Origin of the sequence: Streptomyces sp. NPDC051041, assembly GCF_044456065.1 — a bacterium.
In the GTDB taxonomy this organism is placed as follows: domain Bacteria; phylum Actinomycetota; class Actinomycetes; order Streptomycetales; family Streptomycetaceae; genus Streptomyces; species Streptomyces glaucus.
In genome coordinates, this window is sequence record NZ_JBITFM010000006.1 from 341,134 (window position 1) to 385,899 (window position 44,766).

Annotated in this window: 39 protein-coding genes and 2 pseudogenes; 17 read left to right on the forward strand and 24 right to left on the reverse strand. The window is 68.1% G+C overall.

All coding sequences use genetic code 11. From position 1 onward, the window contains the following. Window positions 1-135: 135 nt before the first annotated feature. Together ACIBAI_RS13950 and ACIBAI_RS13955 are read left to right on the forward strand one after the other, a co-directional pair. Complete coding sequence (locus ACIBAI_RS13950; RefSeq protein WP_399033922.1) at window positions 136-609, forward strand: hypothetical protein; 474 nt, start codon at window positions 136-138, stop codon at window positions 607-609. Between the two features lie 503 nt (window positions 610-1,112). Beyond that, complete coding sequence (locus ACIBAI_RS13955) at window positions 1,113-1,523, forward strand: VOC family protein (protein ID WP_399033923.1); 411 nt, start codon at window positions 1,113-1,115, stop codon at window positions 1,521-1,523. A gap of 30 nt (window positions 1,524-1,553) precedes the next feature. Here ACIBAI_RS13955 and ACIBAI_RS13960 read toward each other — a convergent pair whose 3' ends face one another. Further along, on the reverse strand, window positions 1,554-2,138 hold the full coding sequence (locus ACIBAI_RS13960; protein ID WP_399033983.1) for a TetR/AcrR family transcriptional regulator: 585 nt from the start codon (window positions 2,136-2,138) through the stop codon (window positions 1,554-1,556). Window positions 2,139-2,245: 107 nt separating this feature from the next. On the opposite strand from ACIBAI_RS13960, the gene ACIBAI_RS13965 reads away from it, so the two are divergent. Beyond that, window positions 2,246-3,127, forward strand: coding sequence for an NAD(P)-dependent oxidoreductase (locus tag ACIBAI_RS13965; RefSeq protein WP_399033925.1), 882 nt, complete (start codon window positions 2,246-2,248; stop codon window positions 3,125-3,127). A gap of 37 nt (window positions 3,128-3,164) precedes the next feature. Next, complete coding sequence (locus ACIBAI_RS13970; RefSeq protein WP_399033927.1) at window positions 3,165-3,716, forward strand: transposase; 552 nt, start codon at window positions 3,165-3,167, stop codon at window positions 3,714-3,716. 34 nt (window positions 3,717-3,750) lie between these two features. Here the strand turns inward: ACIBAI_RS13970 and ACIBAI_RS13975 are convergent, their stop codons facing one another. Then, on the reverse strand, window positions 3,751-3,927 hold the full coding sequence (locus ACIBAI_RS13975; RefSeq protein ID WP_399033928.1) for a UTRA domain-containing protein: 177 nt from the start codon (window positions 3,925-3,927) through the stop codon (window positions 3,751-3,753). Between the two features lie 12 nt (window positions 3,928-3,939). Here ACIBAI_RS13975 and ACIBAI_RS13980 point away from each other — a divergent pair. The 3 genes and pseudogenes from ACIBAI_RS13980 to ACIBAI_RS13990 form a co-directional block, all read left to right on the forward strand. Beyond that, window positions 3,940-4,289, forward strand: a pseudogene (locus tag ACIBAI_RS13980) (site-specific integrase); the annotation flags it as partial. Window positions 4,290-4,723: 434 nt separating this feature from the next. Continuing rightward, window positions 4,724-4,912 (forward strand): hypothetical protein, encoded by a 189-nt coding sequence (locus ACIBAI_RS13985; RefSeq protein WP_125505105.1) that lies wholly within the window; start codon window positions 4,724-4,726, stop codon window positions 4,910-4,912. Window positions 4,913-5,115: 203 nt separating this feature from the next. After that, entirely contained in the window at window positions 5,116-5,619 is a 504-nt protein-coding gene (locus ACIBAI_RS13990) for a very short patch repair endonuclease (protein WP_399033930.1), read from the forward strand. 123 nt (window positions 5,620-5,742) lie between these two features. On the opposite strand, the gene ACIBAI_RS13995 is transcribed toward ACIBAI_RS13990, so the two are convergent. The 3 genes from ACIBAI_RS13995 to ACIBAI_RS14005 are packed head-to-tail and all read right to left on the reverse strand — an operon-like array spanning window position 5,743 to window position 13,990. Then, on the reverse strand, window positions 5,743-10,782 hold the full coding sequence (locus tag ACIBAI_RS13995) for an FtsK/SpoIIIE domain-containing protein (protein WP_399033932.1): 5,040 nt from the start codon (window positions 10,780-10,782) through the stop codon (window positions 5,743-5,745). Then, the gene (locus ACIBAI_RS14000) at window positions 10,779-12,230 is read right to left on the reverse strand and encodes a hypothetical protein (protein WP_399033933.1); all 1,452 of its coding nucleotides are present in this window, start codon (window positions 12,228-12,230) and stop codon (window positions 10,779-10,781) included. Before ACIBAI_RS14000 ends, ACIBAI_RS13995 begins: the two co-directional genes overlap by 4 nt. After that, complete coding sequence (locus tag ACIBAI_RS14005) at window positions 12,230-13,990, reverse strand: hypothetical protein (RefSeq protein WP_399033934.1); 1,761 nt, start codon at window positions 13,988-13,990, stop codon at window positions 12,230-12,232. The genes ACIBAI_RS14000 and ACIBAI_RS14005 overlap by 1 nt, the downstream gene beginning before the upstream one ends. Before the next feature lie 540 nt (window positions 13,991-14,530). Here ACIBAI_RS14005 and ACIBAI_RS14010 point away from each other — a divergent pair. Further along, entirely contained in the window at window positions 14,531-15,526 is a 996-nt protein-coding gene (locus ACIBAI_RS14010; protein WP_399033936.1) for an IS630 family transposase, read from the forward strand. Window positions 15,527-15,704: 178 nt separating this feature from the next. Continuing rightward, entirely contained in the window at window positions 15,705-16,850 is a 1,146-nt protein-coding gene (locus ACIBAI_RS14015) for a DNA cytosine methyltransferase (RefSeq protein WP_399033938.1), read from the forward strand. A gap of 96 nt (window positions 16,851-16,946) precedes the next feature. Here the strand turns inward: ACIBAI_RS14015 and ACIBAI_RS14020 are convergent, their stop codons facing one another. Then, window positions 16,947-17,495: a nucleotidyltransferase domain-containing protein gene (locus tag ACIBAI_RS14020; RefSeq protein ID WP_399033985.1), complete on the reverse strand. Its 549-nt coding sequence runs from the start codon at window positions 17,493-17,495 to the stop codon at window positions 16,947-16,949. Window positions 17,496-17,619: 124 nt separating this feature from the next. Further along, window positions 17,620-18,930 carry an aspartate--tRNA(Asn) ligase gene (aspS, locus tag ACIBAI_RS14025; protein WP_125505099.1) on the reverse strand — a complete coding sequence of 437 codons (1,311 nt, stop codon included), beginning with the start codon at window positions 18,928-18,930 and terminating at the stop codon, window positions 17,620-17,622. Window positions 18,931-19,540: 610 nt separating this feature from the next. On the opposite strand from aspS, the gene gltX reads away from it, so the two are divergent. Continuing rightward, entirely contained in the window at window positions 19,541-20,914 is a 1,374-nt protein-coding gene (gltX, locus tag ACIBAI_RS14030) for a glutamate--tRNA ligase (protein WP_399033987.1), read from the forward strand. A 7-nt stretch (window positions 20,915-20,921) separates the two neighbouring features. Here gltX and ACIBAI_RS14035 read toward each other — a convergent pair whose 3' ends face one another. The 9 genes from ACIBAI_RS14035 to ACIBAI_RS14075 are packed head-to-tail and all read right to left on the reverse strand — an operon-like array spanning window position 20,922 to window position 30,001. Further along, window positions 20,922-21,908 carry a glycosyltransferase gene (locus tag ACIBAI_RS14035; protein ID WP_125505097.1) on the reverse strand — a complete coding sequence of 329 codons (987 nt, stop codon included), beginning with the start codon at window positions 21,906-21,908 and terminating at the stop codon, window positions 20,922-20,924. Further along, entirely contained in the window at window positions 21,905-22,519 is a 615-nt protein-coding gene (locus ACIBAI_RS14040) for an HD domain-containing protein (RefSeq protein WP_125505096.1), read from the reverse strand. The genes ACIBAI_RS14035 and ACIBAI_RS14040 overlap by 4 nt, the downstream gene beginning before the upstream one ends. 5 nt (window positions 22,520-22,524) lie before the next feature. Next, window positions 22,525-24,240, reverse strand: a complete 1,716-nt coding sequence (locus tag ACIBAI_RS14045) for a carbamoyltransferase C-terminal domain-containing protein (RefSeq protein WP_399033941.1) — start codon at window positions 24,238-24,240, stop codon at window positions 22,525-22,527. 17 nt (window positions 24,241-24,257) lie between these two features. Beyond that, window positions 24,258-25,049 carry a radical SAM protein gene (locus tag ACIBAI_RS14050; protein ID WP_164439748.1) on the reverse strand — a complete coding sequence of 264 codons (792 nt, stop codon included), beginning with the start codon at window positions 25,047-25,049 and terminating at the stop codon, window positions 24,258-24,260. A 17-nt stretch (window positions 25,050-25,066) separates the two neighbouring features. After that, window positions 25,067-26,185, reverse strand: a complete 1,119-nt coding sequence (locus ACIBAI_RS14055) for a hypothetical protein (RefSeq protein WP_386785213.1) — start codon at window positions 26,183-26,185, stop codon at window positions 25,067-25,069. Beyond that, the gene (locus ACIBAI_RS14060; RefSeq protein WP_386785215.1) at window positions 26,185-27,294 is read right to left on the reverse strand and encodes a radical SAM protein; all 1,110 of its coding nucleotides are present in this window, start codon (window positions 27,292-27,294) and stop codon (window positions 26,185-26,187) included. Before ACIBAI_RS14060 ends, ACIBAI_RS14055 begins: the two co-directional genes overlap by 1 nt. A 3-nt stretch (window positions 27,295-27,297) precedes the next feature. Further along, on the reverse strand, window positions 27,298-28,296 hold the full coding sequence (locus ACIBAI_RS14065; protein ID WP_125505091.1) for a D-2-hydroxyacid dehydrogenase: 999 nt from the start codon (window positions 28,294-28,296) through the stop codon (window positions 27,298-27,300). Further along, window positions 28,293-29,603 carry a glycosyltransferase family 4 protein gene (locus ACIBAI_RS14070; protein WP_399033944.1) on the reverse strand — a complete coding sequence of 437 codons (1,311 nt, stop codon included), beginning with the start codon at window positions 29,601-29,603 and terminating at the stop codon, window positions 28,293-28,295. Before ACIBAI_RS14070 ends, ACIBAI_RS14065 begins: the two co-directional genes overlap by 4 nt. Before the next feature lie 44 nt (window positions 29,604-29,647). After that, on the reverse strand, window positions 29,648-30,001 hold the full coding sequence (locus ACIBAI_RS14075; protein ID WP_399033945.1) for an ATP-binding protein: 354 nt from the start codon (window positions 29,999-30,001) through the stop codon (window positions 29,648-29,650). Window positions 30,002-30,376: 375 nt separating this feature from the next. Between ACIBAI_RS14075 and ACIBAI_RS14080 the strand changes: the two genes are divergently transcribed. Further along, on the forward strand, window positions 30,377-31,822 hold the full coding sequence (locus ACIBAI_RS14080; RefSeq protein ID WP_399033946.1) for a carph-isopro domain-containing protein: 1,446 nt from the start codon (window positions 30,377-30,379) through the stop codon (window positions 31,820-31,822). A 10-nt stretch (window positions 31,823-31,832) separates the two neighbouring features. Continuing rightward, window positions 31,833-32,786: an FAD-dependent oxidoreductase gene (locus ACIBAI_RS14085; RefSeq protein ID WP_399033948.1), complete on the forward strand. Its 954-nt coding sequence runs from the start codon at window positions 31,833-31,835 to the stop codon at window positions 32,784-32,786. Between the two features lie 48 nt (window positions 32,787-32,834). Here ACIBAI_RS14085 and ACIBAI_RS14090 read toward each other — a convergent pair whose 3' ends face one another. Continuing rightward, window positions 32,835-33,539 carry a nucleotidyltransferase domain-containing protein gene (locus ACIBAI_RS14090; RefSeq protein ID WP_125505086.1) on the reverse strand — a complete coding sequence of 235 codons (705 nt, stop codon included), beginning with the start codon at window positions 33,537-33,539 and terminating at the stop codon, window positions 32,835-32,837. Between the two features lie 183 nt (window positions 33,540-33,722). Between ACIBAI_RS14090 and ACIBAI_RS14095 the strand changes: the two genes are divergently transcribed. Together ACIBAI_RS14095 and ACIBAI_RS14100 are read left to right on the forward strand one after the other, a co-directional pair. After that, window positions 33,723-34,082, forward strand: a complete 360-nt coding sequence (locus ACIBAI_RS14095) for a DUF317 domain-containing protein (protein ID WP_386785302.1) — start codon at window positions 33,723-33,725, stop codon at window positions 34,080-34,082. Between the two features lie 167 nt (window positions 34,083-34,249). Further along, complete coding sequence (locus ACIBAI_RS14100; RefSeq protein ID WP_386785224.1) at window positions 34,250-35,071, forward strand: DUF317 domain-containing protein; 822 nt, start codon at window positions 34,250-34,252, stop codon at window positions 35,069-35,071. A 254-nt stretch (window positions 35,072-35,325) separates the two neighbouring features. On the opposite strand, the gene ACIBAI_RS14105 is transcribed toward ACIBAI_RS14100, so the two are convergent. From ACIBAI_RS14105 to ACIBAI_RS14130, 6 genes are all read right to left on the reverse strand, one after another. Further along, window positions 35,326-35,652: a hypothetical protein gene (locus tag ACIBAI_RS14105; protein WP_399033950.1), complete on the reverse strand. Its 327-nt coding sequence runs from the start codon at window positions 35,650-35,652 to the stop codon at window positions 35,326-35,328. A gap of 175 nt (window positions 35,653-35,827) precedes the next feature. Further along, window positions 35,828-37,567, reverse strand: coding sequence for a relaxase/mobilization nuclease domain-containing protein (locus tag ACIBAI_RS14110; protein WP_399033951.1), 1,740 nt, complete (start codon window positions 37,565-37,567; stop codon window positions 35,828-35,830). Next, entirely contained in the window at window positions 37,564-37,917 is a 354-nt protein-coding gene (locus ACIBAI_RS14115) for a plasmid mobilization protein (protein WP_399033953.1), read from the reverse strand. The genes ACIBAI_RS14110 and ACIBAI_RS14115 overlap by 4 nt, the downstream gene beginning before the upstream one ends. Window positions 37,918-38,274: 357 nt before the next feature. Next, entirely contained in the window at window positions 38,275-39,561 is a 1,287-nt protein-coding gene (locus ACIBAI_RS14120; RefSeq protein ID WP_399033956.1) for a hypothetical protein, read from the reverse strand. Window positions 39,562-39,790: 229 nt separating this feature from the next. Beyond that, window positions 39,791-40,492, reverse strand: a complete 702-nt coding sequence (locus ACIBAI_RS14125; RefSeq protein WP_386785304.1) for an ATP-binding protein — start codon at window positions 40,490-40,492, stop codon at window positions 39,791-39,793. Beyond that, window positions 40,489-41,421, reverse strand: coding sequence for a hypothetical protein (locus ACIBAI_RS14130; protein ID WP_399033958.1), 933 nt, complete (start codon window positions 41,419-41,421; stop codon window positions 40,489-40,491). Before ACIBAI_RS14130 ends, ACIBAI_RS14125 begins: the two co-directional genes overlap by 4 nt. A 511-nt stretch (window positions 41,422-41,932) precedes the next feature. Here ACIBAI_RS14130 and ACIBAI_RS14135 point away from each other — a divergent pair. From ACIBAI_RS14135 to ACIBAI_RS14145, 3 genes are all read left to right on the forward strand, one after another. Beyond that, window positions 41,933-42,190 carry a helix-turn-helix domain-containing protein gene (locus ACIBAI_RS14135; protein ID WP_041824705.1) on the forward strand — a complete coding sequence of 86 codons (258 nt, stop codon included), beginning with the start codon at window positions 41,933-41,935 and terminating at the stop codon, window positions 42,188-42,190. A 70-nt stretch (window positions 42,191-42,260) separates the two neighbouring features. Continuing rightward, window positions 42,261-42,617, forward strand: a complete 357-nt coding sequence (locus tag ACIBAI_RS14140; protein WP_014143633.1) for a helix-turn-helix domain-containing protein — start codon at window positions 42,261-42,263, stop codon at window positions 42,615-42,617. A gap of 51 nt (window positions 42,618-42,668) precedes the next feature. Beyond that, window positions 42,669-44,189: a LacI family DNA-binding transcriptional regulator gene (locus ACIBAI_RS14145; RefSeq protein WP_386785236.1), complete on the forward strand. Its 1,521-nt coding sequence runs from the start codon at window positions 42,669-42,671 to the stop codon at window positions 44,187-44,189. Between the two features lie 86 nt (window positions 44,190-44,275). On the opposite strand, the pseudogene ACIBAI_RS14150 reads toward ACIBAI_RS14145, so the two are convergent. Beyond that, window positions 44,276-44,662: pseudogene (locus ACIBAI_RS14150) on the reverse strand (ATP-binding protein); the annotation flags it as partial. Window positions 44,663-44,766: the final 104 nt, after the last annotated feature.

Genomic DNA, 44,766 nt, shown 5'->3' on the forward strand with positions numbered 1-44,766 from the left:
GATGTGTCGCCCCTGGGCGTGCGGTCACCAGGGGCGGCCGGCGACCGGGAGTGCCGGCACGAGGTCGACCCCGATCGCCGAGGAGTACCACCAGGCGCACTGCTCGGCGGACGTGTCCACCCGAGCACAGGCCGAATGAGGGCGTACACCGCGTGCGAGGTGCCGGCGGGTGCTGTCACCGTCCCGTCTCCTGATGAAGTCGAGGGCGGTCCCGGCCGGCTCGACGACGCGGCGTACGAGGGACGCAAGATCCTTCCCGGTGGTGAGGATCCCGACCGGACATCGATGGGTCCCCTGTCCATCCGGGTCCGCCGCGCGGCGGAGGTCCTCGGGTACGGCCCCCAGCACCTCACCGGCATGCAGCGGGACCAGGCCGTGACCGCGATCAAGGACCCGGCCGAGAACATCTTCATCGCCTCGGAGCACCTCGCGCGGCGGAAAGCCGAGAGCGGCTTCGCCGACGTACCGCCGGAGCAGATGACCCGTGCGCGGATGCAGCAGCTCGCCGCCCGCTGCAACGGCGGCCCTTACCACGAGGACCCGAACGCGCAGACGTATGGTCGGGGCTTCGGCCAGGAGCTGGACGACGCGAAGGAGGCACTGAGGTGAGTCCGCGGGCCGGGTCGGCGACCGAAGCACGGGAGAGCCGGCAGCCGAGTCGCTCCGGCTGGGTCGGCACCGGCGTAGGCGCCGTGACCCACGGCCTCTTCGTCCCGAGGCAGCTTCGGCAGGGCTGCCGACGTGGTAGGGCGTGCCCGTCACCTGCGCCGATGGTCCGCAGACGTCCGCGCTCGTCCGCGGTTGCTCGTCGGCGTCGTCACGCAGTCGAACACTCACCCGGTGCAGCGAGGCGCCGGATCAGCGCACGTCGGCTCAGCTCTCCGGGCTTGGGCGTGGCCTGTCCAGTGTCACAGATCCAATCGGGTGACCTGGGGCGGTCGCTCGCTACGACTGTCGTTGGTGGTCGTCGGTCGGCACTGAGCAGCCTCGGATGGCCCGGAGACGGCCCAGCCGAGGGGGGCGAAGCCCCAGGGCCTTCCGTTCCCACACTTCAGCGGAGCGGCTCAGGGCCTGTCCCGAAGCCGGGTGTGATCTTGTGGCAAGATCCCGGGATGCTGCGACTCACCGATTTCATCATCGACTGCCCGGAGACGATGAAGCTGGCGGCCTTCTACTCCGAGGTGACGGGCCGTCCGATCAAGGAAGGCAGCTCCGAGGACTGGGCCGGCATCCAGTTCGGCGAGATCGAGCTGGCATTCATCCGGGTGGACGACTACCGCGCTCCGCAGTGGCCCGACCGCGAGCACCCCAAGCAGTTCCACCTCGACTTCGAAGTGGACGAGATCGAGTCCGAGCAGCGCCGTGTCCTCGACCTCGGCGCGACGCTGAGGCAGGACTTCATCGGCCCCGACGGCTACGGCTGGCAGGTCTACACCGACCCGATCGGCCACCCCTTCTGCCTGTGCCGCAACAAGGGCGTCATCTGGACCGACCAGGGCCCGATCTGGCCCAAGCGCGACTAGACCCTGTCTCTCCGATCGACGTCGGCCGCTTCAGCGGGGTGGGTAGGCCTCGTACGAGCGCACAAGGCGGGCGAGTTGCCGGCCCGCCGCCTCCAGTGGTTCCTCACTGCGGTAGACCTGAGCGGTGACTTCGGCACCTTCCAGGGCGCCGATGATGGTGGGCGCCAGCTCCCGGGCGCTCTGGGAGGGAAAGCCGCAGTGCAGCAGCTTGTCGAAGACCAACTGCTCCCAGCTGCGCAGTGCGTCGGCGCAGGCCTGCTGGATCCCTGAGTCGGTTCCGAGCGTCTCCAGGGCCGCTGCCGTGACGGGGCAGCCGTCGATCCAGCCCGACTCGCGCAGTTCCCTGGCGAGTTGCCGGGCGCAGCCCATCACTGCCTCCGCCGGGTCTTCCTCGCTGTCCAGTGCCTTCCGCAGAAGCGTCGCGAATTCCTCGCCGCTGTGCTTGATCGCAGCCACGGCGACGGCCTCCTTGCCGCCCGGAAAGAAGTGGTAGACGGAGCCGAGGGTGGCTTGCGCCTCCTGGGCGATCTGCTTGATGCCCGTGCCGACATAGCCCTGCCGCTGCAGGAGGCGTGACGCGGCGACGACGATCCGGTCCCGGGTGCTGGTCTGCATGCGGCCACTGTATCGATCCATTGGGTAGAGCGTTCGTTCTAGAGCCGTGATATGTTGCCGTCGCGCACTGGGTAGAGCGATCGTTTTAGCGAGGGTGGGATCGCGTCATGAGCAGCGCCAAGCAGTCGCTCACCGTCATCGGACTCGGCCCCATGGGCCAGGCCATGGCCGCGGCCTTCCTGGACCGCGGGTACGCGGTCACCCTGTGGAATCGCACGGCGTCTCGCGCGGATGCCCTGGTGGCCCGCGGCGCGGTCCTCGCGCCGAGCGTCGAGGAGGCCCTTGCCGCGAACGAGGTCGCACTCCTCAGCCTCACGGACTGTGCCGCGATGTACGAGGTGCTGGAACCCGCGGTGACGGCGCTGGCCGGCCGAGTCCTGGTCAATCTCAGCTCTGCCACCCCCGAGCAAGCCCGCTCCGCCGCCCGCTGGATGGCGGAGCGGGGTGCCGTGCAGCTCACGGGAGGTATTACTGTGCCGCCCTCCGGGATCGGCCAGTCCGCCTCGGCCACCTTCTACAGCGGTCCGCGTGAAGCGTTCGACAAGCACCGTCCGGTGCTCGAAGTCGTGACCGGCCGGACCGACTACCAGGGTGAGGACCCCGGGCTCGCCGCGCTCTTCTACCAGATCGGCATGGTCATGTTCTGGACCTCCATGCTGAGCTACTGGCAAGCGATCGCTCTCGCCCACGCCAACGGCCTGGCAGCGGCCGACATCCTGCAGCACGCCACCGACACCGCGAACTCGCTTCCCGGGTTCTTCGCCTTCTACGCCGAGCGCATCGACGCCGGCAAGCACCTCGGCGACGTGGACCGCCTGGCCATGGGGATGGCCAGCGTCGAGCACGTCCTGCACACCAACGCCGACTCGGGTGTCGACACCGTCCTCCCGGCCGCGGTCGCCGAACTCTTCCGGCGCGGCATGGACGCCGGCCACGCCACGGACAGTTTCTCCAGCCTGGTGGAGTTGATGAAGAAGGCCGAGGCATAACCGCAACCTGCCCGACAAGTACTTCACCGTCCCGGACATGCTCAGCAGAGGTGATCCGACCGACGAGGAGTGGGCCGTCACGGAGCCGCTGCTGCCGGTGAGCTGTTACCGATGCGGCCGATGGCGAGACCACCGCCAAGTGATCAACGGAATCATCCACCGGCCGAGCACCGGAGTGCAGTGGCGTGAACTGCCTCAGCGGTTCCGCCCGTGGCAGGCCGTCCACAAGCGGCACCTGCTGTGGTCGGCCGACGGCACCTGGAACAGGCTCCTGCAGCATGTCCAGGCCCTCGCCGATACCGCAGGCGATATCGACTGGAACGTCAACGTCGATTCCACCTCGGTACGCGCCCACCAGCATGCCGCCGGGGCGCCCAAGCGCGCCTCATCCACGTCGCCGAACTCTTCAAAGGACGGCGCGGTGAAGGTGAGGCCCGGTGCTGCCGACAGCGGTGAGCCTGCGCGATCCGCTGGTGGAAATCAGGCAGCAGTCGAAGGGACGTCCCCCCGGCTTCGACAAGGAGCGGTACAAACACCGCAACACAGTGGAGCGGGCCGAAGGCGGGAGCGCAGCACAGCCGGGGCTTGATGAGGTAGATGAGGTAGAGGAACCTTGTAACAGCTCAGCTGCTCAGGCGGTACTCCAGGACGTACGAACCGGCGTCCAGGGGCATCTGGTCGACCTCGACGGGGCGTTCGTCCTCGGTGAAGGCGGTGCGGCAGATCTCCAGGACGGGTGTGCCCGTGGCGAGGTCAAGGGCGGCGCGCTCTTCCTCCGACGCCGACGGGCGGGAACTCACCGAGCAGACCGTGTCGTCGAGCTGTGCTCCGTGCCCCAGGGGCAGCCGGGGCGTCCGTCAAGGCCTCCACCCTCGCCCAGGCCGAGGCGGTGCTGAAAGCAGCCGAGGGCACCTCGATGCACGCCTACATCGTCGTAGCCCTGCTGACCGGTGCGCGTACCGAGGAGCTGCGGGCGCTCACCTGGGACCACGTCTTCCTGCTCTCCGACCGCGGCGTCCCGCTGGAGGAGATCTCCCGGCTCGTCGGCCACTCCGGCACGGCTGTGACCGAGGAGGCCTACCGGAAGCAGATCCGGCCCGTGATCCAGACCGGTGCCGTGGTCATGGACGGAATCTTCGGCGCTGATCGGCAGCGGCCGTAGACACGCGGGAGCCGGTAGTCACGCAGATAGACACGCAGACGAGACAGGTCCCCTACCTACTCACGTGAGTAGGTAGGGGACCTGGTGTTTCTCTGTCGGGGTGGCGGGATTTGAACCCACGACCTCTTCGTCCCGAATTAGGTTCGGGCATGATCATCACCGGTCTCTTTGCTGTTTTGCCTGGTCAAGGCGTTGGAGTGCGGTGGTGTCGGGTGGTCTGGAAAGGGCTTGGGGAGCGGGTTGGCTCCCAGATGGCTCCCAGCGAGACCTCAGCCAACGGCCGCTGAGTCCGCGATTCGCGCCGTATCCGCGAAGGCCGACGAGGCGAGCAGGCTTACGGATCTACGTGTCACAGAGGGTGATGCACCTGGGCGGTTGATTGCCGGACTGGTCAGGGCAGCCCAGTCCTGCCTGGAGACTGGCAGACTGCGATTGTGATACGCGAACCAGCAGAACTGCAGATCGATGACGACGGCCGTGTGTCCCTGCCGCTGGGGCTCCTCGCGGAGGCCGGCCTGGATGCAGGCGGCCGGATCCTGGCGTTCAGCGACGGCGACGGGCGCATTGTGCTGCAGCGAGAGGCAGACGCCTTCAAGGCGCTGCTGCAGGACGGGACTCTGTGAGTGGAGATCCCGCCGCCGCTAGGCCACTCCCGTCGCAGCGGTCGGCGATCGTCGGCCTGCGACCGGGTGGCGTCGGTGAGTGCGCGGCTTGCGGTTGCCCGCCTCCACCACGGGGAAGCGCCGAGAATAGAGCTGGACGGATAGGAATGGGTCCTCGCCAGGCGGGACGACCCGGAGGAAGCTGTCCCTAAGCTGCTGGAGATATGAGCGAGCAAGGACTACCGGAAGCGCCGGCCGAGCAGTGGACACCACCGGAGGGGTCGTGGGCGTCGTCGGCCGCGAGCCGGCGGAGCATGCTTGGCAACCGGAATCGCGATACCGCGCCCGAGCTGCTCCTCCGCTCGCTTGTCCACGCCGCTGGACTGCGCTACCGGGTGGCTGCAAAGCCGCTCCCGAAGATGCGCCGCACGGCCGACATGGTCTTCCGCCCGGTGAAAGTCGCAGTCTTCATCGACGGCTGCTTCTGGCACGGCTGCCCGGAGCACTTCGTGATGCCGAAGACGAACCGGTCGTACTGGGAAGAAAAGATCGGCCGGAACATCCAGCGCGACCGGGACACAGACGACCGCCTCGCGGAGGCAGGCTGGCTGGTGCTCCGCTTCTGGGAACACCTCGAACCAGAGGCGTGTGCCGCGACTGTCATCGAGGCAGTGGCCGCCCGGCGGCAGGAGGTCCAAGCCTCGAAGCATCCGAGGAATGCCTCCTGACCGTCGCGTCGCTGGCGGTAGCGGCCATCTGATCTTCGCCCGGTTCAGCGAGAAGAGCTCGTGCCGCTGGTGGCCTTCTTGCCCCCTCTATGAAATGGAGTTGATCAAACTGGCGGGGTCTGGTCAGCTCCCGTCGTAGGCCACCTGCAGTCGTATGGTGCCCTTGGCCGTGTGCAGAAAGGCGTCGCCCTGTCCGGCCAGAGCTTCGGCTCCAGTCTCGTCCAGAATGATGCGGCTGTCGGTCGCCGTCTTGACCCGCAGGGCGAGTTGGGCAGGGAAGTTTGAGCGGATAGTCGTCGAGATAACGTCCGCACTCGGTCGCTGCGTGGCTGCGATGACGTGGATGCCCGCAGCGCGGGCCTTCTGCGTCAGGCGCTTGAGCAACGCTTCGATTTGCTTCTTCTCTTCGGGATCGCTGGTGAGATCGGCGTACTCGTCCAGGACGATGACGATCCAGGGCTTTCGGTCTGCTTTGTCGACCTTGGCGTTGTACTCGACGAGCTTGCGTGTGCGGATCGCCTTCATGTCCTTGTAGCGCACGGCCATCTCGTCGACGGTTTCCTCAAGGATCTCGATGGCGTCAGCGGCGTCCATACCGATCATGCCGTCAAGGTGAGGGTCGTCCTCGAAGTCGACAAGCTCGGTGCCCTTGGGATCGACGAGGCGGAGTCGCAGAGTGCTCTTGTCGTACCGGACCAGGCCCTTGAGAATCGTGTCCAGGGCGACGGACTTTCCTGATCCAGTAGTGCCGGCTACCAGCAAGTGCGGGGAGTCTGCGGAGGACAGATCAATGGTGACGGGGTTGCCCTCGATGTCGGTGCCCAGCGGGGCGATGAGGCTCTCGGGATCGGCCGGGCACCGCTGCCAAAGCGCCTTGGCGTCGACTCCGTACTTCTCGTCGTCGATCTTGGGGATCTCGAAGAGCACGGAGCCGCGGTCGCTACGGGTGCGAATGCTGAACCCGGAGGGCAATGCCAGGGCCAGGAAAATCTCGTCGCGCCGGTTGGTCAGCTTATCCACGGTGACCCCAGGACTGGGGATGAACCGGAAGATGTAGAAGCCGGGTCCTTCCTGCCACTTGCCGACTTCCGGAGCGGTGACCGCGACCTTGTGGCGGGCGAAGACGTCAACGACCTTGTTGTATCGAAGCCTCAGCTCCTCGTCGGAGAGCCCACCGCGGTGAACCTTCAGAGGGACAGGATCTACCTCTGCGGCAGGGTGAAGCGCAACTCCATGTTCCGGCAGGGACGTTGGCGCGGCCGCCCGGGCAACCTCAACAGGTGCCGTCGGTTCTTCCGGGGTGGGCAGTTCGACGGGAATACCCATTGAGGAGGTCTTGACGACATCGTCGGGGACCTGAACCGCCCCACTGAGGTTCCCAGAGACAACAAGGCGGTCGGCATTGGTGGGGTCCTGATTGGCGCGCAGAGCGCCGATGAGGCTCAGCAATTCCTGCTTGTTCAGCCTCACCAGGGTGTGCTTGCCGAGGCTTCCGACCGCGGGTGCCGGCTGGTCATCCTCGGCTGAGATGGCCACGGCAACGCCGGTAACCTGACCGAGCTGGACATCTTCGGAGCGTAGGGCGTCAAGGACCGTCGCCTCGACCTGACGGTGGTCGTCATTACCGATCAAGGTGCGAGCTGGAAGGTCTGCGGCCTGCAGGGCGCTTCCACTGGTCTGGGCGATTGCGGCGGCAAGCTCGTCCAGCCAGAAGGGACGGTCGTGGCGAGCCTCGCCGTCCGAACGGAAGGCATCCTCACACAGGTCGGTGGTGCGGTTGAGCTGTTCTTCAGCCGAACCGACGTCGAAGGTCTGGCGAAACTTGGACTCAGCGACCAGGACATCCAGGCGAACTGTGCCGTCGTCCTGGATGGTCAGCACGAACCGACCCAGATCGGCACGGGTTTTCTGTCCGCGACCGAACCAGCGATGGTGCTCGTCGAAGCTGATCCAGGTGACCAGGCTCGTACCCTGCCGAGAGACGGGAAACTGCTGATCGATGACAAATCGCGTCGCGACCAGGCCCACGACTTCGTTGACCGTGGTGCCGATGCCGAGGGAGCGCAGCACGGCGCCAGGGGCCACGTTGCGGCCGACCTCGTAGATTCGCTTAGCGGTGCCTTCGGAGTCCTGCGGGGTGACGACGCCGATCTGCTCCAGGCGGCGCCGCAGGCGCTGGACGACGAACTGCCGACCGGTCTGCGAGCTGACGATGAGAGTGTAGGACTCGTTCTTGCCAACACTGGGCTTGACGAGGATGACGTCAGGGCGGTTGCGCAGGGCATCGATCTGCTCACGGCCGATGAAACTGTCGAGGGTGACGACCCAGTGGGCCACGCGATGCAAAGTGGCGAACAAGTTTTGGTGCTGGTCGAACTGCACCTGCATCTCGAAGTAGTCGATGCCGTCGACACTCTCCCGGGAGACCGGGGAACGGCGGTCGTAGCGCACGCACAAGGTTGACCAGGACTCAAGAGTCTCGTCGGCGGTCTCGGGCAACAGCGCTCTCACGACGTTCTCGCTGGTCTGAGCCAGGTTGTGTGAAGCTGGGTGCTTCCAAGGGTTGAAGGAGCCCGACAAGGACTCCTTCTTGGTGCTCTCCTTGATGCTGGTCTGGGTACCGAACAGTGCCGGAGCCAGCGCGAGGTCGATGGAGTCTTCTAGCCCTGACAGGTCTGCTTCCTGGTCGGGCTCCCATGCCTGCAGGATGAGTTGGACGTCGGGCAGGAAGCTGTCCTCGGACATCTCCGCACCGGAGAAGTGCAGGTCGAAACCCTGGATGATCTCGTGATGGGTGGCCTGGGGAGCCAGCACAACCAGATCAACTTTCAGGCGAGGGTTCTTGGCTCGCATCTGCTTGGCCACGCGCATCGGCAGGACAGGGTCGCCGTTGCGGTCCAGGAGCAGCACGCGTAGGCCGTCAAGCTTGTGGGGGTAGGTCGTCAGGTAGTCGGTGATGACGCGGACCATCTCGTCGATCGCCGTCTCGTCGACGCTGGAGAGCCATTCCTTGGACTCGTTGCCGCTGAGGCGGACCGGGGCGTACTCCTCGTGCCCGGCTGATTCGCGCATCGGGATGGCGATCGTGCCGCCGGGCCCGACGAGGACCGCCGGTGTCCCATGTGGGGAGATACGGTCGATGGCGTCGAAGAAGAGATCCTCGTTCTCCTGGTTGAGACTCAGACCTCCCTCCCTGTTCAGGGCGGTCTCGATGCTGCTGGCTGCCTCCGCGTAGTTCTTTGCCAGCCAGCGCAGCTTCAGCGGGTGGGTGGCCAGCATCATCATGCGGTGATCGGCCAGCCCAACGACATCGGTCAGGACGACGGCCTCAAGGTCTGCGTTCGGAGCGTTGTCGGGAACCAGGGTGGTGCGAGCTTCGCGGAGTATGCCTTCCCACTCGCGTACGTAATCGTTGATCTTCCCGGCGTCAAGCCCGTCGGAGAACCGCTCGAAGTGCTCCAGCTTGAGGCGCTCGAGCTGACCCGCGAAATGTGATGCAGGGACAGGCACAGGCTCGTCGACCTGCCACTGCCGGGGGTCATTGAACTTCTCGAGGAAGGTGTCGAAGGTCAGATTGCTGGCATGGCCAGGGGGGTTTCGCCAGCCGTGGATGAGGGCCGCCAGTGCGATCTGCCCGGGGATGCCCAGGGGGTCCCAGCGAAAGCGTCGCTGGGCGGCGCCGTCCATCTCGACCAGGATGCGCAGCGGGGCCCACTCGGTGTTCGGGTCAAAGGGCTCGTCCTCCTCCGGCAGGGGCGGCTTGGTCAGGTCCAGCAGGCAGTCCTTGACCTCCAGAGTCAGGCGAAGGCCGGTGGAGTCCTGGATATCACGCAGGGTGCGTGCGTACAGGAAAGCGAACAGCCAGCGGCTCCATCGCCCTGCTTCCTGGTTGCCTTCAAGCCCGACGACGACGGAGCCTTCCTCTTCGTCAGAGAAGTAGGTCAGCTCGCGCAACAGGGCACGCAGTGGGTCCTGGACGAACTGAGAGTCCGGGAAGGCAAGCTTCTCGACTTTGCGGCGCGACCGCTTGGACAGCAGGTCGGCCAACGGATCGGCTCCACCAACGGGAGACTCGTCAAGGAATCGCTGTGCGGCTTCCTGGTCTCCGCGATCAAGCGCATCTTCGATCATCATGGCGTCGAACTCGTCGACCCGATCTGCGTCGGCCCTCTCGATCTCCTGCCGGACCTGCTGGCCTAGACCGATTTTCTTGGACTTCTGCTCGAAGACCTCAAGCCAGAGGGTCAGATCCTGCTCGCGGCGCAGCTGACGAGAATCCTGCGGGGTAGAGCCACTGCGATTGAGGTTCAGTACGAGGCTGCGCATACGCGTCCTGGCAGACTCGGAGTCCGTGCCAATGTGGTCCAGGGACTCCTCGCTGAATTCGGTCGCGGTGATGCGGTCTATCAGGTCGTCCTCGGTGATCTCCTTGCCGGTGGGCTGCTTGAAGGCACTGACCGAGACGTTCTTCTTGATCCGGGCCGGCAGCGCGGCGGGCTTGAGGAAGAGTCCTCGGTCCGGGAAGAGGTCAAGAGCGGGCAAGGCTGCAGAGATCTCGGGGTAGACCACGTCAGGGGTGTGGACCTGAGTTGCTGCGACCTTCTGCGCGGTCTCCACCAGGAAGGCCGCCCAGCGGTGCAAGGACCGGGGCTCCTCATCGGTGACGGCACGCCAGATCTCCGGCAGAAATTCGACCATCAGGGCCGGAACGGTGCCGCTGCCACCCGCCTCCCGCCAGGCTTCTGCCATGAACCTGTCGAACCCGCGCTCGCCAGAGGCGTCGTGGTAATCGCCCAGGATCGCGGCATCGTCCAGGGCATTCATGGCCGCCAGCCCCTGTGCGTCCGGAGACTGCCCCCACTCGAAGAGCAACACCGCCTTACCCTGTCCCGAATTTCGCCACTTGGTCAGCTGGTCCTGCGGATCCAGGAGGTAGTCAGCAGGGACGCCTTCAATGGGCTCTGAGGTTCCGACCTTGACGACAACCTGACGGTCCGGCGACTCCAACAGCCTCTGGGCCGTGCGACGGAGGGCCTCGGCCACGGTCGGCCGGTCGAACCCGCTGACTCGCAGGACGGCACGGGCTCCGCTGATCTCAGTGACCTTGCGGAGTGCTTCGTCGGCGACGAACCGACCGAGCGCTCGGATGCTGCTGTCGGTCACCGGGGCTCCCCTCGAACCATGCTGGTTGCATCTGAATATTGAGTGAGCAGACCGATAGCGGCCAGCTTCTCCCGGAACGCCTTGCCGTTGTGGTCAAGGACCGATGAGTCGACCTCATAGGCCAACGGGCTCGCAGCTGCGACCTTGTTCTCCACCACGAGCCCGTACTTCTCGTACAGCAGCGCGCAGAACTGGTCGAACTCCATCTCCGTGCCCTGCGGGACGGTGGCAGATACCAAGCCCTCAAGCATCGGCGGCTTCATGGTGAAGTGCCGGCGCCCAACCGTCGCGTTCAGGGCTCCCACAGCAGCGAGGGTCTCGCTGAAGAACGCTCGAGGCGAGCCGACCGCGTTGCCGGCCTCCTTCGTGAATCTTTCGTAGCGGCGCTTCCTGGCCTCGTCGCCTTCGGTTTCGAGTTCGTCGATCATTTCCCGAGCCTGGACGTTGATCGCGTTGACGATGTCATTGCGGAAGCCGGTGAGGTTCTTCTGCGACTCTCTGCGCAGCGGGGTTGCCTCGTTGCCGAAGTCCAACAGGATCGACTCGCGATTGGTAGCACCGAGCTTCGTGCGTGCGAGGTGCAGCTGGTGGCGTGCCAAGCAGTAGGGGACCCAGTGCATGAGGCTCTCGGTGCGCTTGGCCCTGGGGACCGTCGCGATCCGAGTGACGATGTTGCGGGTCCCTTCCCTCAGCAGATCAGGCCACGGGCTGAGATCCTCATGCAGCTTGATTTCTGCGTCTGAGCCCTCCACGGGCGCTTCGTCGTAGTCGAAGTCGTGCGCGCTGAGCGCCTTGGCAAGGTTGCCCAGCGGGGTGCCGCTGTCCTGCACGAGGTCGCGCAGGCCCTGTCGGGTCGCTTCCTTGCGGTCCGGATCAGGGTCTGTGCGTAGGACTTTGTAGGCCCAGCTCCCACCATCGCGGAAGAGGTAGCGCTCGATACTCGGAGCGTTGGTGCCGGCAGTGACCTTGCTGGCCTGCTTGCGCTTCTTGGCGCTCCTCTTGGGGGATGCGTCGATCTGCTTGATTCGTCGTTCGACTGCGTCGTAGTGGATGAGCTCACCGACGAACGGATAGATGTGCGCGCCGAACCAACTGGGCTGGCTACGACGTCCAGGGATCTCAACCAACAGGGACGAGAACAGGGCGTGGAGCGTTTCCATCGTCTCGGGAGAGTCCAGCTCGACGGCCTTGCTAAGTTCCTCGTCGCCCTCGACGATGCGGGCCTTGGTCGCGATCCGCCGGGCCAGGTCGTGCGAGGTCCTCTTGTAAGCCGTGGCGGCTCCGTTGTCCAGGAGCCCCGGGAACTTCTCGGGGTCCTCCTGATGCGCCAGGTAGACGCCGCGGGCGATCGCGAGCATCTCAAGCGGGACGTAGAAACCGCGGCCCTGCTGTTCGAGATTCACCCCGAAGAGGCGAAGGACGACCTCGGCCTTGGAACGATCAGCCATCACGCACGCACCGACCTGATCTTGTCGCCGACGTCGATCATGAGCTTCCTCATGATGTTGCCCACCAGCACCTGGATCTCGTCCTCTTTGTTCGACGAGTCAGCCAGCTCTGCCAGGGATCCACTCAGGCCGCGGATCTCTGCCTCGTGCTGGACCTCGCTACGCAGGCCCGCGGCCCACCGCGTCAGCAACTCGAAGCGCAGGAGGTCCGCCTCCACCGAGACTGCGTCCTGGTTAGGTGCGACGGCCGGGATACGAATGTAGATGGCTCGGTTGAGCCACTCGACGGCGTTCTGCATCTCGGGGGTTGCGCCGGTGCCGGCTTCCCTTTGCCACTGGGTGACCTGGTCGACGACCTCGACGCCCTTGCTGGGCACTCGCCGGGAGATTACGGCGGCGCGGGCACGGTGGGTGAAGAAGGCGGGGTCAAGTATGAAGAAGTCAGGATTGCTCCCCGCCCGGTGGATGCCCTGGACGGCCTCCAGGCCCTTGAGGAAGCGGTCTCGCACCCTGGTGTCTGCCGGGTCCCGGTTCTTGTCCTGGACACGGACGAAGTCGTCGCCGGCCTGCAGGCCCATGCGGGCGAACCGGTCCGTGTCGTCGTCGCTGTTGAAGAAGTCAGCTCGTCGCAGGAACGTGTACAAGCCCCGCAACTGCTCGGCCTGCTTCTGGACGTCCCGATTCGTACGGACCTTCTGCAGATAGCTGCTGGCGTCCGCGGGAGGGAAGTCGCCAGCCGTGTCCGGGTCCAGTCGGTCGTCGACCTGGCGCCGAGAGACCTTGCCCGGGTCCAGCTTTCGTAGCGCGAAGAAGGCAGGAACCAGATGACGTTGTTGCTGGGTCAGCCGGTCACCGAAGAGAGCCTGGTGGTACAAGTGGGGAGCCTGCCACAACCTATTCGAGTGCGACCGCTGGTACTTGGCATGGACGTTCTCGCAGGACAGGCCGCCGGTGAGCATGTAGCTGGTCACCGACAGCGCCTGGCGTGTCGTGATTACCGCCCCAGTGCGCTCGGCCGCGGCGAACACGTCCCGGATCGCGGCCCGACGCTGAGGCCCGCGGGTAAGATCGTTTAGTTCGTTGCGGTTGGCCAGGATCGGGCAGACGTTCCGTGCATCACAGGTCTCGCAGGGCTTCCACCGCGACCATTGGTTCGTCGTCCACTGCTTCAGGACCCAAGGAATGAGTCCGCCGTTGTCACTGTCAGCCGCTACGGACTGGTAGTTGAGGTTGATAACAGTGACTGTGCCATCGGGGTCGGTGACCTGCCCCCGGACTATGCCTTCCGTGAGGGTCTTCACCAGAATCTTGGCGCGCCCGGTGCCGCCTTTGCCCAGGTTGTTATCTTCAGCGACGCACTTGCGTAGTTGGCCCTCGTTTGCGCAGATGATCGCGATGCCCTCGTCCGGAGGGTCAAGAAGTTCCACGAGTTTGCGAGCGCCCGCCTGCGGGCTGAGCTCGCTGAGATCGCTGAGGATGTACAGCGGGCGTCCGCTACGGGTCTGGCCTATAGAGCGGCTGGCGTCTCCGGCCCCGGACAGCTCGAGGAAAACAGCCTTCCGGACCTCTGGTGTGATCGGCTCGGCATCGACCCGTAGCTCGGCCAGAAGGCTGGCACACAGGCTCGTCTTGCCATGCCCGGCGTCCCCGGTGAGGACGATGGTCTTCGTGGTTGGCCGTTCAATGGCGTCCAGCAGGTATTTCAGCGTCACGACAGGGAACAGCGACTGCGTCCAGTCTGCCTGCAGCTCGTAGATCATCTCAGAGGTGTCGGCGTCGAACGGCTGGTAGCGACGTATCCGTTGGACGTGTTTGTTGACCTCTAGCGGCATCTGCTGTCCTTCGTCGACCGGGCCGTAAGCGCTGCAAGATTTTAGCGGCCAGCGCGTCTGACGGTAGATCAAATGAGGTGTCACAGTGCCTAGGTACGTCGGGCTCGCCAGCGCGTGACACTGTCGGGGACCTTGGGGGATCCGTGATGGCCGCGCTTGATGTTGCGGTGCTCGATGGTGACTGTGAGTCGCGTTGAGGAAGCGCGGGCCCTCAACGCCGTGGTAGCAGCAGCGCCGCAGTTGATGGCGGTTGATGGGCTGGCCTAGGTGCTCGTGATGCTGGTAGGTGAGGCGTAGAACCGTCGTGATCGGCAGTTCAGGCGGCACTTACTGACTTCAGCTCGTCAGGGTGAACCTCGACGAAGTCCCTGATGGGCTGGGGGTGGTGGCTGTATCTCGTGGTGTGTGAGATATGCGGATGGGGGCGGGCTGACCGCTGCGGGCCGCCGGCGTCGGGAGTCGGTGCGGATGCGGGCGGCCGAGCTGTTCGAGCAGGAGATCAAGCCGCTGGAGGTGGCACAGCGCTTGCGGGTGAGCCGGAAGTCGGCTTACCAGTGGCACCAGTTGTGGCGGGAGGGTGGCCGTGAGGCTCTGGCCTCGCGTGGCCCGAGCGGTTCGCGGTGCCGGCTGTCCCCGCGCTGTCTGGAGAAACTGGCCGTATATCTGGAGCAGGGCCCGGCCGCGCACGGCTGGGTGGAGGACCAGGTGTGGACTGCCGCTCGGGTGGCCACGCTGATCGGCCGGAAGTTCCACGTCTCCTACAGCGTCTCGGGCGCGACGAGGCTGATGCACCGGCTCGGCTTCAGTCCGCAGGTCCCCGCACGCAGGGTTGCCGAGCGCGACGAGAGGGCCGTCACCGTGTGGAGGGAGGCGACCTGGGCGGCCTGCGGGGGTTACATCTGCTTCGAGGACGAAGCCGGGTTCACCCGTCGGCCGCCCCGAGGACGCACCTGGGGCCGGCGCGGAGTGACTCCGCAGGTGACGGTGAGCGGACGGCGCTCGGGACGCCTGTCCGTGGCCGGGCTGATCGCCATGCGGCCTGGCTCCCGGACCCGGCTGTGCCACCGCCTGAGCATCCACCGAGCGGGCAAGAGCACGCGCCGCAGCATGGGCGAGCGGGACTTCATCGCGCTGATCGACGGCGTCCACCAGCTCGTCAAGGCGCCCATCGTGCTGGTCTGGGACCGGCTGAACACCCACGTCTCCCACGCCATGGGCAAGCTGATCGCCGAACGTGCATGGCTGACGGTGTTCCTCCTGCCCGCCTACTCACCCGACCTCAACCCCGTCGAATGGGTATGGGCGCACGTCAAACGCAGCCTGGCCAATCTCGCCGTCGTCGCCCTCGACCGGCTCGAAGCCCTCGTACGCAACCGACTCAAGCGCCTTCAGTACCGGTCCGGCACCCTCGACGGCTTCATAGCCGGTACCGGCCTGACCCTCGACGAACCAGCGTCACCCTGACAAGCCGAAGTCAGTAGGTGTCGGTCTGCCGCGCGCGCTCACCCTTGATCGAGTACGATGACCGCTCGTTCCGCCGGTTCTACAAGCAAGCGCAGAGGGGGCACACGTGGGTGAGCGGCACCCCTTGCGGGCCAAGCGGCGGCCGAAGTTTGAGGAGGGTGTCGGCTCTCTGCGAGTCGTGGATCTCTTCGCCGGCTGCGGTGGCCTCACCCTCGGTATTGCCCAGGCAGCCCGCAAGCATGACGTCTCGCTCGATGTTCGTCTCGCCGTTGACTTTGAGGCAGCTCCCACGAAGGTATTCAAAGCAAACTTCCCCAAGGCCAACGTCCGACAGGGAGCCGTCGAATCCTACTTTGACGGTGACCTTGGCGCACCGTTGACCGCTCAGGAAACCGAAACTCTCTCGATGGTGGGTGAGGTGGAGCTTCTGATCGGCGGGCCGCCGTGTCAGGGGCACAGTAACCTCAACAACCACACCCGCCGCGATGATCCCAAGAATCGGCTGTACCTGCGGATGGCTCGTGCGGCAGAGGTTCTGCGCCCCAGTGTAGTCGTCATCGAGAATGTGCTGGCCGTTGTTAATGACAAGCAGCAGGTCGTCTCCCGGGCCATCGTTCACCTCAAGAAGCTTGGCTACGAGGTTGCGACCAGTCGTATCGACCTACTCAAGCTCGGGGTCGCTCAGACGCGCAAGCGCCACATACTGCTGGCCGTCCGCGAAGACGCGCTGCCTTTTGGCTTTTCTGCTGCTGACCTGCTAAAGATCGAAGACCACAATGCCGCGCCCCATGACCTGCGTTGGGCGATCGGCGACCTGCTCGACGTTCGACCTAAGTCATTTTTCGATGAAGCTGCCGTGCCCAACGCAGACAATCAGCGGCGTATGAAGTATCTCTTCGATAATGACGTGCACAATCTGCCGAACGAAGAGCGCCCCAAGTGTCACCAGGGCAAACATAATTACACCGCAATGTACGGCCGTTTGTGGTGGGACCGTCCGTCTCAGACCATTACCAGTGGCTTCGCGACGATGGGACGCGGGCGTTTTGTCCACCCTGGTGTTCCCCGATGTCTGACCGCCCACGAGGCTGCGCGTATCCAGGGCTTCCCGGATTATTTCAAGTTCGTCGACGAGAGGGTCAAGCCGCGCTATGAGCTGACCCACACCGAGGTTCAGATCATCATCGGCAACGCCGTACCCCCACCCCTGACCGAGGCGCTGACTTCCAGGCTCTTCGACGCTGACGTTCTGCATGTGAAGGACGACGCTGCCCAGCAGCTTGAGGACGACTTCGCTGCCTCTGCTGTAGACCTCGCCTGCTGAGCCTGCAGTGGGCTGAGTCCCTCCGAGGGCCGAGCCCGGCTCAGGTAGTCGGGGCATCGGCGCAGTACGGCTGGCCTCTCGGTTTCGGTCTGCGGACTAGAGACGTTTCCTCCAGGGATGGGCTGGGACGGTCATCGCGATCGAATCCGCTAGCCAGGCGCGTTGCGACTCGTCCAGCAGTGGCAATACCGCTTCGAAGTCAGTCTCGTCCTTGGCCCGTGTGGCCTTCGTCTTGTAGAAGAGCTGCACCTCGGGCGTAAGGTAAGGGATTCCGGTCGGACTCCTTCGTCCCACTCGCCCGAGTGGAAGTCGGACCCCTGGATTGCGCCGCGAGACCCAATGGGCGCCCTCGGCCTCGTCCAGCATGAGTTGCACTGACCAGGGCGCCTCACGTGTGCGTCTGCACCAGATGTCGTGGAGGGGCACCTCAAGCGTCTCTCCCGGACGCCAGGGACGCAGGTGCCCCGTGCCAGGCGGGTCTGCAACGTGCATATCCCAGTCGTTCAGCAGGTCCCGCACGAGCGCTTGGGCGCGGCGGAGGACCAGGACGTCGAGATCGCCGTGCGGGCGTAGCTCGCGACCGACGGCGAGTTCGATCGCGTACCCGCCGGCGATCCACCACGGGAAGTCGGCTTCGGCGAACATCGCGGCCAGGTCCTCCGGGCGAGCCGGCACCCAGCGCCCCAGTTCGTGAACACTCACCCGTCCATGCTTTCAGCAGACGAGGCACTGGGCGGAACATCGCAGGTGGTCAGAATGCAGCTGTCGGCTATGGGGTGAGCCGGTTCGGTCCGCGGAAGAGGAAGGTGGCCTCGCGGATCGACTCCAGGCCGAGCATCACCATCAGTACGCGTCCGAGGCCCATGCCCAGCCCGCCGTGCGGCGGGCACCCGTACCGGAACGCGTTCAGGTAGTCCTGCATCGGCTCGGGGCGCATGCGCTTCTCGGCGGCCTGCTTCAGCAACACGTCGTAGCGGTGCTCGCGCTGGGCGCCGGTGGTGATCTCCAGGCCCTTCCAGAGCAGGTCGAAGCTCAGGGTCACGCTCGGGTCGTAGGCCGGCCGCATGTGGTAGAAGGGTCGGCTGCCCACGGGATAGTGGGTGATGAACACGAACTCGTGGCCGGTGGCCTGCTGGATATGGGCGCTGATGCGTCGCTCGCCCTCCGGGTCCAGGTCCTCCTTGATCCCTTCCGGGTTCCAACCGCCCTTGCGCAGGATGTCGTGCGCCTCGGCCATGGTGACGCGGGGGAAGGGCGTCGTGGGGACCGTGATCTCCACGCCGTACTGCTCGCGGACGACCTGACCGTGGGCGTCGGCGACCTTGGCGATGGCGTGGGTGAGCATCTGCTCCTCGAACGTCATCACGTCCTCGACGCCGTCGATCCAGGCGAGCTCGACGTCGACGCCGGTGAACTCGGTGGCGTGCCGGGAGGTGAACGACGCCTCGGCACGGAAGACGGGGCCGATCTCGAAGACCTTCTCGATGCCGGCCGAGATCGCCATCTGCTTGTAGAACTGGGGCGACTGGGCCAGGTAGGCGCTGCGGTCGAAGTAGCCGAGCTCGAAGACCTCCGCTCCAGACTCCGAGGCTGTGCCCATGAGCTTGGGGGTGTGCATCTCCGTGGCGCCCCGCGCGTAGGCGTACTCGCGCATCCCCTGCTCCAGGGTGGTCTGCACGGCGAACATCAGCTGGGCGGCGGGACGGCGGCGCACGTCCAGGAAGCGCCAGTCCAGCCGGTGCTCGATCCCCGTCTGCTCGTCGATCGGCAGCGGGGTGGCGGCCGGGTTCAGGACCTTGACGCCCTCTGGCACGATCTCCAGGCCGCCGAGCTTGACCTGGGCGGCGTCCACGACCCGTCCGGTGATCTTGACGGCGGATTCGGGAGTGAGGGCTTGCAGCTGGGCCTCCAGCGGCCCATTGTCGCGCTTGTGGGTCACCTGCACCATGCCGGTTCCGTCGCGCACGACGACGAATTGCATCTTGCTCTGCAGGCGCAGGGTGTTCACCCACCCGCAGACGGTGACAGTACGGCCGACGTGTTCTCGCAGGTCGGAGACATGTACGCGGCTATGGATCATTGCGGTCCTCCGAAGGACATCGTCATGATCCCTTGGGAGTGCGGGCGAGAAGGGCAACTCGCGGTACCACCGCACTTTCACCGCCACCAGGTGGCGGCCTCGTTCTGACCCGGTGACGGGGGCCGGCCGGCGGGGCATTGGGCCACAAGAGGGGGCCGTTCCTCCCCGCGCTCGGGAGGGTCTTCGCCTCGGGGCGCGAGACCGCCTTCCCAGCTGCCGGCGGCTCTCTCTGCTCGCGTGGTCCCTGGCTACTCGTCTCCGTCAACGCGTTGCCCGGAAGGATACGAACGCCGCGATCGCGTCCGCAATCGAGAATGCGAGGGCAGCGTCGCGGGGCTTTGTATCCGGCGTGGCGTCGCATATCCGTGCGAGCGTGGAGCGTGTCCGGGTGGCTGCCGTCGAGGTCGGCTGGAGCTGTGGCGAGCGGTCAGCCGAGGTAGGGGCACGCACGTGCAGTGGAAGGGGACGGGCGAGGGGGAGTACCGGGTCGGCCGAAAAACGTCGGTGCGGAGGTAGGGCGAGTGGTCCGAGGCGTAGGTCCGGCGTCGGTACCCTGGAGCGCATGTCTACTGCCCCGGTTCGCGTTCGTTTCGCCCCGTCCCCGACCGGCATGTTCCATGTCGGTGGTGCACGGTCCGCTCTCTACAACTGGGCGGTGGCGCGACAGTCCGGCGGCAGGTTCGTGCTGCGGATCGAGGACACCGACGCGGCCCGGAACAAGCCGGCGTGGACCGAGGGCATCATCAGCGCGCTCGCGGCGATCGGCATCCATGGTGAGGACCCGGCCTTCGAGGGGCCGTACTTCCAGTCGCACAACGCCGACCGGCACCGGGAAGCGGCTCAGCAGCTCTTCGCGGCCGGCCGGGCGTACTACTGCGACTGCACCCGGGAGCAGCTGAAGGAGCGCACGGGGTCGGAGCACCTCGGGTACGACGGGTTCTGCCGGGACCGGGGGCTGGCATTCGAGGAGGGGCGGGCGCTGCGGTTCCGGACGCCGGACGAGGGGGAGACCGTCGTGGTCGACCTGGTCCGCGGGGAGCCGGCGTTCCCGAACAGCGCGATCGAGGACTTCGTGATCGCCCGTGGTGACGGGTCCCCGGTCTTTCTGATCGCCAACGTCGTGGACGACCTGGACGAGGAAATCACGCAGGTCATCCGAGGCGAGGAGCACCTGTCGAACACGCCGAAGCAGCAGCTGCTGTGGGAGGCGCTCGGTGCCAAGCCGCCTGTGTGGGCGCATCTGCCAGTGATCGTGAACGAGAAGCGGCAGAAGCTGTCAAAGCGCCGGGACAAGGTGGCGCTGGAGGACTACCTCGCCGAGGGGTTCCTGCCCGAGGCGATGGTGAACTATCTCATGCTGCTCGGCTGGGGCCCGGGTGACGACCGGGAGATCAGGCCGTACGAGGAGCTGGAGCAGCTCTTCCGGATCGAGGACGTCAACACCGCGCCGGCCTTCTTCGACGTGAAGAAGCTGACGGCGTTCAACGGCGAGTACATCCGCGCCCTGTCGCCGGAGCAGTTCGCCGCCGCCTGTGCGCCGTGGCTCGTCGCCCCGTACGCGCCGTGGCGGCCGGAGGCGTTCGACAAGGACGTCTTCGAGGCGGCGGCTTCCCTGGCCCAGACCCGGCTGGCGCTGCTTTCCGAGATCACCAGCTATGTGGACTTCCTGTTCCTCGACGAGCCGGTCGAGGACGAGGCGTCGTGGAACAAGGCGATGAAGGCAGGCGCCGGCGACATCCTGTCGGACGCCCGCGCCGAGCTGGCCCGCGTCGCGGACTGGAAGGCGGACGACCTGAAGACCGTCCTGCTCGCCGTCGGGGAGAAGCACGGGCTGAAGCTGGGCAAGGCCCAGGCGCCCATCCGGGTCGCGGTCACCGGCCGGACGATCGGACTCCCGCTGTTCGAGTCCATGGAGCTGCTCGGCCGGGACCGCGTGCTGCCCCGTTTGGAAGCTGCCAGCAAGAAGTTGGTCGCGCAGGCTTAGCCGCTGGTCAGGCGACCTGCGTCAGGAGGTTGCCCCAGGCGTCGCCGAAGTAGTTCAGATCGAACCGGGCCAGGGCCTCGTACCCCGCCTTGGCCTCGGTGTGGCGTGCCGCCGCACGCTCCCGGACCTGTGCCGGGAGACGGCGGAGGTCCGGGGTCGGCTGGCCAGCCAGTGCGGCGAGGTCGCCCAGGCCGGCCACCGGACGGATGAGGCAGGGCAGGCCGAGGAGTAAAGCCTCGGCGGCGCAACGGCTCCAGCCCTCCCGCATCCGTGGGAGGAAGACACCGACGTCACAGGCGCGCAGCAGACGCAGGTACCGCTCGCGTTCGACGTCGTAGTGCGCGCTGTCGAGGCCGATGGTGTTGCTGCCGCTGGTGATCACCCGCAGTCCGGGAACGCCGGCCAGTGCTGCGGAGACCTCCTCGGTCCCCTTCCAGTGCACGGCCTTGCCCGCGTAGACGCCGATCACGTCGGGTTGTAGGCCGAACTCGGCGCGGCACTCGGCCCGGTCGTAACCGCGTGCCTGCTCTACTTCGGCCATGTCGAATGCGTTGTAGATCACCCGTACGTTGCGGACGCCTCGGGCGCGGAGCTGGTCAGCCCAGTACGGGGCGACGCACACGACGGCGGCGCACTGCGGCAGAACGCGGAACAGCCGCTCCCAGAGCATGGCCTCGATGGGGGCGGAGTCATGTTGGAGCGGCTCGTAGTGGTGCAGGAGGAACACCGTGCGGGCGCGCATCTCGGGCGTGAACAGCAGCAGGCTGAGGTCGTCCCACACGAAGGTGCCGGTGGTGCCGTGCAGCGCCCGTATGGAAGGTGCCAGGCGGGCGAGGTGGCGGAGCTTGCGCCAGCGGCGGACCCGGTAGGTCCGCTTGTGGTCCGGGACGGTGCGCCACTCCACGTCGTCGGCCATCACTTCGTGGAGCATCCGCAGGTAGACCCGCCCGCCGGTCCGGCCGACCGGCTCCATCGAGTAGACGACCCGTTTCACGGACGTACCTCCTGTATGTGGTGGACGTACTCGGCGTGCAGGCGCGCGTGCATGGTCTCCAGATGGGGGCCTAGGCCGCGGGCGGCGTCGGCGAGGGGGAGGTGGAAATCGCCCAGGGTATGGAGGAACCGTCGGCGCCGGTCGAGGTTCGGGGACGCGGCGAGGTCGCGCAGGTTGTGCAGGCGGTCGGCAAGCCGGACGAGGAGGTCCTCGGGCGGGAGCGCGGCTTGCTTGGCGCGCCAGCGGATCTCGTCGCCGACGGACTTCGGGCGCTGTTCGAGGCGGTGGTCGGCCGTCATGGCACGCAGGCGGGTGGTGAACGGGCCACCGAGGTGGTGGACGAGCAGTGCTTCCGACTCGGGCGCTACCTCCAAGGCGTCGTGCAGGAGGGCGAGGAGGAGGGGCTCGGGGCGCCGGACGCCGATCTCCGTTCGCAAGAGCCTGACGACGGCCAGCGGGTGCTCCAGGTATGGGGTGCCCTGGTCTCGGGTGTAGCCGTCGTAGACCGTGAGAGCGAGGCCAGCGGCCACGCGGGCGCGAGACTGCTCGTCCGGGCTCCATGCGGCGGCACCGAGCACGGTCAGGACGTGGTCGAAATCGATGGGGTCCATCCGCCTCACCTCGTACCAGTGGACGCGGCACGGGGATCGGGGACGTGGTCGGCGAGCAGCAGGGTGTCCCCGACGGCGAGGGCGTCGAGGCGCAGGTCCACCGCCGCTGCCACGGCTTGCTCAGCGGTCCGCAGGATCGGGGCGCCTTTGCGGTTGAAGGATGTGTTCAGCAGCAGCGGCAGTCCGGTGAGGTCGCGGAACTGCTCAAGGAGGTGGCACAGGCCCTGGTGGTCGGCGGCGACGGATTGGACGCGGGCGGTGCCGTCGTGGTGGGTGACCGCCGCGACTCGGTCGGCTCGGCACCGTCGGACGGTGGCGACACGGTTCATGAAGGGGTCGCCCGCCGACATGAACCATTCCGTGGCGTTCTCGGCGAGGACGGCCGGCGCGAACGGGCGGTACGCGGCTCGCTTCTTGATCGCGTTGAGTCGGTCCCTCGTGGCGGCGTGACCGGGGTGGGCGAGGATCGAGCGATGGCCGAGGGCACGCGGCCCGAATTCGAGCTGTCCCTGCACCCAGCCGACGACGCGATGCTCGGCGAGCAGTGCCGCCACTGTGGCCGGCAGTCCGAGCCCGAGGTGGGGCAAGGCGTGATAGCCGGGCGGTACCGTTGTCGTTGGCAACGCGCCCGGGTTCGGGCCCCAGGCCGCGTCGGTCGGCACCGGCAGGCGCTCCTGCCCGAGCTGGTAGTGCCAGCCGTAGAGCGCGGCGCCAACGGCTGTGCCGGCGTCGTGCGGGGCCGGTGCGACGAAGAGGGTGTCGAAACCGCTGTCGGCGGCCAGCTGGCCGTTGAGATGGGAGTTCAGGGCGCATCCGCCGGAGAACACCAACGTTGAGGCCCGAGTGAGTCGTTGCAGGTGGCGGGCGACGTGGACGACCGATTCGGAGAAGATCTCCTGGACGGCAGCGGCCAGGTCGGCACGCTTGTGTTCCGGCTGTTCCGCGACGTTGTCGGCGGTCCAGGCCCGGCCATCGAGCAGCAGCGGTGTGCTGCTGTCCGCCGAACCCCACGGATGATCGATGCGGACCTCGCCCTCGTCTCCGAGCCGGACCAGTTCGCGGACGTGTGCGCCGTAGCGCTGGGGATCGCCGAAAGCGGCGAGCGCCATCATGCTGCCCTCGGGCTCGTCGCCGGGTGGGATCACCCTCCGGGCGAGGTTCCGGTAGAAGTGCCCGAGGGAGGAGTGGACGCGCCGAGGCCCGACCGGGCCCGGCACGACGGCCGGCATGCCCTGGTGGAGGCGATCGATGCGATCAGGCCACAGGTCATACCCCGTGATGCGCTCTCGGCCAGGGCCGAAGTCGGAGCCGAGTGAGGAGCCGCCGGCGTCGATGACGAGGCCCGCGGCGTGCTCATGCCCGGAGAGCAGGTAGCCGGAGAGCACGTGGGCCGTGTGGTGGGACAGGAGACGGAGGTGTTCGCCGAGCGGGGCGGGCAGGAGGGCGGCGAGTTCCTCCCGCTCCTCGGCCAGCCACCAGCCGGCCGCGGGGTTGGGGCGCATGGAGGCGGCCCAGACGGCGTCCACGTCCTCCGGTTCGATGCCGGCGGCCTCCAGGCACCACTGGAGCGCGCGGGTCGGGGCGGTGAGCGTGCCCTTGCGGGTGGGGTGGTTGTGCTTGACGCCGCTCCAGCGCTCCTCTTCAGCCGCGTAGAGGCGGCCGTCGACGACTAACGCGGCGGCCGTGTCGTGGTGGAAGTTCAGTCCGAGGACTGCGGGCATGGTGGTGTACCTCCCGATCAGACGGTGAGGGCGGGGACGAGTGCGGCGCCGGAGTCGGTGTACTCGTGGCAGCGCAGGCAGAACCGGAAGTGGTGCGCGCGCGGCGCGAACACCTTGGCCGCGAAGTCCTCGTCCCAGATGCTGAACTCGCTGTCGTCCTTCGCCATGGCGTTGAAGCAGCGGTAGCAGGACCCGTCCATCTCGATCATCAGGTGCTGGTCGAGGTAGCGGTCGCAGAGGCCGCGCAGCTCGTTCGCGGGCTGGCCGACGTCGACGTGGTGCACGTGGTTGGTGACGTGGATGGCGCCGTACTTCTCGCAGAGCGTCCCGAGCTGCGTGAGCCGGGTGGAACTGATGCCTTCCAGGACGCTGTTGACGACCACGGTCTTGCCGGCTTCGCGGAGGCGGGGGACGACGGCGTGCACCTCGTCGTAGTTCCCGTGTTCGTCGTCGCAGCCGATGAGTATCTGGTCGTAGGAGCGGAGGGTCGCGTCCATGATCGGCTGGTTGCGGGCCAGGGTGATGGCGTTCGTGCCCAGGACCATGACTTTGTCCGGCAGCCGCGTGCGGGCGGCGTCGCTGAGCGCCGGGAAGTCCCGGTGCACAGTGGGTTCGCCGCCGTTGATGTGCAGCTGTTGGAAGGGGATGGTCTCCAGTCGGGTCAGAATGGTGGAGAACAGGTCCAGGGGCATGTTCTCGCCCTGGGCGCCGTCGGCGAAGATACAGAAGTCGCAGTGCCGGTTGCACTTCGTGGTGATCTTGACCTTGGCCGTTTTGAGGGTGCGGGGCACCGGCGCACGCGCGGTCATTGGCGAGACTCCTTGGGTCAGAGGTGGACGTCGTCGGGCGTGAGGCTGAGGAAGTCCTGGAGGGTGGTCTTCTGCTGGTGCCAGCGCGCGAGCGTTGTGCGCAGGGTGTCGGCGGTGGTCGGTCCGGTGGGGATCAACGCCGCCATCCGGGCGGCCAGCCGCTGGGCGGCAGTCGCCTCGCCTGCCGCGAGCGCGGTCAGCGTTTGTGCGGCGGAGCGGAGTTCCTTCGCCTCCCGCCGGATCAGGTACTCGGTCGCCACGCCGGGCGGCGGATCGAGGTAGTACACCCAGCGAGCGACGCGTACGCGGAGCATCCCCGCGGTCATCACCCAGTCGGTACGAGCGTGCTCCTGCCCCTGGCCGTCGGGGCGGTCCCCATCAGGAACGCGGCGCATGGCCGCCTCCAGGGCTACATGGGCCGCGCGCAGCAGGTGGCGCGGACTCCGTGATCGGACATCGGAGCGGTTCTCCGAGTGCCGAAGGAACAGCTCGGCATATCCGTCCAGTCCCTCCGGCCGCCACTGGGTGAGGGCCGCCGTCTTTCCGGGGCAGCGGGTCCGGGTCGCGAGTGCGGCGGCAGCGAACCAGCACGGTGCAAGGTAGTGCCACGCCACGCAGTGGCGCCGGTATGCGGTGATGTTCCCGGCCACGTTGTCCGTGCTGTCTGCGGCCAGCTGGTATCGGCCGCCCATCCGGGCCTGGAGGATCCCCCGGTAGAACCGCTCATCGACCTCGCACCAAGGTGCCATCTGGGCCCGGGACTTCCAGCGGTGGAAGTCCCGGGCACTGCCGCTGATCAGTGACCAGGTCGCGAGTTCGGGCGCGGAGACGAGTCGCCCGTCCGCTTCGGTAACGGTGAACGCGAAGCCGGGCGGGTGCTCCAGGAGACGTCGATGGACGACTTCCCGGTCGACTGCGGTGGCGTGTGCGGCGGCCAGGCGGTGGTTCCACTCTTCCCAGTCGGCGGGGGCCTGGGGAAGGAGGACGCGTACGTCGATGTCGGAGTGCGGAGCCAGCAGGTCGGCCGGCTGCCACTTATGGGTGAGCATCACGGCCCCGACGCCGTGAGCGTCCAGCTCGCCTTCGTACAGAGCGCCGAGCTCCTGGTAGAGAGGCGGCGCGTCGACCACGATCATCACCGCTCCCCGGTGGAGGCGCGGGCACAGGAGGGGCCGGCCGCTCCCGTGGGGAGGACGGGGAGCAGGGGTAGGACCGGAGTTCCTTCGGGGCGCTCCATCCGGTCCCAGCGCAGGTCGTAGTCGACGTAGTGGAAGCCCTGCCAGGCGTCGTTGGTGTTGCGGTCGAGCATGGCCTGAAAGAGGTGAGCGAAGGCGTCGCTGAGGGTGCCGTCGGCGAGGTAGGGCTTCAGGGGGATGTCGCGGTTGTGCAGGATGCAGGGTCGCGCCACTCCGGTGGGCGTGATTTTGATCCGGTTGGCGTCGGAGCAGGTGGCGCAGCTGGAGTTGGAGATGAAGCCGATCGACCCCGCCCAACCGTCGGGACGGAGGTACTGCCCGGGGCTACGGACGCCCAGCTGGTCCCGGGGGACTTCGCCGGCGTTCGCGAACCACTCGTGGAGACGGTCGCGTACCTCTGCCTCGGTGATGAACTCGGTGTCGAAGAGCGCCTGGGCGGGGCCGATGTTCTGGAGTTCGATCAGGCGGACGGCGATGGGCAGGTCGCGGGCGAGTTCGGCCACGGCGAAGGCGTCACCCAGGTAGGTGCGCTGAAGAACGCAGTTGATCTTCACTCGCAGGCCGAGGGAGAGGGCGGCGTCGAGGGTGCTCCGAGTGATGCGCGGGTCGCCGCCGCCCATGATCGCGGCGGACCGCGCCGGGTCGAGGCTGTGGAGGCTGAGGTTGAGGTAGGTCAGGCCGGCGTCGTGGAGCTGTTCGACGCTCAGCCCCCGGCGCAGGTTGCCGTGGCTGGTCATGCCGATCGCGGCATCGGGCCCGAGGCCGTCGGCGAGGCCCGCGATGACGTCGAGGATGTCGGCTCGGAGGGTCGGTTCACCGCCGGAGCAGTGCGCCTTCCTGATCTTCCAGGCCCCGGCCTCGGTGGCGATGGCCGCGTAGTCGGAGGCGGTCAGGGGCCGGTCCTTGTGCCCGTAGTCCGGCATGCACCGGGGCTTGCAGAACACGCAGTCCAGGTTGCACAGCGAGTTCAGGGTGAAGGCCAGGTAGGGGTGGTTGCGGCCTGCGGCGGCGAAGGCGGCGGCCAGGTCGTCGTGGTCTGCGGTGGGCATTGGTCAGCCTCCTACGAGCGGAGAGCGGGTGGCGGGCGCCTCGGCCAGGCCGTTGAGAGGCTGGCCCGAGAGGTAGCGGTGCAGGTTGTCGGCGAAGAACGCCACCACCTCGTCCATGTACGCGCGGCAGAACACCGAGCTTTTCGGGGTGAGTACGACCCGGGGGTGGAGCCGCAGCGGATGGCGGGCGGGCAGCGGTTTCGGATCGAACACGTCCAGGGCCGCGCCGCGCAGGTGGCCGGTGTCGAGGGAGGCCAGGAGGGCCGGCTGGTCGACGGTTGCCGCGCGGCCGAGGTTGAGGAAGAGAGAGCGGGGCTTGCACGCCGAGAAGAGGTTGTGGTCGAAGTAGCGGTCCGTCGCCGGGGTCGCGGGCAGCAGATTGACCACTACGTCGCCGACGGACACCGCCTGGTGCACCGCCGTCGTGTGCACCCACGTGATCCCATCCTCGGAAGCCGCAGGTGGTGTCCGGCGCACTCCGATGACGTTCATGCCGAAGGCCCGAGCGGCCTGGGCGAGGTGGCGTCCGACGCTGCCGCAGCCGACGATGGTCATCGTCGCCCCCGCCAGGTCGAAGAACTCCTCGGCCAGGTCGTCCTTCCACCAGGCACGGTTCCGCTGGACGCGCTGGCTGGTGAACAGCCCGCGGGAGAAGCCCAGGACCAGGCCCATGGCGTGCTCGGCCATGGGCCTGCCGTGGAAGCCGTACGAGCGGGTCAGGGCCACCCCGACGGAGTGCGCCTCGGCGACGGGCAGATGGTCGGTGCCGGCGGCCGGGGAAGCGATCCACTTCAGATGTGGCGCGGCGAACAGCCACGAGGGCACGAATCGCCACCCGAAGTAGACGTGTGCGTCGGCCAGCTGGTGCGGCACGGCCTCCTCGGTCGCCCTGCGGAACGCGATGCCGGGGAAGGCGGCGGACAGCGCACGCTCGTGCTCGGAGGACAGCCGCCAGAAGGAGTGCGGGGACTCCAGGCTGATCAGCACCACCGGCCGGTTCATCGCGCGCGGCCCTCCGCGGTGGCTGGCTGCGCCAGCGCCCAAGGGGCGATGCGGCCTATGACGGAACCGACGCTGGCCTCGTAGTCGTGGCGGGAGCGCACCAGGGCCGCCCCGGCGCTCCGGAGTCGATCGCGTTCTCGGGGCAGGACGGTCAGGGTCCGGTGCAGGGCGGATGCCAGGGACCTGGGGTCCTGTGGTGCGGCTGTGAAGCCGGTCTCGCCGTCGATGACGGTCTGAGCCAGGCCGCCGGCCGTGGTCGCGACCACCGGGCCCGCACCGGCTGCGAACGCCTCCAGGGGTATCCGGCCGAAGGGCTCCTCGCGAGAGGGAACGATGACCGCGCGTAGGGCCGGGCTGTGCAGCCAGGCACGGATCGCGGGGGTGAAGCGAGTGATCAGAGTCGCGTCCAGATCGTGCGCGCGGATGTGTGCCGCCAGGTCCTGCTGGTACGAGGAGGGGTGCTTGTGTTCCTCCGAGGTCACGGCAGCCAGCAGCAGGTGAGGAACGGGGACACCGCGTTCCTTCAGCAGGCGCAACGCCTCCAGGAGATCTTCGAAGCCTTTCGTCGGGACTGCGCGGCCCATGGCGAGAAGGAATCCGGCGCGGGCCTTGAAAGGCAGCGGCAGAGCCGTGGTCGGCCTGACCATCTCCTCACGGATCAGTCCGTTCGGGATGCTCACGATGCTCGACCGAGGGACGGCGTAGTTGACTACGAGGTGGCCTCGCATGTGGGAGGAGATGGCCCCGACGCGCGCACCTCGGAGTGTCGCCGCCCGCAGGGCGTCCCGCTCCCAGCGGACGCGGGAGACGTCCTTGGGCCGCGTCAGCGCGGTCGTGGAGCGGGGCACGAGCAGCAGGTCCGTGGTCGGCGACGTGTAGGGCGCGAGCCCGAGGAACGGGATGTCGAGGCCGACGAGGAGGCACCGGCTCGCGCGCGCGGCGATGCGTATGGCCGCCTCGCCTGCCAGGTCGCACAGCTGAACCGAGCCGCGGACCGAGTCCGGCGGCGCGTTGACCTTCGGGATCGTGATGACCTCGGCTGCGGCCTGTCGCAGCATCTGCCGCACCTCGCCGGCCCACCGCTGATCGTGCGTTCCCGCGGCCTCGGGCACGTGCGGGGTGATCACTGAGAGGCGGCCTGCCGGCAGGAGCCGGGCCAGTGCCGTGAGGAAGGCGCGGTTGCTGAAGCCGGTGCCCGACTCCGCTCCGTGGAAGCCCTCGTGGAGAGCGACGACGACCCTGGGCTGGCGAGCGGCCTCCGGCACAGCCGTGAGTGAGGGTGGGGAAGTCGCATGGTCGATGCGCACTGTGTGGTGCCTCCTTGGAGGACGGGTTTGGGCAGGCGTGGACATCAGGTGCCGGCGGACGAAGAGCACGGCCTGTGGGCGAGTCGGCACCAGGCACGAGAGCCGTTGGTGCCAGTCGTCAGCGACCAGGCATCGGCCAAGGCATCGACGATGACCAGTCCCCGTCCTGATTCGGCCTGCTCGTCGGGAGCGGTAGGGGAAGCGGGTGCGGGTCGGGGACAGCCGCCGTCGGTGACGGTGACCTCGATCTCCAGGCCGCCGCTGGCCAGACTCCTGCGGTCGACGCAGGGAACCAACGGCGGACTGCCCGAGACGAAGGCGTTCGTCGCGAGCTCCGATCCGATCAAGCGAGCATCGGCAAGTACGTCCGTCTCCGCGCCGCGCAGTGCCAGCGTCACGGCGCCCCGGGCGACCTCGGCCGCTTCCGGCCCGTACGGCAGATCCGTGATCAGGGTGGTCGTGCCGTCTCCAGTGACAAGCCCCTGTCCAGGGTCGGAGGTTGGTCGTCCGGCGTCACGGTCCAGCACACCGCCCGGTCGGCGTGGGGAGGTGCTCGTGTGCTGTCTCAAGGCCCACCTCTTTCTCCGTCGGCTCGGAAGACGGGCGCCTCCGCCGGGATCCAAGAACACAGGAGGGGGACGGTCAGGCAGGACCCGATCAGTGGGTCAACTCGGTCAACTTCCGTGCGACGGCGGTGAATCGTCTGCCCAGGGGCATCACCATGGGGCTCGCGAAGTGATGGGACGAACCACTGGAGCGAAGGGTGGTCGCACGTGGCACCGCAGACAGGCGAGCCCAACGTCGTACTGGCGGGGTGCCTCGACGAACTCGGGTGGAGCCCGAAGGCGCTCGCTCGCAAGCTCAACCGAGTGTTCGGCGCGGGGACGGTGGCCGAGTCGGCGCCGTACCACTGGCGGGACGCCGGCGCCCTGCCGCGCTCGCCGTTGCCGATGATGGCCGCCTACGTGCTCTCCCAGGAGCTGGGTAGGAATGTCTCGGTGGCCGAACTGTGGCAGGGCCGTGTGGGCGACTCGCCAGCGCTGGTCCCTGCGGACACGGATCTCGCGCGGCCTTGGACCGCGCAGGGCATGGAGGCGATCGTGGAGGATTGGGTGATGGGAGGACTCGTCGACCGTCGCCGGTTCCTCGCGATCTCGGGCGCGGGACTCCTCGCGATCGTCGCCCAGTACCTCGACGGCACCGCGGGACGCGGCCAGTACACGCCTCGAATGACGTCGTCGCTCGGCACCGATCCGCTCGTGGACCAGGTCGAGCAGCACCTTCCCATGCTCCAGTTGCTCGACGACGAGCACGGAGGGGCACGTCATCTGCCCTACGTCGGAGCACAGTTCCGGGCTGTCGGGCTGCTGATTCGCGAAGGCGGCCACTCTCCGACTGTCGCGAGCCGTCTGATCCGCGCGCTCGCGGAGATCGGTCAGCTGGCCGGCTGGATGGCCTTCGACGCAGCCGATCACGGACTGGCGCAGCGCTACTTCGTCACGGCGCTCCGGGCCGCGCATCAGGTCAACGATCTTCCCCTGTGCGCCCACATCCTGGGCGACCTCTCCTTCCAGGCGGCGAGTCGTGGACACCCCGCGGACGCCATCGCGCTCGGTGAGGCCGCCCGCCGTGCGAGCGACGCCGCCCCGCTGGCCGTCCGGGCGTCGGTCCTGTCCCGGCTCGCCTACGCGTACGCCGCCGCCGGCCGTGACAACGACTTCGCCCACACTCGTGGCGCTGCACGCGAACTGATCGCAAGCCGGGACGGCCGCCAAGAAGAGCCCCGCTGGATGTACTTCCTCACCGACAACCACCTGGACTGCCAGGCTGGTTACGGCCTTATCCAGATGGGTCGTGCACAACAGAAGGCGGAGAACGGAAAGAAGAGCCGTCGCTTCCTCGCCCAGGGGACCGAGATGCTCAGGTCCGGGGCGTACGACGTGCCGCGCGGCGACCCAAGCCAGCGCCGAGCCCTGTTCGAGGGAGCCTGGCTGGCCCTGGGACACAGCGCGCACGGAGACCTGGAGGCAGCCTGCGAGATTGGCCAGATCGCCACCGACCGCCTCGATGTCGTCCGCTCGCCTCGCAGCGCGGCGCTGCTCCACCAACTTGCCGCCGACCTCCGTCGCCGACAGCGCAACCCTCACGTGCGCGGCTTCCTGCCAGCCCTGGAGACCGCCCTCGCCCAACACGCCCCATCGACGCAACCCGGTCGTTAGGGTCAGGTTCATGACCGCAGGGGAGCGCGTTGTCGTTGTCGGGGCTGGGGTGGCTGGACTCACCACGGCCGTCGTTCTCGCCGAGGCCGGGGCTTCGGTGCACGTGATCGCCGAGCAGGTGCCTGGTGTCACGTCGCTGGCGGCCGGGGCGATGTGGGGGCCTTACCTGGTCGAGCCGAAGGACAAGGTCGACCAGTGGGGACAACGGTCCCTGGGGATCTTCCGGGAGCTGGCCCAGGACCCAGCGACGGGCGTCCGGCTCACCAGTGGCATCGAGGCATCCCGCACGGCCGAAGCCGCGCCAGACTGGGCCACCACTTTGCCTGGTTTCCGACCGTGTGAGCGGGCCGAACTCCCGGCCGGGTTCACGGCGGGCTACCGGTTCACCGTGCCACTGATCGACATGCCCACCTACCTCGACTACCTCCTGCGCCGACTCCGCGATGCCGGCGGTGTGGTCGAGCAGCGACGGCTGACTTCGCTCTCGGACGCCGGTCCGGCTTCGGCGATCGTCAACTGCGCGGGCCTCGGGGCACGCGACCTGGTTCCGGACCCTGACCTCCGGCCCATCCGCGGTCAGCACGTCGTCGTCACCAACCCCGGGCTGACCGAGTTCTTCTCCGAGGACACCGGCCTCTCCCCGGACCTCCTGTGCTTCTACCCCCACGGCGAAACCGTCGTCCTGGGCGGCACAGCGATCGACGGCGAGGGCGATCTGGCCCCCGACGACAAGGCGGCTGCCGGCATCCTCGCCCGCTGCGCCGAGGTCGAGCCCCGCCTCGCTCACGCCCGCGTGCTGCAACACCGGGTCGGCGCTCGACCGACCCGCGCCACGGTCCGTGTGGAGGAAGAGGTGGGGGAGGACGGCACCGTGGTCGTACACAACTACGGGCACGGAGGTGCCGGCGTCACGCTGTCGTGGGGGTGCGCCGAGGAGGCTCGGGCGTTGCTCTCCGTCAAGTGATCTGCACGTGAAAGAACAGACGTTGAGACGTCCGCAGCGCGGGATCGCTCAGGGCGCCCCGACACGCTTGTAGCCGACCCACAACCGGCCACCGGTCTGCCCGAGCACCTCGTCCACGACGGCCACGAGGGTCTCGACTCTCCCGGCCAGTGCCTCCTGTAGGCCGTGGTGGAGGCGTGTGCTGAGCCCTGGCGCGGTCGTCTCAAGACGGCGTGCCAGCCACTTCCCACCGCCACCCCACGAACCGCCAACGGCCAGTGCCAGCTCACCGGTGCGTCGGACCAGTTCGGTCGCGATGAACAGACGCTCGCTCTGGTCGTTGCTTCCCGCGAGGTCGTCGAGGAGGTCGGTGATCGCGTAGCGGCGGTCGTCGATCTCTTCCGACGACACCGGGGGTGGTCCGGCGGCGGTCAGCTTCCGGGCCTGTGCGGCGAGGCGGGCTCCGAGTCCGTCGGTGTCGAACAGCAGCAGCCCGTCGGCACACATCCACAGCAGCGGTGACCGGCGCTTGCGCAGCTCCCGTTCGACGTAGGCGTGCCACGTCGCCTCGGTGTGAACGAACATCTCCACCGGCCAGCCGGCGTACTGGAGGCTCGCCCGGTACGGAGCTGGGGCCCCGTGGAGCAGGACCACGACGTCGAGGTCCGACGTTGCCGTCCGGCGGCCTGTCACGACGCTGCCGCCCAGGAACGCGGCGCGTGCTTCGGGGTGCTGTTCGTCTACGACGGCGCGTGCGGCCTCGATCGCGTCCATGCGGCAACTATCAGCACTGCCCCCACCGCGTGCACGCCGTTTTCCGCAGTGGACCGCGATGTCTCGCGCTCTGCGTGGCAGTTCGCCGGGGGCAGACAGCAAAGATCCACGAATGACTGGTCAGCGCCGCAAGGGCATGTGAACCTGGACGACCTTCTCGCAAAGCACCAGGTCAAAGAGGTGATTGCCCGTGACTGCGGCACCCAGGGTCCCGGATTCTCCACCACCGTCGAGGCCCTGCGGCTGCGTGAGTGGCTGCTCGGCCCGGGCCAGGCCACGCTCGTGATGGATCAGTTCTCCGCCGACGACTTCCACCTAGTCGTCGACGACCGCGCGGACGTACACGTCAACTCGAAGGATGGATCCTTCTATCTCGGATGGTTTCCGTCCGGCCGCCCTGGTACCGACGGCGAGGGGTGGAAGATCGCCGTCACCGGTACGGCCAAGGTGCGCGGCTACCAGATCTCCTTCGACACCGAGACGCCAGCCGATGTCGTCGCTGCCGCAGTCGAGCGCGTGCTGGAGACCTCCCAGCGCGTGTGACAGCCAGAGGCTCGAGTCGGCGCCCTGGGGGAACCTGTCGTCTGCCTGGTGAGGGCGAGACGGGATAGCCCGGCCATCTGCCCCCGAGGCCGCCGCGAAGCGGGCCCGGCACCTCCATCCAGTCGCACGCACCGCTGGCGGCATCAAGCCCCCAGTCCCCCAGCCCCTTGGAGGCGCACCTGCATCCCGATTTCCCGATCGATCCACCCGCTCCGGCCTGCGTCCCGTCCGCGTACTGGGTCGGTCCCCGGCATCTGGCCGGTGACGACGGACGCCTGTACGACGCCGTCGCTGACACGCTCGCCGGCCTGGGTTGGACGAGCCTGACGATCGTCCGCGGGCGTCAGGAGCCGGATGAGGCGCCGGAGGACCGTCAGGTCCTGCGCAGCACCGTGCTGCACATCAGCCCCGACTCCCTGCGGTGGGCGCAGTGGGTCCTGCCGGACGAGCCGTTCCACCTGGGGAACCTGCCGATCGGTTGGCAGGTCTCCGCCCGTACGGACCCGAGCAGTCCGCTCGCCCAGTGGTCGGCCTACTTCACCCCCGATGTCCCGGGGGAGGTCCTTGCCGACTTCCTTGCCGCGCTCGACGCCTGCGATCAGCCCGCCCTGCAGTGCGGTGACCCCGAGCTGGTCCTCGACGCGGTAACGGCGCACGGTTGGCTGCGTCATGTCGACCAGCCCGGATCGGGCGCGGTGGATCCGACGTTCGCCTCTCACATCCACCTCGGCGAGGTGCCACCCCTCATCCAGGATGGCGATCCACTGGCGCTGGTGGCAGAGGCGGACGAGGCGGCCCTGGCCGGGTGGCAGGCGTGGGCCGAGCCGGTGCTCGGCGCGGGCTACCTGTGGGCCGCGTCGTTCAGCGCCAGCGTGCCGCACGACCTTGTCGCCGCTTTCGCCGGTTCCCTCAGCTCCAGCGCGCCGGTGCTGCGTCGGGTGCTGCCGGAGAATACACGCGACCGGCTCCTGCGGGCTCCGGCCGGCTGAGGGCCGTCCAAGGCGTTGAAGCCCGGCCTCCCCTTGGGGAGGCCCGGCTTCATGCTGCTCTGCCGTGGCCGGTGTCTCTGTGGCGTGACGGGCTGCGGCTGCTGGGAGCGGACCGTTCCTGCGCCCTGAGCTTCGTTCAACGCGGCGCGCTGTACCGGCTACCGCTTGGAACGTCCACGCCTGTGTGTCAGATGCCGGCTCTGTCCTGGGAGCGGGTCACCGCCACGTCGGTCATGCAAGGGCAGGGGCCCCGGTTAGAAGGTGTATGGGGCGAAGGAACGGACCGGCTCCGTTGCGAGGCCGAGCAGTCGGTCGAACTCGTTCCGCTCGTCCTCGTTCATGAGCTCGACGGCGTTGCCGAGGTTCTTCTGGGTGAGCTGCTCCATGAACGGGGCGAGGAAGCGCTGCAGGGCCTTCGGCGCTTCATCCATCGCGCGCTGGTACTCCCGGTATCGCTTGAACTGCTCCTGCATCTCTTCGAATTCGACGCGGGTGGCACTGAGGACGAGGGCCTGTTCCTCCTTGCTGAACGGGCGCCCGTCGAGGTGGTTCCACGTGTTGGTTTCACGTGTTGGTTTCACGCTTGCGCTTGATGTCCGCGTCGCAGAGCAGGACGACGATCTCGGGTCGGGCTTGGGTCTTGGGCATACGGGTGCTCCTCACAGGAGTGGGGTGGGTGGAGGCATGAATAATCCGGAGAATCGGCGGTTTGCCCAACCGCCGATCGTCGGCTATGTTCCGCCCGCTTTTCGCTGGTCAGCGCCGACGGATGGGGTCGGTTACGGCACTGTTGGCCGGTCGCGTGGCGGGCGCCGGGGGTGCGGTGCGCCGAGTGCCTGGGGCGGCCGTTCCGTCGGGGCTTGCGGGTAGGGCCAGCAGGTGGGCGCTGCGGCGCAGGCGCCACACCAGGACGTCGCTGATCGATTCGGCGGTATCGAGTTCGCGTCGTCGGGCGGCGTCGGTCAGCAGAACCGCCGGGTCATGGCCGGCCTTCCGGACGTCGTCGAGGGTGGCGGCCAAGGCGGCCCAGCTGGCCTCGGCACGGATGCGTTCGGCCAGATCCGGCAGGACTTGCTGGAGAAGCTCGGCTTGCCGCTGCCGAACCCTGGGAGTCAGACGCTGGCCTAGCTGTCGGAGGGTGGCCATGGGCTGGGCTGCGGCGGTTTCGTAGGCTGCCCGAAGGTGTTCGGCTGCCTGCTGGGCTGCGGCGGCCTGCTGCGCATGCTCCCTCTTCGCGTGCCAGTTTGCCGCGGCGATGGCGAGGAAGAAGGCCATGTCGATGAGCATGGCGGTGGTGGCGCCATCTTCCCCTCGGCCCAGGGCGGGCCCGCTGCGGACGAGATCGCGAGCGGCCTGGCGTAGGGCGCGGTCGCGCCCACGTACAGCCTTCACGTGGGAGCGGCTCGCCCGCTCGAACACGAACGCCGCCTCGCGCAGCTCAGCGCGGGTGTGAGCGTCGGAGGTCTTGGCCAGCGCGTCCAGCACCTCACCCGCCGCGGCGATATAGGCCGCTGCCGCGCCGTCGTCACCGGCATCGGTGATCATCAGGGCCTGCCAGGTAGCGGCGGTGGCCCGGCGCCGCGCGAACGCGGGACCTGTCACGTCCGGCAGGGCCGGCTGCTCCGGCCGTGAGCCGTCCGCCGAAGCGGCGGCCCCCGCAGGCAGGGCCCAGCGTTCGCGGATACGGGGCAGGGAAAGATCGGGGGCGAGCGTGGAGCCCGCGTAGAACACCGGCTCCTTCTCGCCGTTGTGGTCATCGGGCAGCGCGACCTTGTAGCCGAGCAGATCACCGGAGGGCGCGACGCGTTTGCGGATCAGCAGACCGGCGGCGGCCAGGCGGTCGAAGAACTCCTCCGTGGAGGCCGTGCCAGCAACGGCGCGGCGCACGGTCTCCCGCAGCTCCTCCCGCGCGGTGCGCTCGCGGCCTTCCCGTTGGGCTTTGTGGTGTTCGGCGCTGGTGGGCCGCCGGGCGGCGGTGCCGTCGCCGGTGTGGAGGCGGCGGAGCCCGTAGTCGATCTCGATCTTGCGGGCTTCGGCCTGGGAGCGTTTGCCGTCCTGGCGGAGGCGGGCCTGGCGGCCGTCCTCGCGGACGATGGTGGCGATGATGTGGATGTGGTCGTCGGCGTGCCGGACGGCCGCCCAGCGGCAGGCGGCGTCGTCGCCGTCGGGGGCGATACCGGTGGCGGCGACCATCCTGCGGGCTATCTCGCCCCACTGCTCGTCCGACAGGATCGGGTCTCCGGGGGCAGCGCGTACCGACAGGTGCCACACGTGCTCGGCGGGCCGCCGGCTCTCGGGCAGGGCCATGACCGGCTGGTCGAGCAGCCGCTGGAGATCACCGTACGTGGCGCCGGGGTCTCGGCCGGGATCGGGGGCAAGGCCGTCCCAGGCTGCCACCAGGTGCGGGTCGGCGTGCTCCTCATGCGTGCCGGGCCCGTACAGGTAGTGGAGCAGGCCGGTGGTGCGCGTGCCCCTGGCGTGGACGCGCGGGATCACGCAGCCGTCCTGTGGTCCAGGTGCTGCTGGGTGAAGGCGTCGACACGCTTGGCGGCGCGCTGGACGGCGGCGAGGACCGCCTCGGCCTGTGGGGCGTCGGCTCCGGAGTTCAGCGCTTTGGCCACCTGGTTGAGGTTGTTGCCGATCTGCCTGAGGTGCCGCCGCAGCGCGAACAGCTCCTGCAGCATCTCTTTCTCGCCCGCGATGTCCGCAGCGGTGCGCTCCAGGTCGCGGGCAGCGTTGAGAGCCGAGCGGGCAAGGAACCCGGCCACGCTCATGTGGCACACGGCGGCTGCCCGGAGGAGGAGTTGGTACTCGTCGTCGTTCATGCGGCAGCTGGGCTGGTGCACACGTTTCTTCTCATCACGCAGACGTTCACGCTGCTGCACACGGGGCTTCGACGGGGCAGCGTGAGCGCAGTCGGTGCTGTGGCAGGGACGCTGTTTTTCCCTCCCAGGATGCGACCCGCCCTCGGTCGCATCCTGACGGATCGGCGCCTCCCGGTGCCGATCCGCTCCCGCCGCTGCCGACGCGGGAGAGGCAGGAGCATTGCTCCCGACGGGAGCAATGCTCCTGCACCAACTTGCTCCGCCTGGGGCAGGATTGGACGGCAGGGATTCCTCGGGAGCCATGGGGTCTTCGTGGTGCGGGGTCTGCATGGGGCCTTTCGGGTCGGGGTGTGGTCGGGAGCGCTGGTGCGGCGGGGATCAGCGGGGTGGATGGCCAGCTGCGGCTTTGAGCTGGGCCTTGAACTCGCGGACGACTCGTCCGACGCCGTCGCTGGAGACGGTGTAGCCGGCGGCGCGCAGGGCGTCCTCAACCCGGTCGCGTCCGACGCTGCCGAACTCCTCATGGATGCGGCGAGCGTGCTTGAGGATGACCTCGTCGGAGGCACGGGCTTTGCCGGCGTCGCGCTTCTTCCGGGCAGCCGGTTTCCGCTCGCGCCTGCCCGAAGGACTGCCCGAGGTCTTGCCCGTGAGCGCCCGGCTCTCTTGAGTTTCTGCCCGTGCGGGCAGCCCGGGCTCCGGGCGGGCAGGCTGCGGGCGGGCAGCCGGAGGGACCTCGTCGTCACCCCGATCTGACGGGTGCGGGCGGGCAGTTTCCTCTGCCCGCGGCAGTTGTGCCGTGCGGCCGGAGCACGGGCTGCTGTGCCCGGATTCCCGGGCGGGGTTGGAGGCCGGGACCCCCCAGCGCGGCGGCAGCGTGATGGAAGCGAGGCCGAGGGCCTGCTTGCGGGTGGCGAGCTTGCGCAGCAGCAGCTCGTCCTGGAGCGGGTCGCCGTCGACACCGGCCCGCTCCAGGGCCTCGTGCAGGCGTTCTGCCAGGCGTCGTTGCCGCCGCTTGCCGCGCTGGCGGTCGGTCATCGACTCGGCGCGCAGGATGAGGGCGACGGCTTCGCTCAGCGCGCGGTCGCGGATGAGGCGGGCGGCATCGGCGTCCTGGTCGGCGATGCCGAGGCGAGCCAGGAGGCGTTCGCGGGCCTGGCGGACGAGGACGGCGGCCAGGCCGCGTGAGGCGGCGTCGGGGGCGCGGTGGCGCAGCTCGATGCCCATGGCCAGGTGCCACAGCATCGCGGCCATGACCGGGCCGACGAAGGCTCGCACGGTGCCACCGACCAGCCCGGACTCAGCGTAGGCGGGCAGGATCTGCACGGTGGTGATGACCCAGGTGAGGGTGCCGGGCAGGCCGGGAGCCTGCTTCGGGCCGTTGAGGTTCTGCCGGGCCATCAGGGCAGTGGCGAACAGGGCCAGCTCGGCGGCGGCAAACATCGCGACGCGCTCGGCGGTGCCGCCCATGTCGAGGTAGTCGGCGGCGAACCGCCAGCTGGTGTCCGCGCTGTACGCAGTGCAGCCGAGCGCGGCCACGGCCGCGACCGGCACCGCGGCGGTTCCACGCCAGCGGTAGGTGTGATGCCGCCGACGGCGCTGCTGACGGATCAGCCACCCGGCGAGCAGGCCGAGCACCACGGGCGGGAGGAGCGCCACGGTCATCACCGGGGAGGTGGCCCAGTCAGGGAAAAGCGGCGTGCCGCTGATCCGTATGGCGAGGGGGACGGGGCTGAGAGGAGGCAGGAGGGGGCTCCAAGGCGTCGAGGATTGAGAACGAAGGGCGAATCGACGGAGCGCTGAGCAACCGCCTACGCGAGTGGCTGGCGCGGGCAGGGCTGGTGTGAGCGCAGGTGATGCGGCGGGGTCGGCCAGGAGAGGGCGCTGAGGCGGCCAGTCAGGCGGCGGGCGCTGTGCGGCGTCGTCGGTCGGGGCCGTCGAGGATGACGCGCTCCGTCATCTCGGCGAGGCGGGAGGCGACGCGGTCACCGAGGGTGACACGCAGCTGCTCCATCGGAAGGTTGGTGGTGATGAGGGTGGGGAGCATGTGCTCGTACCGGTGGTTGATGAGCCGGTAGGTCAGCTCCTCGGTCCATTCGCTGGTCTTGGCCGCGCCGAGGTCGTCCAGGAACAGCAGCGGGCAGCGCGCCAGGGTCTGTAGGTCACGTTCGGCGTCGTGGCCGGCGCGTGGGCGCAGGCGCGCGTGGAAGTCGGCGGTGGTGGTCGCTTCCCAGCGCAGACGGACCCCTCGGGCGAGCAGGGTGCGGATGGCGCCGTACGCCTGGTACGTCTTGCCCGTGCCCGTGGGGCCGGCGATCAGCAGCGACGGGCCTTCGGCGATGCCCGGCCCGCCGGGGCCGGGGCGTCCGGCGCGGGCGATCTCGTCGGCCCAGGCGGTGACCTTCGGGTGGTCGGCCAGGGCACGGCGGTAGCGGGCGGGGATCCTGGCGTCGGCGAGTTCCAGCGCGGTGACGGGCTCGGCGTGCCCGTCCTCGACGGCGGCGGTGGCGAGGTCGATGCCGCGGCTGGCAAGGATGCCGTTGAGCCGGTCGGCGAGCGGGCCGACCCGGTGGGGCTCGCGGGTGAGGGTGGTGGTCAGAGGTCACCTCCGTAGGCGGCTTCGACATCGGCGGGGTTTGTCCACGCCCTGTGGACAACCGGCGCGGTGGGGGCCGCGTTCATGGCCTCGTGCACGAGGCTCGGCAGAGTGCTGGGATGCAGGCCCTTGGCGCGGTGCCGTTCCAGGCCGGCCCGGATGTGGGCGGGGGCGATGCCCTCGCCGAGCAGCTTGCGCACCTCGCGAGCGAGATGGCCCAGGACGTCCTTGGGCGGACGGTGTGTGCAAGCGGCGGCGTACTCGGCGATGAGCTCGTTGGCCGAGACGGCGTGGGGTGCGGGGGCGCTCGCGCCCCCCGAAGGGGTATTTCCTAGATCCATGATCCTAGGTCCTAGATCCGGACGCTGAGGCGTCACCGCTCCCTCACTGAGCCCTCCCTGGTGCCTCACGGAAGGCTCACCGAAATCGCTCTGACCTGCTATTTTGTCATCAGTGACCGGATTCAGCGCAGGCTCGCGTATTCGCCCGGAGCCCTCACGGAGGGTTCCGTGAGGCTGCGGTGCGGGCTCCGTGATGCCGACTCCCGCAGCCAGCGCATCGACGCCGGGCGCGGTGCGAGCCTGCGTGTCGTGGTGCGGGCAGGCGGGAAGGCGGCTTGCGCTGGGGCGGTTGATCTTCTGATGCTGCCGCCAGGTGACGATGTGCAGGTAGCGCTTGTCGCCCGGGCCCTTGTAGCGGCATATCAGCCCAACGTCGGCGAGCTGGGCGAGGTCCTGCTCGACAGCTCCAGGCGTGTGTTCCGGGCGCAGTACCCACAGCTGCCCGGCGATGATCGCGGCGTGGTCGCGGTGCCGGCCCTGGTCGTCAGCCTGGGTGAGCAGGCCGAAGAAGGTGCGCTCGGCGGTCAGGGAGACGGCGGCCAGGGACTCGGAGACGAAGGCTTCCGGCTTGATGGTGCGGATTCGTGCCAAGAGGGGCGGTCCTCACTCGGTGGCCGGTAGGCGGGATGCCCACGGCTCACCGTCGGTCGGGGCGGGTCGGGCGTGAAGGGGCGTGGGATGTCTGGCCGTTGACGCGGGAGCGTTGATGGCCGCTCGTGCTTTCCGGGGTGTCGTCAACATAGCCACACCCAGGTCGCGCAAGTCCAGCCCTATCCGGCGCAATCTCTCACGGCAGAAATGCCGCTGGAAATAGAGTCGGCGAGGGCGGTGCGAAAACGGTAGGGCACGATCGGCGGTTGACCAAATAGTTGCCGCGCATCCCGAGCCAGAAGGATCACATCGGGAAGCCGTTGACGTCCTGCGAGTGACGAAGCTACAACACAACACCCCACGTCAGAGAGGGTCTGCGGTGTCGGTTCCTGTTCGGGGGATCCGGCCTTGCGCAGCACCCCGACCGCCTCGCTCACCGATTGAGCGCGGCGCAACATAGCCGACGATCGGCGGTTATCCAAACCGCCGAATGCACGCTACAACTGGAGCTATGGCAGCACGATCCCTGGAAATAGGACCCGCAGGATTGACGGTGGCTCGCACCATCGAAAACCTCCGCATCGAACGCGGCCTTGGGCAGCGCCAACTCGCGGCGCGCTGTACCGCCTTGGGCCGTCCTATGTCCAACACGATGCTGTCCCGCATCGAACTCGCCAAGCGGCGATGCGATATCGACGACCTCGTCGCCATCGCCGCAGCCCTGCAGGTGTCACCCGCCGCCCTCCTCCAGGGGCCGGGCGCCGCGTGAGCCCCCACGCAGCCCCTTCCCGACCTCCCGACCAGGAGCCGCCCCCTTGCACCGATCCACGCCCGCGCCCATGCCCCACAGGCCGTCCGACGCCCCTCCACCCCGCCTCTACCGCCCCGAGGAGATCGCCGACACTCTCGGCTGCTCGGCCTGGTGGGTCAAGGACCGAGCGCGACGGCGCCTGATACCGCACACCCGGGTCGGCCGCGCCTACCGCTTCACCGCCGAGCACCTCGCCGACATCATCCGCCTCTACGAGCAGCGGCCGGCACAGCCCGCGCAGACAGCCGCACGGGCGACCGAACCGCTCTCCGAGCCCGGTACGCAGACCGGCGCCGCGCAACCTCGCCGCCCTGCCGTGGCGCCGACTACCCGCCTGCGGGCCCGCCCGCCGCGTCGACAACAGCAGTACGGCACTGCCGCGTGACCCGATCGAATCTGCCGTAGACGAGGACAAGGAAGAGAGGGACAGCGGGACTTGGGTTTCGCGGAGAAGCGCGGAAGCTACTGGCGCGGCCGGTACAAGGTCGCGCCCGGCAAGCACAACACGGTGGTCGACGAGAATGGCAAGGCGCTCAGGTTCGCCACCAAGGGCGAGGCCCAACGGGCCGCGGCCGAGGCCGAGAACAAGTACCGTCGCGGCGACTGGCGCGACCCGGCCCTTGGCCAGGAGACCTTCGGCGAGTACGCGAACCGCTGGTACGAGGCCCAGGACCTGGCCGCCTCGACCATGCAGAACTACAAGCGCCACATCGAGGAGCACCTGCTCCCCGAGTTCGAGGACAAGGCGCTCGCCGGCATCCTGCGCACGGACGTCGACCTGTGGGAGAAGAAGGAGAAGGCCCTCTATGCCGCTTCCAGCGTCAAGACCTGGCGCTCGACGCTCCACCTGATCTTCGAGGACGCGATCGACGAGGGCCTGATCACGTCCAACCCGGCCGCTCGGCGGCGCGGACGCGGCAAACGCGCCGGCCGCTCCCGAGACCGTGGTCCGGAGAAGGTGGTCACCGACGCGCTCGGCATCCTGCTGACCGCCGAGCGCGCCGCCCTGCTCTCCGGCCGTGACGACGAGTTCGTCGCCGTGGTCCTCAAGGGGTACACCGGCATGCGCTGGGGCGAGATCGTCGGCCTGGAGACCGCGTTCGTCCGCCCTGGAGCCGTCCGGGTCGAGTGGCAGCTGTACGAGCTCGACTCGGGGGAGTTGGTGCGCTGCCCGCCGAAGGACGACAGCTACCGCACCATCGACTCGATGGACTGGCTGTCCGCGCTGGTCGCGAACCACATCGCCCGCACGAAGCCCAAGCCGTGCCCCTGTCACGGCAAGACCTACGTCTTCCGAGGACAGGGCGCCGCTCGTACCGGTGGCCACCAGGGCGCGAAGCTCGTCGATGTCGCCCGTCGTGCTGGCGTCTCGACGGGCACGGTGTCCAACGTGCTCAACCACCCCGAACGCGTCACCGAGTCCAGGCGAGAGAAGGTCGAGTCGGCCATCGCGGACCTCCGGTTCGTGCGGGGCGGCATCGTGCCGGAGCATGCCGCCCACTGGCGCAGGAACGGTTTCGCAACCTGGCTGTTCACGCCGGCGGTCTCCGGCTGGTACCCGAAGAAGGCACCGCAGGAGCCACGGCCCGTGCCCCTACTCGGCGAGCCTTGGCCCGGTGTCCCGGCGCGCGGTCGGGGAGCCAGCGAACGGGCCGACGCCTGCTGGCTCCCGATAGCCAAGGGACTCACGCCCCACGGCCTCCGCCACACCCACCGGACGATGATGGAGGACCTGGGAACCGAGAAGGTGCTCATGGACGATCGCATGGGCCACATCGACGGCTCGGTCTCGGCACGCTATGCCCACGTGACTCCTCGCATGTGCCGGAGGCTCATGGTCGGCCTTACAGAGGAGTGGGAATCCGCACTCAATGCTCGGGTGGCGATATCCCCGACATCGCCGGTCAGCGTGCTCGATGAACTGCTGCGGGTGCGCGGAGGAGTATCTCCACAGTAGGAGCCGCCGTTAGTGTCGGCGGCGGCTGAACCTGGACCCAGTCTGGACAGGTGAAATCTGACCCGGGTGTCTTCGGTTCGGTCGTTTCAGTCGTTGTCGGTAGTGGTGGGGACGCGTCCGAGTTCGCGTCCTCGCATGCGGAATGAGTCGCCTTTGAGGGAGTGGACCTCGGCGTGATGGACGAGGCGGTCGATCATGGCGGCGGCGACGGTCTCGTCGCCGAAGACCTCTCCCCAGCGTCCGAAGGGTTTGTTGCTGGTGACGATCACGGACGCGCGTTCGTATCGGTTCGAGATGAGCTGGAAGAACAGGTTCGCGGCCTCGGCTTCGAAGGGGATGTAGCCGACCTCGTCCACCACGATCAGCGGGTAGCGGCTCAGCTTGGTGAGTTCGGCCTGGAGCCGTCCGGAGTGATGGGCGGCGGCCAGGCGGTCGACCCACTCGGCGGCAGTGGCGAAGGTGACGCGGTGTCCGGCCTGGCAGGTGGGCGGAGGAGATACGCGTAATAGCCGCCACTTCGTAGCAGAACGTGACGCTCAAATACGGTGAGTATGCGCACGCTCCGTGATCTGGCCCT

Bases quoted from the DNA above. Each gene is read 5' to 3' on its own strand.
- aspS (WP_125505099.1), bottom strand. From the start codon at position 18,930: ATGATCCATAGCCGCGTACATGTCTCCGACCTGCGAGAACACGTCGGC.
- ACIBAI_RS13950 (WP_399033922.1), top strand. From the start codon at position 136: ATGAGGGCGTACACCGCGTGCGAGGTGCCGGCGGGTGCTGTCACCGTC.
- ACIBAI_RS13960 (WP_399033983.1), bottom strand. From the start codon at position 2,138: ATGCAGACCAGCACCCGGGACCGGATCGTCGTCGCCGCGTCACGCCTC.
- ACIBAI_RS14010 (WP_399033936.1), top strand. From the start codon at position 14,531: ATGCGGGCGGCCGAGCTGTTCGAGCAGGAGATCAAGCCGCTGGAGGTG.
- ACIBAI_RS14140 (WP_014143633.1), top strand. From the start codon at position 42,261: ATGCCCCACAGGCCGTCCGACGCCCCTCCACCCCGCCTCTACCGCCCC.
- ACIBAI_RS14000 (WP_399033933.1), bottom strand. From the start codon at position 12,230: ATGGCTGATCGTTCCAAGGCCGAGGTCGTCCTTCGCCTCTTCGGGGTG.
- ACIBAI_RS14045 (WP_399033941.1), bottom strand. From the start codon at position 24,240: ATGCCCGCAGTCCTCGGACTGAACTTCCACCACGACACGGCCGCCGCG.
- gltX (WP_399033987.1), top strand. From the start codon at position 19,541: ATGTTCCATGTCGGTGGTGCACGGTCCGCTCTCTACAACTGGGCGGTG.
- ACIBAI_RS14050 (WP_164439748.1), bottom strand. From the start codon at position 25,049: ATGACCGCGCGTGCGCCGGTGCCCCGCACCCTCAAAACGGCCAAGGTC.
- ACIBAI_RS14135 (WP_041824705.1), top strand. From the start codon at position 41,933: ATGGCAGCACGATCCCTGGAAATAGGACCCGCAGGATTGACGGTGGCT.
- ACIBAI_RS14020 (WP_399033985.1), bottom strand. From the start codon at position 17,495: ATGTTCGCCGAAGCCGACTTCCCGTGGTGGATCGCCGGCGGGTACGCG.
- ACIBAI_RS13965 (WP_399033925.1), top strand. From the start codon at position 2,246: ATGAGCAGCGCCAAGCAGTCGCTCACCGTCATCGGACTCGGCCCCATG.
- ACIBAI_RS14085 (WP_399033948.1), top strand. From the start codon at position 31,833: ATGACCGCAGGGGAGCGCGTTGTCGTTGTCGGGGCTGGGGTGGCTGGA.
- ACIBAI_RS13955 (WP_399033923.1), top strand. From the start codon at position 1,113: ATGCTGCGACTCACCGATTTCATCATCGACTGCCCGGAGACGATGAAG.
- ACIBAI_RS13990 (WP_399033930.1), top strand. From the start codon at position 5,116: ATGAGCGAGCAAGGACTACCGGAAGCGCCGGCCGAGCAGTGGACACCA.
- ACIBAI_RS14055 (WP_386785213.1), bottom strand. From the start codon at position 26,185: ATGATCGTGGTCGACGCGCCGCCTCTCTACCAGGAGCTCGGCGCTCTG.
- ACIBAI_RS14065 (WP_125505091.1), bottom strand. From the start codon at position 28,296: ATGAACCGGCCGGTGGTGCTGATCAGCCTGGAGTCCCCGCACTCCTTC.
- ACIBAI_RS14040 (WP_125505096.1), bottom strand. From the start codon at position 22,519: ATGGACCCCATCGATTTCGACCACGTCCTGACCGTGCTCGGTGCCGCC.
- ACIBAI_RS14090 (WP_125505086.1), bottom strand. From the start codon at position 33,539: ATGGACGCGATCGAGGCCGCACGCGCCGTCGTAGACGAACAGCACCCC.
- ACIBAI_RS13970 (WP_399033927.1), top strand. From the start codon at position 3,165: ATGCTCAGCAGAGGTGATCCGACCGACGAGGAGTGGGCCGTCACGGAG.
- ACIBAI_RS14060 (WP_386785215.1), bottom strand. From the start codon at position 27,294: ATGCCCACCGCAGACCACGACGACCTGGCCGCCGCCTTCGCCGCCGCA.
- ACIBAI_RS14005 (WP_399033934.1), bottom strand. From the start codon at position 13,990: ATGATCTACGAGCTGCAGGCAGACTGGACGCAGTCGCTGTTCCCTGTC.